General features: G+C 55.8%; 32 protein-coding genes (1 of these 32 cut by a window edge). 23 read left to right on the forward strand and 9 right to left on the reverse strand.

Going from position 1 to position 52,898, the window contains the following annotated elements; translation table 11 throughout:
* On the reverse strand, positions 1-452 hold the 5' end (the start) of the coding sequence (locus tag E0E37_RS06605; protein ID WP_130862218.1) for a HAMP domain-containing sensor histidine kinase. 691 nt of this gene lie to the left of the window's left edge; only the first 452 of its 1,143 coding nucleotides appear in the window; its start codon is at positions 450-452; its stop codon lies beyond the left edge, outside the window.
* 39 nt (positions 453-491) lie between these two features.
* Positions 492-1,166 (reverse strand): response regulator transcription factor, encoded by a 675-nt coding sequence (locus E0E37_RS06610; RefSeq protein WP_130862219.1) that lies wholly within the window; start codon positions 1,164-1,166, stop codon positions 492-494.
* A gap of 233 nt (positions 1,167-1,399) precedes the next feature.
* Here E0E37_RS06610 and E0E37_RS06615 point away from each other — a divergent pair, with 233 nt between their 5' ends.
* From E0E37_RS06615 to cysK, 13 genes are all read left to right on the forward strand, one after another.
* The gene (locus E0E37_RS06615) at positions 1,400-2,503 is read left to right on the forward strand and encodes an efflux RND transporter periplasmic adaptor subunit (protein ID WP_165445245.1); all 1,104 of its coding nucleotides are present in this window, start codon (positions 1,400-1,402) and stop codon (positions 2,501-2,503) included.
* Between the two features lies 1 nt (position 2,504).
* On the forward strand, positions 2,505-5,564 hold the full coding sequence (locus E0E37_RS06620) for an efflux RND transporter permease subunit (protein ID WP_130862223.1): 3,060 nt from the start codon (positions 2,505-2,507) through the stop codon (positions 5,562-5,564).
* Between the two features lie 286 nt (positions 5,565-5,850).
* The gene (locus tag E0E37_RS06625; RefSeq protein WP_246019650.1) at positions 5,851-8,361 is read left to right on the forward strand and encodes an ATP-dependent helicase; all 2,511 of its coding nucleotides are present in this window, start codon (positions 5,851-5,853) and stop codon (positions 8,359-8,361) included.
* Between the two features lie 34 nt (positions 8,362-8,395).
* Entirely contained in the window at positions 8,396-9,040 is a 645-nt protein-coding gene (locus tag E0E37_RS06630) for a GNAT family N-acetyltransferase (RefSeq protein ID WP_130862225.1), read from the forward strand.
* A gap of 33 nt (positions 9,041-9,073) precedes the next feature.
* Positions 9,074-11,083 (forward strand): NAD-dependent DNA ligase LigA, encoded by a 2,010-nt coding sequence (ligA, locus tag E0E37_RS06635; protein ID WP_130862227.1) that lies wholly within the window; start codon positions 9,074-9,076, stop codon positions 11,081-11,083.
* 79 nt (positions 11,084-11,162) lie between these two features.
* Positions 11,163-12,170, forward strand: coding sequence for an AIR synthase family protein (locus E0E37_RS06640; protein WP_246019651.1), 1,008 nt, complete (start codon positions 11,163-11,165; stop codon positions 12,168-12,170).
* 77 nt (positions 12,171-12,247) lie between these two features.
* The gene (locus tag E0E37_RS06645) at positions 12,248-12,889 is read left to right on the forward strand and encodes a putative ABC transporter permease (RefSeq protein ID WP_130862229.1); all 642 of its coding nucleotides are present in this window, start codon (positions 12,248-12,250) and stop codon (positions 12,887-12,889) included.
* Positions 12,890-13,181: 292 nt separating this feature from the next.
* Positions 13,182-13,451 carry a hypothetical protein gene (locus E0E37_RS06650; protein WP_130862231.1) on the forward strand — a complete coding sequence of 90 codons (270 nt, stop codon included), beginning with the start codon at positions 13,182-13,184 and terminating at the stop codon, positions 13,449-13,451.
* Positions 13,452-14,011: 560 nt separating this feature from the next.
* Positions 14,012-14,758, forward strand: a complete 747-nt coding sequence (locus E0E37_RS06655; protein ID WP_130862232.1) for an HD-GYP domain-containing protein — start codon at positions 14,012-14,014, stop codon at positions 14,756-14,758.
* A gap of 18 nt (positions 14,759-14,776) precedes the next feature.
* Positions 14,777-20,227, forward strand: coding sequence for a dockerin type I domain-containing protein (locus E0E37_RS06660; RefSeq protein WP_130862234.1), 5,451 nt, complete (start codon positions 14,777-14,779; stop codon positions 20,225-20,227).
* A 207-nt stretch (positions 20,228-20,434) separates the two neighbouring features.
* A complete protein-coding gene (locus E0E37_RS06665) occupies positions 20,435-24,391 on the forward strand; it encodes an S-layer homology domain-containing protein (RefSeq protein WP_130862236.1) in 3,957 nt (1,318 codons plus the stop codon).
* Positions 24,392-25,521: 1,130 nt separating this feature from the next.
* Positions 25,522-26,457 carry a GNAT family N-acetyltransferase gene (locus tag E0E37_RS19070; RefSeq protein ID WP_130862237.1) on the forward strand — a complete coding sequence of 312 codons (936 nt, stop codon included), beginning with the start codon at positions 25,522-25,524 and terminating at the stop codon, positions 26,455-26,457.
* Between the two features lie 198 nt (positions 26,458-26,655).
* The gene (gene cysK / locus E0E37_RS06675; RefSeq protein ID WP_130862239.1) at positions 26,656-27,585 is read left to right on the forward strand and encodes a cysteine synthase A; all 930 of its coding nucleotides are present in this window, start codon (positions 26,656-26,658) and stop codon (positions 27,583-27,585) included.
* 637 nt (positions 27,586-28,222) lie between these two features.
* On the opposite strand, the gene E0E37_RS06680 is transcribed toward cysK, so the two are convergent.
* From E0E37_RS06680 to E0E37_RS06700, 5 genes are all read right to left on the reverse strand, one after another.
* On the reverse strand, positions 28,223-28,480 hold the full coding sequence (locus tag E0E37_RS06680) for a hypothetical protein (protein ID WP_130862241.1): 258 nt from the start codon (positions 28,478-28,480) through the stop codon (positions 28,223-28,225).
* Positions 28,481-30,457: a GmrSD restriction endonuclease domain-containing protein gene (locus tag E0E37_RS06685; protein WP_165445246.1), complete on the reverse strand. Its 1,977-nt coding sequence runs from the start codon at positions 30,455-30,457 to the stop codon at positions 28,481-28,483.
* Between the two features lie 76 nt (positions 30,458-30,533).
* Positions 30,534-31,622 (reverse strand): 1-aminocyclopropane-1-carboxylate deaminase/D-cysteine desulfhydrase, encoded by a 1,089-nt coding sequence (locus E0E37_RS06690; RefSeq protein ID WP_130862244.1) that lies wholly within the window; start codon positions 31,620-31,622, stop codon positions 30,534-30,536.
* A gap of 370 nt (positions 31,623-31,992) precedes the next feature.
* Positions 31,993-33,915: a cache domain-containing sensor histidine kinase gene (locus tag E0E37_RS06695; RefSeq protein WP_130862245.1), complete on the reverse strand. Its 1,923-nt coding sequence runs from the start codon at positions 33,913-33,915 to the stop codon at positions 31,993-31,995.
* A complete protein-coding gene (locus tag E0E37_RS06700; RefSeq protein ID WP_130862246.1) occupies positions 33,912-34,670 on the reverse strand; it encodes a response regulator transcription factor in 759 nt (252 codons plus the stop codon). Before E0E37_RS06700 ends, E0E37_RS06695 begins: the two co-directional genes overlap by 4 nt.
* Positions 34,671-35,012: 342 nt before the next feature.
* Between E0E37_RS06700 and E0E37_RS06705 the strand changes: the two genes are divergently transcribed.
* From E0E37_RS06705 to E0E37_RS06735, 7 genes are all read left to right on the forward strand, one after another.
* Positions 35,013-36,041 (forward strand): sugar ABC transporter substrate-binding protein, encoded by a 1,029-nt coding sequence (locus tag E0E37_RS06705; protein ID WP_130862247.1) that lies wholly within the window; start codon positions 35,013-35,015, stop codon positions 36,039-36,041.
* Positions 36,042-36,112: 71 nt separating this feature from the next.
* Positions 36,113-37,606, forward strand: coding sequence for a sugar ABC transporter ATP-binding protein (locus E0E37_RS06710; protein WP_246019652.1), 1,494 nt, complete (start codon positions 36,113-36,115; stop codon positions 37,604-37,606).
* A gap of 6 nt (positions 37,607-37,612) precedes the next feature.
* Entirely contained in the window at positions 37,613-38,614 is a 1,002-nt protein-coding gene (locus E0E37_RS06715) for an ABC transporter permease (protein WP_246019653.1), read from the forward strand.
* Between the two features lie 154 nt (positions 38,615-38,768).
* A complete protein-coding gene (gene lsrF, locus E0E37_RS06720) occupies positions 38,769-39,659 on the forward strand; it encodes a 3-hydroxy-5-phosphonooxypentane-2,4-dione thiolase (RefSeq protein WP_130862248.1) in 891 nt (296 codons plus the stop codon).
* A gap of 42 nt (positions 39,660-39,701) precedes the next feature.
* Complete coding sequence (locus E0E37_RS06725; protein ID WP_130862249.1) at positions 39,702-40,490, forward strand: DeoR/GlpR family DNA-binding transcription regulator; 789 nt, start codon at positions 39,702-39,704, stop codon at positions 40,488-40,490.
* Positions 40,491-40,758: 268 nt separating this feature from the next.
* The gene (locus E0E37_RS06730; protein ID WP_130862250.1) at positions 40,759-42,261 is read left to right on the forward strand and encodes a xylulokinase; all 1,503 of its coding nucleotides are present in this window, start codon (positions 40,759-40,761) and stop codon (positions 42,259-42,261) included.
* A gap of 46 nt (positions 42,262-42,307) precedes the next feature.
* On the forward strand, positions 42,308-43,753 hold the full coding sequence (locus tag E0E37_RS06735) for an aspartate aminotransferase family protein (RefSeq protein ID WP_130862251.1): 1,446 nt from the start codon (positions 42,308-42,310) through the stop codon (positions 43,751-43,753).
* A gap of 129 nt (positions 43,754-43,882) precedes the next feature.
* Here E0E37_RS06735 and E0E37_RS06740 read toward each other — a convergent pair whose 3' ends face one another.
* Positions 43,883-44,512, reverse strand: a complete 630-nt coding sequence (locus E0E37_RS06740) for an ECF transporter S component (RefSeq protein ID WP_130862252.1) — start codon at positions 44,510-44,512, stop codon at positions 43,883-43,885.
* A gap of 339 nt (positions 44,513-44,851) precedes the next feature.
* Complete coding sequence (locus E0E37_RS06745; RefSeq protein ID WP_130862253.1) at positions 44,852-46,366, reverse strand: GntR family transcriptional regulator; 1,515 nt, start codon at positions 46,364-46,366, stop codon at positions 44,852-44,854.
* A gap of 293 nt (positions 46,367-46,659) precedes the next feature.
* On the opposite strand from E0E37_RS06745, the gene E0E37_RS06750 reads away from it, so the two are divergent.
* The 3 genes from E0E37_RS06750 (at position 46,660) to E0E37_RS06760 (ending at position 52,462) form a co-directional block, all read left to right on the forward strand.
* On the forward strand, positions 46,660-49,092 hold the full coding sequence (locus E0E37_RS06750) for a response regulator (RefSeq protein WP_130862254.1): 2,433 nt from the start codon (positions 46,660-46,662) through the stop codon (positions 49,090-49,092).
* A gap of 458 nt (positions 49,093-49,550) precedes the next feature.
* Positions 49,551-49,934: a BlaI/MecI/CopY family transcriptional regulator gene (locus tag E0E37_RS06755; protein ID WP_130862255.1), complete on the forward strand. Its 384-nt coding sequence runs from the start codon at positions 49,551-49,553 to the stop codon at positions 49,932-49,934.
* Entirely contained in the window at positions 49,928-52,462 is a 2,535-nt protein-coding gene (locus E0E37_RS06760; protein ID WP_130862256.1) for a M56 family metallopeptidase, read from the forward strand. Before E0E37_RS06755 ends, E0E37_RS06760 begins: the two co-directional genes overlap by 7 nt.
* Positions 52,463-52,898 lie beyond the last annotated feature (436 nt).

Here is a 52,898-nt window from a genome sequence, read left to right on the forward strand (position 1 = left end):
TGCAGCTCTTCGGCCATGGCATTGAAACTTCTGCAGAGCTCGTCCAGCTCTCCGCCGCTGTTTCGGACTTCCAGCCTGGTGCTGAAATTGCCGCCGGCTACCTCGCGCATGGCGTATATGACGCGGTGCAGGGGACGGAGGGGAAAGCGGCCGAAGAGCAGAGAGATGACGGTGCCCACCACGGTGCTGAGCACGGCGATCATGATGATGACGCCGGGAAAGGCCGGCGGAGCCGGCTGGCTGATGATCCCCAGGTGGAGCAGCGTGAGGACCGTAAGGCCCATGATAAACATGGTAGCGGATATGACGACGAATATGACCGCGGACAGCATGATCTGAAGGCTGACGCCCCCGGGCTTGCGCGGCATATCGTTGGATCTGAAACCGTGGGAGACCGGGGCGTCCGCGGGTTCGTTCACGTATTCCGCTTCCGCGTTTTTGTCTCTTTTCATCTTTGTTCTCCTTCTGATTCTGACTTGCTGCCCCTGGGTCTATGCTTTTCTGACTGCTTTATAGCCAAGTCCGCGCACGGTCACCAGTTCGAACTCGGGGCAGTCCTCAAAGCGCTTGCGGAGCCGGTTGATATGTACGTTGACGGTAGCGTCGCCGCTCTCTGAGTCCATTCCCCATATTTCATCCATGAGCTGAAGTCGGGTAAAGATCTTGTCCGGGTAAGAGAGAAGTTTGTAAAGAAGGTAGAATTCTTTCTGGGGGAGGGTCTGCTTTTCTTCGCCCCATGCCACTGTAAGGGAATCGTAGTACAGCGTCAGGCTGCCGATGCTGAGCTTATTTTCAGCCGCGATGTGGGACCGGCGCAGGAGCGCTTTGATGCGCAGCAGCATTTCTTCTTCATCTACGGGTTTTGTCATGTAGTCGTCCGTTCCCATGAGAAAACCGGTTTTCATATCCTGGGGCAGCTGCTTTGCCGTTACCATTAAGATCGGAATAAAATTATCGGCGCTCCGCAGTTCCTTCGTAAAGCTGTAGCCGTTCATCCGCGGCATCATCACATCCAGCACGATGAGGTCGATATGCTGATGGTCCAGCAGTTCCAGGGCCTCCATGCCGTCCGCGGCAGTGCTGACCTGATAGCCGTTTTGTTCGAGGACTGCCGCCATCAGGCGCCTCGTATTTTTGTCGTCTTCCACGACCATGATGCGTGACATGTGTTTTCCTCCTGTCCGGTCTGCCGGCAGTCTGTGAAACGGCCGCAGGGATCCGTTCCGTACCGCCTGTGTTTTTCTATTATTGTACCATAAAGATAAACGGAAGATAAACTGACGGAAAAAAAGTATGGCGCAGGCGTCCGGGTTTATTTTTAGTTTATCAACCTGCCGTAAACTGAATGAACTCAACGGAGGAAAGAAGAGGAAGAAACGAAAGGCAGGTATTGATCAGGATGGAAAAGAAGATAAAATCGGGGCTGAGATCAAAGAAGGCGAAGGCGGCGCTGGCGGCCGTCATATTGCTGGTGCTGATCGCAGCCATCGTTCCGAGGTTTTCAAGGGGAGCGGAAAAAACGCCGGAGCAGGGGAATACAGTGCCCGTGGTGGAGGTACAGACGCCGCAGAGCGGAGTGATCCGCAATTCTGACGAGCTGATCGGCACCGTCGAACCCAGAGAATCGGCTTATGTTTATCCTCAGATCAGCGGCGAGCTGCTGAGCGTGGAAGTCAGGGCTGGAGACTATGTGGACGCGGGGCAGGTGCTCTGCACCATCGAGAATAACAATCAGCACACGGCAAAATCCAGTGTGGATACTGCCAGAGTCAACCTGGAGGATGCAAAAAGCAATCTGGAACGGATTCAACTGCTCTATGAAAACGGCGGGGTGTCCCTTGAAAGTTATGAACAGGCTCAGTCTGGATATAAGTCGGCGCAGATCCAGTACGACTCCGCCGTGAGCACATACGGCGATCAGGTGGCTTACAGCCAGATCACGGCGCCTATCAGCGGAAGAGTGGAGAGTTTTGATGTAAAAGCCCACGATAATGTAAATGCGCAGACTCAGATCTGTGTCATCGCAGGCGGAGAAGAGAGGATCGTAAAATTTTCCGCCACGGAGACTGTGGCCGGCACCCTGTCCGCAGGGGATTATGTAAAGGTGGAGAAGAACGGCGCTGCTTACGATGCTGTGATCTCGGAGATCAGCACGATGGTAAATAATGAGACGGGACTTTTTGAGATCGAGGCAGATGTGATCAAGGGAACGGGGCTGGCCACCAACGCGTCTGTCAAGGTGACGCTGGTATCGGAGGAATCTTCCGGCGGTCTGATCATTCCCATTGAGGCGGTGTACTATGACGGCGGGAATGCTTACGTTTATACATATCGGGACGGTTTTGCCGAAAAGGTATTTGTGGAAACGGGACTGAACAGCGAGGACAGCGTGGAGATCACCTCTGGCCTGACCGCGTCTGATCAGGTGATCGTGACCTGGGCTTCATCGCTGCGGGACGGCGCCGCCGTAAAGATCGGGCAGAACGGAGGCGCGGAAGAATAAGATGGATTTTACGAGGACCATATTAAAACGCCCGGTGACCATTGCCATGGCGGTGCTCTGCCTGCTCTATTTTGGAATTTCTTCCGTCATGTCCATGAAGCAGGAACTGACGCCGGAGATGGAAATGCCCATGCTCATCGTGGCCACAGTGTACGCCGGAGCCGGTCCGGAAGACGTGACGGAGCTGGTCACAAAGCCCATCGAGGATTCCGCCGGAACGCTGACCGGCGTAAAATCGGTCACATCCACTTCAAGCGACGGCTCATCCGTGGTGCTGCTGCAATATGAGTACGGAACGGATACCGACAAGGCGTACGACGATCTGAAAAAGAAGATCGACACCCTGTCTGCGGCAGAGCTGCCCGATGACGCCGGCGATCCCATGATCATCGAGATGAATATGAACGATACGGCGGTGCTGCAGCTGGTAGCAGACAATAAGGCGGTGTCCAATCTCTACAACTATGTGGATGAAAACGTTACGTCAGAGCTGGAGAAGCTTTCTTCCGTGGCGGAGGTGAACGTCACGGGCGGTCAGAAAGAGTACATCAGCATCAGCCTTCAGCGGGAAAAACTGGAACAGTACGGGCTGGACATGAGCGCGGTGGCAAACGCCGTGGCCGCGGCCGACCTGTCCTATCCGGCGGGGACAGTGCGCGTGGGAGATCAGGATCTCTCCGTCACCACATCGTCTGAATACGGCACGGTAGAGAGTCTGAAGCGGATCCCCATCAGCGCGGGCGGCGGGAACGTCATATATCTGAAGGATGTGGCTTCCATCCAGACCGCCCGGAAAGACGCGGACAGTATTGCCCGCTACAATGGAGAAGATACGATCTCCATCTCTGTAAAAAAACAACAGGAGAGCACGGCGCAGGATTGCTCCGCCGATGTGAGGAAAGCCATCGGAAACCTGATGAAAGCCGACCCGGATCTGAATATCACTGTTGTCAGCGATACCAGTCAGGATATCTCTGATTCGCTGAAATCGGTGGCTGAGACCATGGTGCTGGCAGTGATCATATCCATGGTCGTCATTTTCCTGTTTTTCGGGGACTGGAAAGCGTCGCTTATCGTAGGCACATCCATTCCCATTTCGATCCTGACGGCTTTGATCCTGCTGAACTTCATGGGATTTTCCCTGAATATCATCACCATGGCGGCCATCGTCATGGGCGTGGGGATGATGGTCGACAATTCCATCGTGGTGCTGGAGAGCTGCTTCCGGGTCACCGATCTGGGAGAGCGGGACAGCATCGATTACGAGAAGGGGGCGCTGGATGGGACCGGCGCGGTGCGATCCTCGATCCTCGGCTCGACGCTGACTACTTGCGTGGTATTCCTGCCGCTGGCCTTCATCGCGGGAATGAGCGGGCAGATGTTCAAGCCTCTGGGCTATACGATCGTATTCTGTATGGCGGCCTCTCTGATTTCCGCTGTGACCATCGTACCGCTTTGCTACAAGCTGTACCGGCCGCTGGTAAATCTCAATGCCCCCATGTACCGGCCCGTGGAGCGGCTGCAGGAGGGTTACCGCAGGCTGATGCGGGTGCTGCTGCCGAAGAAAAAGACCGTCATAGGCGCTTCGGTGGCGCTGCTGATCTGCGCTTTAGCTCTGGCGACGCAGCTGGGCTTTGAACTGATCCCTTCCGACGATACGGGCACGGTCAATGTGACTGTAGATCTGAAACCGGGACTATCGGTGGAAAAAGCTGATCAGGTACTGGAACAAGTGGAAAAAATAATAGCCGGCGATCCGGATCTGGAAGACTATCTGGTCAGTTACGGAGGCAGCGGCCTGAGCCTGGGCAGCGGGAATTCGGCTTCCGTCACCGCGTATCTGAAAGACGACCGGAAACGTGATACGGAGGATGTGGCGGATGAGTGGGAACGGGAGCTTTCAGGACTCAGCAACTGCACCGTCACCGCGGAATCCGGATCTTCCATGAGCATGATGTCCGGCGGAAACGACTATGAACTGATCCTGCGGGGCACGCAGTACGACGATTTGAAAGAATGTTCCGATCAGATCGTGGAGGAACTTTATCAGCGCAGCGAATTGTCCAATGTCCACTCTTCGCTGGAAAACGCGGCGTCCGTCATCGATATCAAGGTGGACGCCGTGATGGCGGCGGCCGAGGGAATGTCCCCCGCGCAGGTTGGAAAAGCCGTCAGCCAGATGGTGGGCGGCACGGAAGCGATGACCATGGACGTGGACGGCGACGAGTTCAGCGTTATGGTGGAGTATCCGGAGGATGCCTATGATACGCTGGAGAAGATCCGATCCGCCACCCTGTCCACCGGCAGCGGAAGCAGAGCGGCACTGCGGGATATCGCGGACATCGTCTACAAGGACAGCCCGTCCTCCATCGCACGCACGGATAAAGAATATGAGGTGACGGTCACCGCGCAGTTCGCAGGCAAAGTGAAGGACGCCCGGCGGCTCAGCGCGGAGATCCAGAAAGAAACGGTAGAGCCGAGGCTCGCCAACGGGATCACCGTAGCCGCAAACTCCACAGACGAATCGATGAACGAAGAGTTTGCCAGCCTGTTTCAGGCCATCTTCACAGCGGTCTTCCTGCTTTTCGCCGTCATGGCGGCGCAGTTTGAATCGCCGCGCTTCTCCATCATGGTCATGACGACCATACCCTTCAGCCTGATCGGCGCTTTCGGACTGATGTTTCTGCTGGGGGTCACCGTCAGCATGACCTCCCTTCTGGGGTTCATGATGCTGATCGGAACAGTGGTAAATAACGGAATACTGTATATAGATACGGTAAATCAGATGCGCTGCACCATGGACCTGAACACTGCTCTGGTCGAGGCGGGCGCACTGAGACTGAGGCCCATTCTGATGACAACGCTCACTACAGTCATCTCCATGGTGCCCATGATGCTGTCCACCGACGGAAGCGCCAGCATGACCAGCGGCATCGCCGTGGTAAACGTGGGCGGTCTGATCGCCGGCACTGTACTGGCCCTGCTCATGCTGCCCGCGTACTACGCCGTAGTATGCAAAAAGGACAAGAAAAGAGATACGGCAGAGATCCTGCAGGAGTAAAATAAGATAATTACATTCAAATTCCTTTGATATGGGCGAGGGACGGACGGCTTTAGCCGGCTGTCCTTCGCCGTTTTTTTGGGGCCTGGAAACCGGCAGGCGTAAGGATGGGCACGCCAGCTTTTGTATGGCATTTTGCGGTCCGTTGTGATAAAATATATGGGCACGTCCCACAGGACCTGCCGGCCGCGGCGCGGCGCTGTCCGCAAGAGACAGCCCATCCATATTCGGCGAATGTGAAGGAACGCCGTGGCTGCATTTATAAAAGGAAGAGGAAACGACGAGCATGGATTATCTGGATAAATTGAATTCAAAACAGCGGGAGGCAGCGACGCACACAGAGGGCCCCCTTCTCATTCTTGCGGGAGCAGGCAGCGGGAAGACCAGCACGATGACCCACCGCATGGCTTATCTCATAAAGGAAAAAGGCGTTTATCCCAGCAATATCCTGGCCGTGACCTTTACGAATAAAGCGGCGAGGGAGATGCGGGAGCGGGTGGAATCCCTGATCGGCGCGGAGTCGTTCATGTGGATCCTGACCTTCCACTCCGCCTGTCTGCGGATCCTGCGGGCCAACGCGGAAAAGATCGGCTACGAAAAGGATTTCGTCGTCTACGATCCCACAGATCAGAAAGTGGTAGTGAAAAACAGCCTGAAGGAGCACCGGGTGGACGACAAGAAGTTTACGCCGGCCTATGTGCTGTCTGTGATCAGCGACTGCAAGGAAAAGAATCTGAGTCCCGAGGCATACCGCAGGGCCCATGGGGCCGATTTCAAGGCGGACGTCATTTATCCGGTCTATCAGCAGTACGAAGATACGCTGAAAAAGAACAACGCCATGGATTTTGACGATCTGATACTGAAGACCGTGCAGCTGTTTGAGCGGGATGAAGAAACGCTGCTGTATTATCAGAATAAATTCAGATACATAATGGTGGACGAATATCAGGATACTAACTACATGCAGTATCGTTTCGTAAAGCTGCTGGCGGAAGGCCACAACAATATCTGCGTGGTAGGGGACGACGATCAGTGCATCTACCAGTGGCGGGGCGCCGATATTAAAAATATCCTGGACTTCGAAAAGGATTTTCCAGGGACCAGAGTGATCAAGCTGGAACAGAATTATCGTTCCTGCGCAAATATTCTCAACGCGGCTCACTCGGTCATTTCGCAGAACGTGGACCGAAAAGATAAAAAACTCTGGACCGAACAGGGCGAAGGCGATAAGATCCGCTATTACCGGGCGGAGGACGACAAAGAGGAGGCGCGTTTCATCGCGGCGGAGATCGACCGTATGAAAAGCGGCAGCCGCATGTACTCGGACTTCGCGGTGCTCTACCGGACGAACACGCAGTCCCGGCGGTTTGAGGATGCGTTTGCAGCCTACGATATTCCCTATCGCGTGCTGGGCGGCTTCCGGTACTACGACCGCAAGGAAGTAAAGGACATGATGTGCTACATGCGCCTGGTGCTGAACCCTGCGGACGATCTGAGCCTTTCCCGGATCATCAACGAGCCCAAACGGGGGATCGGTGAAAAAACGCTGGATAAGCTGCGGGCGCTGGCCAACGTGCGTGGGGAGAGCCTGCTGGAGACGCTGGGCGACGATCAGGTAGCGGAGAGTCTGCCGGCAAAGGCGGTGGACAGCGTGAAAGAGATGGTGTCCGTCATCGCTTCATTCAGCGCGGAGCGGGATAATCTGAAAGTTTCGGATATCTACGACGGACTGCTGGTGCGCACCGGCTATCTGAAAAATCTGGAACTGCAGAATACCGTGGAGGCGGAGGGCAGAATTGAAAATCTGCTGGAATTCAAATCCGTTATCTACGATTCGGAACACGAAAATCCCAACATCACGCTCTCGGAGTTCATGGAAAAGATCGCTCTGATCGCCGAGGTGGACAATCACAACGCCGACGAGAACGCAGTGGTGCTCATGACGATGCACAGCGCCAAGGGACTGGAATTTCCCGTGGTCTTTATGCCCGGTATGGAAGATGGACTGTTCCCCAGCTGGCGTTCTTTTGAGAAGCCGGGTGGAGTGGAGGAAGAGCGGCGGCTGTGTTATGTGGGCATGACCCGGGCCAAGGAACGGCTGTATCTGACCAGCGCGGAATGCAGGACGCTCTACGGAAAGACGGACTACACGAAGGAGTCCATCTTTATGAGGGAGATCGATAAACAGTATCTGGAGGGCGACGCGGTCTACGAAAAACGCGGCGGCGCGTACGGACTCTACGACAGCGATGCGCCTTACGGCGGATCTGCCGCCGAATATTCCACTCCGCTGGCTTACGGTGGAGCGGCGGGCCGGCGGATCAAGCCGGGAGCCGGCGTGGGACCCTGGTCTTTTACACATCTTAATTACATAGATCGGGAGAGGGGCGTGGAGGGGAAGAGGGGAGATCTCGGTGGTCGCCGGGTCATTAAAAAAAAAAAAAAAACGGGAGCGATGCAGGGGCGAGAGCGTGGGCCTGCATGGGCAGACCGGCCCCCAGCGGGACGTCCGGCGGGCGGCTCGTCCGACAGGCCGTTTACAGGGCCTTCTGACAGACCGTCCGGCAGGCCGGCGGGAAGTATTTTCCGCCCCTTTGACCAGTTGGGGCAGGTAAAGGCCAATCCCGCAGCCAAAGGCGGTTCCGGGTCGGAGCTGGTAGCGGGAGATAAGGTGAGCCACAATAAATTCGGACCGGGGCTGGTGATCACAGTGGAGGGCAACACTGTCACTGTCGCTTTCGATTCTGCAGGGATCAAGAAGCTGGCGAAAGATATCGCGCCGCTGAAGAAATTGTAGTACGGACAGGAACAGACTGGAAAGGAAGAATGAAATGACGAGAGATACGTCTGCAAAAGCCGGACGCCCGCGTACATATATCATCAGAAAGGCGCAGGCTTCTGATATCGCGGCTGTTGAGCAGCTTTACAGCGATGTGCTGGAAGCGCAGGAGCGTGGGGTCAATTATACCAACTGGCAGCGGGGTCTCTATCCCACCCGGGCGGACGCGGAGCGCGCCCTGGGGGAGGGTACGCTCTACGTGGCTCAGGCGGCGGGACCGGAGACGGGGCTGGAGAGGGCGCCGGAGACGGGGCCGGATGCTGGTGAGACTGCCGGGTCAGAGGAGATCGCCGGTTTCATAGCCGGCGCAGCGATCCTGAATCACGACCAGCCCGCAGAGTACGGCGGACTGAAATGGAGCGTGGAAGCGGAAGGGAACGAAGTTCTGGTGATCCACACGCTCTGCATATCGCCCCATTTCCGAAACGCGGGACTGGGCCGCAAATTCGTGGAATTCGCGGAGGAACAGGCGAGATCTCTGGGCTGCCGCACGGTGCGCTTTGATACATATGAGGGAAATACGCCTGCCACGGCGCTTTACACGAAGCTGGGCTATACCATAGTGGGAACTGCGGAGTTTCATTTTCAGAAGCTCATATGGGAAACTCTGCGGTGCTTCGATAAAGTGATCCGATAGCGGTGCAGTCAGGGGACGGAGGAGAAGAGCAGCATGGGAAAAGGACAGACGGCAGGACCGCAGGAACGGATGGAGGAGCTTTACCGGCTCATCGATCATCATAACGACAGATACTATAATCAGGACGACCCGGAGATCAGCGACTACGAGTACGATCAGCTGTCGCTGGAGCTGCGCCGGCTGGAAGCGGAAAATCCGCAGCTGACCCGAAAGGACTCGCCGACTAAAAAGGTGGGCGGTACGGCGAAGCGCGAGTTGAAAAAGATGAAGCACGACGTGCCGGTGATCAGCCTGCAGGACGTGTTTTCCAAAGAAGAGGTCTACAGCTTTGTGGAACGCATGCAGGAAGAACTTGCGGATGTGGAATTCGTGGTGGAAAAAAAGATCGACGGGCTTTCCATCGTCCTGCGGTACTACGACGGCGAACTGAAAGAAGCGATCACGAGAGGAGACGGAGAGATCGGGGAGAGCGTATACGAGAATGCCCTTGAGATCAAGACCATACCCAGGACGATCCCGGAAAAGCTGCCGTACCTGGAAGTGCGGGGCGAGGTGTATATGTCCGCCGAGAGCTTTGAGCGCGCCAACGAAAAGCAGCTGGAGAAAGGCGGAAAGGTCTATCAGAACCGGAGAAACAGCGCGGCGGGAACTATGCGCCAGCTGGACAGTTCCATCGTGAGGGAACGGGACCTGGACATATTCGTGTTTAATCTGGAGATCGCCGAGGGCCGGGAGTTTTTTACCCACGCGGAAACGCTGCTGTGGATGGAAGAGCAGGGATTTGCGGTGAGCCCGGATTTCAGGACGGTAAAGACAGCGGACCAGGTCTGGGAAGCAGTGGAAGAGATCGGCCGGACAAGATGGGATATGTCCTACGGCCTTGACGGCGCAGTGGTGAAGGTAAACAGTCTGCGGCAGCGTCGGGAGTTGGGCATGACTTCAAAAGTGCCCCGGTGGGCCGTGGCGTTTAAATATCCCCCGGAACAGAAGGAAACTGTTCTGGAGGACATCATCGTACAGGTGGGGCGGACAGGGCGGATCACGCCGCTGGCGCTGCTGGCGCCGGTGCGGCTGGCGGAAACCACCGTCAGCAAAGCCACACTGCACAACCAGGATTATATCGACGAGAAGGATATCCGAATCGGCGACACGGTATTGGTGCAGAAGGCCGGGGATATTATTCCGGAGGTCCTCTCCGTCATCAAAGAAAAGCGGCCCGAGGGCACGGAGCCCTATCGTATGCCCGATACCTGTCCGGTGTGCGGCGCACCGGCGGAGCGGGAGCCCGACGGCGCCCATCTGCACTGTACGGGCAGTTCCTGCTATGCCAAGGACAGCCGGTCCATCGCTTACTTTGTGTCGAAAGACGCCATGAACATGGAAGGTTTCGGGACCAGCGCCGTGGAAGCCCTGATCAGCGAAGGTTATATCAGAGATGTGGCGGATATTTATAATCTGAAGGATCATCGGGAGAGACTGATCGAGGAGGGCATCATCGGCAGACAGAAGTCGGTGGATAATGTGCTGGCTGCCATCGAAGCTTCCAAGGAAAACGACATCGATCGGCTGATCACAGGTTTTGGCATTAAAAATGTAGGGAAACAGACAGCCAGAACGCTGGCGATGAATTTTCCCGACATGGACAGCATTATGAGCGCTCAGGCGGAACAGCTGGTGGAGCTGCCGGATTTCGGAGAGATCGTGGCAGAAGGTATCGTGGAGTTTTTCGCGGATCCCGGGAATCGACGGCTGGTGGAGCGGCTGCGGGACAGCGGCGTCAACATGAGATCCAAGTCTGAGGAGACGAAGAAAGATGACCGCTTTGCGGGAAAGACCTTCGTGCTCACAGGCACGCTGCCTTCCATGACGCGGGATGAAGCGGGTGCTGTCATTCAGTCTTACGGCGGAAAGGTGTCCGGGAGCGTATCGAAAAAGACAGCCTACGTGCTGGCGGGCGCGGAGGCGGGCAGTAAGCTGGCCAAAGCGGAAAGCCTGGGCGTGGCGGTCATCGATGAAGATACCTTTCTGGAAATGATAAAATAAGGGCGGGTACCGGCCGGAAGACCGGCAGCGTAAGCCCCGGCCAGAGGAAGCGTTTTAAGTATGAGATGGAGATGAGAAATTGAACACCGAATTGAAAGCGGGCAAGCTCGACACGGAGCTTTTGGAAAACATCGTATTTAAGCACATTCATCACAAACGTCCGGAGGTACTGGTGCGGCCCGGAGTGGGAGAGGACTGCGCGACTCTGGATTTTGGCCAGTATGAATGCGTCATGTCCACAGACCCCATCACGGCGGCGATCTCCGAGATCGGCCGCCTGGCCATACATATCACCTGCAATGATATTGCCTCCAACGGAGTGGAACCCCTGGGCATCATGCTGGCCGTCATGCTTCCTCTTGGAACCACTGCAGAGGAGATCGAGAGGATCATGATGCAGGCGGCGGAGGTATCGGAAAAGCTGGGTGTAGAGATCATCGGCGGCCACACAGAGATCACGCCTGCGGTAAACCGTCCGGTCATCGTGTCCACGGCGGTGGGCAGAACGCTGGCGGGAGGGTCCCAGCGCGCGCAGAATATGCGGCCGGGAGATCTGATCCTCATGACAAAGCAGACGGGTCTGGAGGGCGCGGGCATCATAGCAAGCGATTTTGAAGAAGAGCTTACCGGCGTTCTGACAGCGGAGGAGATACAGGAGGCCAAGGGCTATCTGAAGGAAGTCAGCGTGCTGAAGGAAGGCGTGGCCGCAGGCAAGGTCGGGACCGCCGGAATGCACGACATAACCGAAGGCGGCGTACTCGGCGCGGTCTGGGAGCTTTCGGAGATAGCCAACGCAGGGCTGCTCATCAATGAGGACAGCATTCCCGTAACGCCGGTGACGCGGAAACTCTGCGCCCATTTTGGCATTGATTGCCTGCGTCTGATCTCCAGCGGCAGCATGATGATCATCGCTCATCCTGAGAAAAAGGATGCGGTGATGGAAGCTGTGCGGGAGGCGGGCGTGCCGGTGGCCTGTATCGGTACGGTCACGGAGCCGGAGGCCGGCCGCTTCCTGGTGCGGGCCGACGGGACGAAGACGGTCATCGCTCCGCCGGAGAGCGATGAGCTTTACAAAGTAGTGAAATAACAGATCACCGGGAGTCGTGAGGCCCAGTTTGTGAGGCATCGCGGCTCCTGCTGCTTTTTTCGAGGAGATTTGCGCAGATGGATAAAAGAACAGGGGAAACAAACGAAAATAAACAGGAAGGCAGCGCCATGCCGGTTACGGACGACCCGGACAGGGATATCCGACGCGGAATTTTTCGCGGGCTGTGGGCGAAGGCGGAGCGATATTTTTTCTGCTTTGTGCTCTACTGCATATTGGGCTGGATCTATGAGGTGGTCCTGGGCCTGCTCTACGGCTGGGGATTTGAAAACCGCGGATTTCTCTTTGGCCCCTGGCTGCCGGTATACGGCGTGGGCGCGCTGCTGCTGGTCTTTCTGCTGGGTCCGGTGAAAGAAAAGAAACGGCGCCTCGCCGGACTGCCTGTGACGCCGCTGCTGGTGTTTCTTTTGACAGTGCTGATCACTACGATCCTGGAATACATAACCGGAGCGGCTCTCTGGGCGCTCTTTCAAAGGCGTTGGTGGGACTACAGCGGGGATTTCATGAATCTGAACGGCTTTATCTGTCCCAGAACCAGCATCCGCTTTGGTCTGGGAGGTCTCTTCTTTCTCTACGTGTGTCAGCCATGCTTTGAATGGTTCTGGGACAGGATCACAGAAAAGGCAGGACACGTGATCACCGGCGTTTTGGCAGCTCTCATTCTGCTGGATTTCGCGCACACGATGTACGCGATGATGTAGCCGTGTTCCGGCAACGAAAAAACGGGCCTCCCCCTGGCCGGCGCGCGACCGGCGGGGGATGGACCCGTTTTTCTGCCTACTCGACAAATAATATGTTTTATCTGGAGTAGCAGTTGCAGAAAATGATGACCAGCAGCAAGAAGAAGAACAGTAAGCTGGTATCGATACCTTCACCACGGAGGATTCCACATTCTGACATTTAAAATCACCTGCTTTTTTATAAATTTTTTTATGTTTCATCACAGGGAGGATTCCCTTGTGATTTATTACATGGTATTCGACCAACGGCAAAATGGTGACCACAGAAAAGAGAAAATATAAAGTTTCTTTTGATTACCCGGCAGCTGCCGGAGAACCAGGGCTTAGTCTCAGCGCCATGTACATTCTGAAAAATCATGCAAAACTGGAAAATAAGGTGATCGGCGTATCGGAGGAGATCGACCTGCTGATCGCCCGGCGCAAGCTGGACGCATGGGACATCGCCATGGACAAGCTGACGCCTGTCCAGCAAAAATACCTGAACAGCTGGAATCTGTATGGCCGGCTGAGCTGTGATCTGTAAAAACTGCAGCTGCCGTGGGAGCGTCCCACGGCAGTTTTGCGTTCTGATGCAGAATGGACAGCGCTTGAGCCTGCGTCCAGATCGGACATAGGCTTAAATAAAAGGATGGAAATGTAAAAAACCGTTCGTGAAATAAACTATTTCACGAACGGTTTTTTGGTTGTTTCCATTTCTAGTATAGACATTTTTCAACACTTTGTAAAGAACTATTTCCATGTATTCCCTAACAATTCTTTTTAATTCAGATATTTCCCACAATTTATTTGGTTGATTCTCTTTAAAATTTGGCACAATTTCATTTTTAGAAACGAATAAGCCGTCAAATAAGCCGTCAGACCGGAGGGCGGGCCAGACGCTGAAAGTGCTGTGATCCCAAGGGATCCAGAGAAAAATGCACAGGGGATTTCGTCGATGGTTTTCTCGTAATCGCCGTCAGAATAAGCCGTCAAAATAAAAGAAACGTTGAATTTTCAATGGTTCAGTGAACAAAATCGTGAAATAGTTTATTTCACGACTCTTTCTGTAAATTGGAAAAGCAAAAGAAATTCAGGTGCTGATTTATGGAACAAATCGTCCTGCGGATCGCGCGGTATGTCTGCACGGCACTGAGCGCAAAGGATCTGGACACCGGCCTGCACAGCTGGCGCGTGGCGGAAAGCGCCGCGATGCTTGCGCGTGCCATGGGAATGAGCCATACGGAAGCGAGACATTTGGAGATCGCCGCGCTGCTTCACGACGTGGGCAAGCTGGGCATTTCAAATGCGCTGCTGAAGAAAAGCGGCGCCCTGACGGAAGCGGAGTACGGGATCATGAAGAAGCATACGAGCATCGGCGCGGAGCTGGTGACAAACGTACTGCGGGACGACGGCCTGGGACGAACGGTGTTCCGGGGCGTGCTGTATCATCACGAGAGATATGACGGGATGGGCTACCCTCACGGTTTGAAGGGTAGTGAGATCCCGCTGGAAGCCCGGATCGTGGCAGTGGCGGACGCGGTGGACGCCATGGGCTGGGAGCGGGTCTATCATGGAAAAAGAACAGTGGACTTTGTCAAAGCAGAGCTCCGCCGGTGCGGAGGGATGCATTTCGATCCCGATATAGCGGCGCTGGCTATTCGGCTGCTGGACAACGGGAGAATAGACTGTCCAAAGGAGGGAGAAGGGAAAAACGCCGCAGAAATTCTATCCGTACACGGCCTGACGAATCGGCCAATACATACACCCGTCACCGCAGGTCATGCGGTTGGCGACGGAGGACTGCCGTCTGCGGCCAGGAGCCAACAGAGGACGGCGGATCCGGACAGATAAAAGACTGGGAGGTTGAACATGAAAACAAAACGGAAAGCGTTGGCGATCCTGCTGACACTGTGCATGGTCCTGACCATGCTGCCGGCCACTGCGCTGGCGTCGGCGGGGGAAGGTCTGCTCGGGGAAACGCTGCCGGAGCCGGCCGTATGTACGATGACGGCGGACTGCGGGGCCGCGGAGCACGACGAGGGCTGCCTGAGTCAGGCGGGACCGGAGGGCATCGCGCCGCTGGATGGCGCAGCAGCCACGCCTGAGGCGATCACAACGACGCCAGAAGCAGTCACAACGACGCCGGAAGCAGTCGAAACGACGCCGGAACACGTCACGGTCACACCGGAAGGAATGAACGTTCCTGAGAACGACATGATTGACGGGCAGACCGCCGAAACGCTGAACGCAGTGTCCGACCAGGTGAATGACTTTGTCACCTTTTACATCGACAAGGGGAACATCGTGCTGGGAGAAGGGACTGCCAGCGGATATGACATGGAAGGGAATCTGATTACCAGCGTCAGCGCCGTGGGATACCGGATCATGCAGAGCGCCGGTACGACGGCCGACCATACCATTACCGTAAACGACGGCCAACAGAATATTGTGTTAAAGGATGTCAATCTGGAATTTAACACCACAGCCACGGCGATCAACATTTCCTCCCTTCAGATCTTCGGGGGCGAGGCGACGGTGACGCTGGAAGGGCAAAATACGATGGTGAACAATACGGCGTATATGCCTGGAATTTTGGTGAAAGAAAACGCCAAGCTGATCATTACGGCGGCGGACACAGAACAGAGTCTGACGGCCAGAGGAAATGGAACCGAAGCCAGCGGAATCGGTACAATTCCCTATTATCCCGGCGTAACGAAAGAGTTTGGAATTCATGCAGGGACCATCGAGATTCAAAACGGCACGGTCACTGCATCCGGAAGCCGCCGCGGCGTGGGCATAGGCAGCGCATATGGCAGAGACGTGCAGGCGATCAAGATCAGCGGCGGCGTCGTCACCGCCCAGGGCGGCGAAAGAAATGCGCAATGGAACTCCGGAGTCGGGCTGGGAGCAGGACAGAACGCTATCGTCAGCGGCGGCATCGAGATCACCGGCGGAACGGTGTACGCCCGGGGCGGTTATTACGCCATCGGCACGTATGAGTGTACCCCGTCTACGAACGTCTTGATAGATGTGCCCATTACCATCGACGGCGGTTCCATCGAGCTGACCGGCGCCGTAGGCTCCGCCCAGGACTTGAAAAACAGCGGCGGCAGCGTCGTTTCCCGGACGCCGGTTCTGGTACAGTCTGAAGAAGGCAGTGCGCTGGCGAATACGGAAGTGACGCTGCACGACGTCACAAACAACAAGACCTGGACTGCCCGGACAGACGGGAACGGGTATCTGTATCCCTATCTTCCGGAGGGAGAGACGATCTTCACGCTCGACGGAAGCGAGGTAGAGACAGCGATCACCGGCGGCGTCTCCAATGCTATCGGAGCAATCTGTACCTGCCAACAGGGAGACAATATCTATCTGGACACAGAGAGTCCCATAACGGTGTACAAGAGTACGGAAGGTACAGACAGCGTCAGCGTTTCTCTGTCCGGCCGGATCGAACCGACAGCGGACTGCAAGCTGCAGATCCACAAAATCCGCTATGAAGCGTCGGTCAAGACTCAGGGAGCTCCCGCTCCGAAGATCGAAGGGTCGGTCCTTACGGTATATGAGTGGGAGCAGTCCTACGAGATCACGGTAAAAGTGATCAACGGGCAGAATGCCGAGTGCTATGTGGAGAAGACCATTGCGGTAGCGACCGACAAAGTGGCAGGATTATTTTCCATCGCGGACGGTTCGATCACCGCAAAGCTGACCACAGAGCCGGCGATCGAAGAGGGAGGAGAGCCGACCCGGAATATCACTTACAGCCAGGGGGATCGCAGCGTTACGATACCGGAGAGTGAGAGATTTGTCATTGAGGGTGCAAGCAGCGCCAACACCATCGTCATAGAGAGCGGAAATCCCAATATCGTGCTGGACCAGGTGGCCATCAGCAGCGGAAATTCGCCCTCTATATGGATCAAAAGCGGCTGTCCCGTACTCTGGCTGAAGGGAGAAAACAGCCTGAATTCCACTCGGAAGACCTACGCCACGCTGCAGGTGGATGGCGGCGCGGGCGTGATCATCGACAGCGAAAAGGACGAAGCGGGAATGATCAACGGAAAGATCCCCTCCACGGAGCCGGTAAGCGGAGAGGCGCACGCGCTTCCGCAGACAAAGTATGCGGGAAGCCTGACCGTGGACACGACGAGTATATTGGGTTCAGGAAATTATGCGCCTGGGATCGGATCCTGCAAGGGCCAGGTGAAAAGTCAGGGAATGCAGATCGAAATACGGGGGGGCAGCGTCACTGCTTACGCCAGTAATGGCACGTATGGAGAAATTGGAACGGCCATCGGTGTGGGCGGTGCGCCCACCACTTCCAATGCGACCTGCGCGGTGACCATCACAGGAGGCAACGTCTATACCGAGGCTAGATCCAAGGGATTCGGGATCGGCAGCCGCAATGTGACCATCGACCTGACGGGAGGAACGATCTATTCCGTAGTGACGGTGGGAAACACCGGCGTTGATCGGGCTGCGGCCATTGGAGGGACCAATAACGACATTACCATCGGAACCGTCGGCGATACGGAAAACAGCAGAGAACTGAACGTCGTAGGGATCGGGAAGCAGACAGCCAGCGGCATTGGCGGAGTCAATCCGAAGATCGCGATCCACTCCGGAAACGTCTACGCATATGGAGATGGGAATGGCGCGGCGATCGGAGGAAATTATGGCCAGCCTATCCGCGGCATAGAGATCACAGGCGGAGAGATCTGGACCAAGGGGGTTACCACTTCAATCGGAGTGAAGGGGACGTCAGGGGGACAGCCGACTACGGGAAAAGCACCCGTGGAGATCTCTGGCGGCAATGTCCACGCAGAGGGCTCTCTAGGATCAGATATCGTGGCCTCTTCGGCTGTGGTGACTGTGACGATCGGAAGCGGGGCGGCGCTGGACCTCACCGGCAGTGTAGGAGCGCCGCTGGTGAACAACAGCAGTGAGACGATCATCCAGGGAAATATATTGAACGATATCACAGTCAACGCCCCCACCCAGGTGACGGGCAGCTTGTCGGGATCCGTAACGGTCACATCCGGCGGAGCGCTTGACGTGGACGGAAGTATTAAGGAAGGAGAATCCAATCACGTAACGGTGGAAAGCGGCGGTTCTCTTTCCGTGAGCGGCTCCGTCCAGACAGATGTGACAAACACTGGGGAAACGAACATCGGCGGCAATGTGGACGGCAATGTAACCAGTGAGAGCGGCAGCACCGTCATCGGCGGCAATGTGACGGGAGATCTGAACGCCACCGGCGGAAATATTGCCGTGGGCGGCGACGTAGGAGGCAACAAGAATACAGAAGGGGCTGTGGAAGAATCAATCGCAGTAATTCGATTCGATGTGAACGACACGACCGGAACGGTCGCTGCCAGCGTCATCCGCAGAGCGGGAGATAATCGCCCCTTAGCTGAGGAAGAAATTCCGACACCGGAGAGGGAAAACTATCGCTTTGAAGGCTGGAACACCCGTATTGACGGCATGGGAACGCCGGTGACCGCGGGGATGGAGATCCGCGGCAACGTCACCGCCTACGCTCAGTGGGCCGTGATGGACGAATACAAACTGTCTGTGGCTCAGTCAAGGCTGACAGACGGGACCATTGTGATCGGCAATGGCGCGGACAAGACAGAAGCGGTCAGGGAGTATGCGAAGAGCCTGATGGGATCATCCATGTTTATAGCCGAGGGCGGCGACATCTCCGTAACGGAAGCAGAGGCGGGTGTGTACGCCGTAACGCTGACGCTGAACGGACAGAGCGTGGTCAAGAATTTGAATATAACGTTCACGGAGACAGAAAAGACCACGGAGCAGTTTCTCGTCGAGGCGCTGGAAGCGCTTGACTCCATCGCAGCGGAGATCACCGGCGCGTACAGCGACATGGAGTTGGATCTGATGACCAAAGCCGTGGACGAAGTTCTGAGAGGTACGGACTTTTATAAAATAACAGGAAGAACGATCGAGGTCGTCGGCGCAAGCGGCGCGTTCACCGTAACGCTGGGGCTGAAGGACCAGACCGGGACGAAAGAGATGCAGACCGTCATCACCCTGGCGACGCCTGAAACCGACGGGGAAAAGGCGGCCTACGCCATCAAAGGCGTGGTGGACATTAAACTTACCTTTGATAAAGGGACCTCCGACGCGGATGTGGTCGCAGCGGCGAAAGCAAGTCTGAAGAACATGGTCACACCTTATGAAGGCGCAGATACGGAGATCACCGTCGTCCTCCTCAGTGGAATAGACCGTTACAGAGTTACGGCCAGTGTAGGCGGCGAGACCGTGTCGAAGGTGGTGCTTGTGACTCCGGTATACGAGGGGTATGAACCCGGCGAGCCTCTGGAAGGCCGCATCACAGGTAATACGGATGTGGTACTGAGCAACGACACGGAAAGAAACGGGACCACTTTGACCGTTGAACTCACGGGAACGCCTGCGGGGACGGTATCCTACCAGTGGCAGAAGAGGAGCGAAAGCGGCTGGATCAATGTGAACGACGGCAGGAGCGGAACGCTGACGCTGTCCCTCCTGACCATGGCCGACGACGGCGCGCAGTATCAGTGCGTGGTGACCCACAAAGTGCCGGATACGCAGCCGGCTGTGGCGACCCTGACCGCGGCGGCGCTGACCGTGAAAAAAGGAGACTGGCCGGCACCGGATCTGACTGTCACCCGACCGGAAAATGAGAGCGGAACAGGTAGCATCGCGGGCCTGACCACAGAGATGGAGCTCAGGCAGGGCGAAGGAGAGCAGGCCGGCGATTGGACGATGGTAAGCGAGAGCCAGGCTGCAAATGGCATTACGGAGATTCCTTACGGAACCGTTTACCAGGCGCGCTACGCTGAGACAGATTATGTGAACGCCGGACCGGTGAAAACCATCCGGATGGCTGCGGGCGTTACGGTCAGCGGGCAGGTGAGCAGCAGCGGAGGAGAAAACGACCCCGTCATCGTGACGCTGAAACAGGAAGCTGCAGTGATTGCAAGCACGGCAGCCATCGAAGGCGCTTTTGGGTTTGAAGGCGTGGAATCGGGAAGCTATACCCTGGAAATCTCGAAAACGGGCCACGTTACGAAAGCCTTTGACCTTACGGTGACGGACGCGGAGATTTCAGATCTGGTATACGCCATCTATCTGATCGGCGACGTGAACGAGGATGGAAACGTGGATGGATCCGATATGCAGAGGCTGTACAGCCACGTGAATAAATCCAATCTGCTTTCCGAATTGGCGGCGGGAGATATCAACGAGGATGGAAGCGTGGACGGTTCCGATATGCAGAGACTCTACAGCCATCTCAATAAGAGCAATCCGCTTTTCTAGTCACATGACAATTTGAAACAGAGCGGTGACGATGCACAAGTATGCAGGCGGCGCCGCGGGGAAGAAGGCGCCGCCTGCACTGACAGCCCCTTCACGGGGATATTCAGGGAGGGGGGAGTTCTTTTACCGAAATAAGACGTTAAAGCTATGAATGCCAAAGAGTGATGCGGACGCAAGTCTTTGGCAGACAAATTAGGAGAACAGCATATGAAAAAATTATGTTCATGGATTTTGACATTTGCCATGCTGCTGTCACTTCTTGGCGTTCCGGTTTATGCCGATGAACCCCAGGTGATCCTGACGATCACGCCGGACGTGACAGAGGTAAAAGCAAATGTGGAGACGGAGATCACCTACACGGTGGCCGTAAAGATCGCAGACGAGTCGACCAAAGTAGCGATGGTACAATACTTTTTGGCCCCCCCTGCGGGAATGACCCTGGCGGAGGAATGGGATGCGAATCTGGAAGGATTCTCTTATTGCGAAGCGGATCTGAAATATGATAAAAAAACAAATCCAAACGGGATATTTGAGACGGTCTTCGAATATACCCCTGCTTCCAAATACTTTTTAGGAGTAGGAGGAACCGAGACACGAAACCTTCATTACGACGCAGAACTTTTCAAAATCAAGGCAAAGATCAACTCGGCTACGCCGGGATCGATCGTTTTAGGTGTTGACCCCAACGAGATCACTAAGTTTGGCGGTCACACCGGCAATGCGGACGATGTCTTTACTTATGCCGTTGAAACCACGCCGGTTATGATCTATTCCGAGATCGCCGGAGAGCAGGCGGTGAATATCACTGCGCCGGTAAAGGGAGCGGAGCCCCAGACTAGCGTCAGTGGATCGGGCTACGAGGGTACGATCTCCTGGAGCGGCAACCCTGCAAGCTTTGCGGGCGACACCGCCTATACCGCCAGCGTCACGCTGACTGCGGGGGATGGATACCGCTTTACCTCAGACGCCACAGTGACCGTGGAGGGCGCAGAGGCTGTGAAAGATATAAAGGTGGCGTCCAATGGCGCGTCGCTTTCCTTTACGGCGGCTTTTCCAAAGACGGCGGGCAAGGATCAGCCCACCTGTACAGCTCCCACAGGGCTGACGGCCACCTACGGCCAGACTCTGAGCGAGATCACCCTGACTAACCCCGCAGGGAACACCGATGGAACCTGGAGCTGGGCGGACGGCGCCCAGAACGTGGGCAACGTGGGAAGCAACACATTTAAGGCCACCTTTACGCCCACTGACGATGCAAATTATGCCACGGTTTCCAACATCGACGTGTCGGTTACAGTGAGCCCGAAGAATATCGGCAACGTGACCGTGGCTGCCATCTCCGATCAGGAGTACACGGGAAGCCAGCTGACCCCGGCCGTCACCGTCACCGGAGACGATGGGAAGCTGACTGCCAATGATTATACACTGGAGTACGGCACGAACATCAATAAGGGGACCGGAACCGTTACGGTCAAAGCCAAATCGGGTGGGAACTATACCTTTACCGACGTGACCGCCAACTTCAATATCGTGGGCAAGGCTACCACCATCTCCATCAGCGGCAGTCTGGATACCGCTTACGGCACGGCGATAGACACCCAGAAGGTCACGGTAACGAAGACCGAGGGCAGCACCGGAGCGGTGACCTACAAATACTACATTGACGAGGCCTGCACACAGGGCGAGACGGAAACGGCGCCCACTGACGCAGGAACCTATTGGATCAAGGCCTTCCTGGCGGCGGACGAGAACTTCGGCGCTTCCAGCAGCAACGGGCTGAAATTTACCATCAGCCAAAAGGACCTGACCGTCACGGCAAAGGCGAAGACCATCGCCTACGGCGACGCGCCGGCCAATGACGGCGTGGAGTACGAGGGCTTTGTCAACGGCGATAACGCAGGAAGTCTGAGCGGAACGCTGGATTATGACTATACCTACACCCAGTACGGGAATGTGGGAAGCTACGATATTACGCCCAAGGGCTTGACTTCAGATAACTACGCCATCAGCTTTAAGTCCGGCGCGCTGACCGTGGAGCAGAAGGAAGTGGGCCTGAGCTGGCAGAACCATACGGGACGGACCTTCGGCGACGGAAAGACCGTCGCGGCGGAAGCCACGGGGACCGTCAACAGCGACACGGTGAAGGTTACCGTGAGCGGAGGCGCCGAGACCGCCGTAGGAGGACCTTACACCGCGGAAGCAACGAGCCTGACCGGAGCCAAGGCGGCGAACTACAAGCTGCCCGCCACCGTTACCCAGACCTATTCCATTGACAAGGGAACCCATGCAGACGGCACGGCTTCTGTCGTAGTGAAATACAGCGATACGGCGGAACAGACCGTGGATCTGAGCAAATTCATCCCCGGGGACTGCGGCGAGATCAGCGAGATCGCCGTGGCGGAGACGACAGATGGAAGTAACATCATCGCCGCAAGCAGCGGAGACGCGGCGGCAAAGACCGCCAAATTCACACTGGAATCCGAGCTGGCGGCAGGCGGAGCCACCGCCACGCTGACAGCCACGGTAAAGACGGCGAACTATGACGACTTTACCGTCGTGATCACAGTGAATACTACAGACAAAGACATCCCCACCGTGACGGCGGAGGACATCACCGTGACGTACAGCGGAGAAGCGGTAAGCGACGCCCAGATCAAGGGTACGGCATCTGTGGATGGAAGCTGGAGCTTCAAGGAGGGTCAGTCCATGACCGCCGCAGCGGACAGCGGAGCGAAGACCGTTGTGTTTACGCCGGCGGACGACAGCGCATATGAAACCGTAGAGACGACCATCACAGTGACCATCAAGAAGGCTGTGCCCACGGGAAAGCCGGGCTACACGGCCATCAATGCTGCCGGAAAGACTCTGGCGGATGCGGCTCTGACCGTGGGGACCATCACGCCGTCGAACGGCGCTATCAGCTGGGATCTGGGCGCTGATCAGGCCGTAACTGCCAACACGGCTTACGGCTGGACCTACGTGCCGGCAGATGCAGCCAATTACGAGGATCTGAAGGGAACCATCACACCTTACGTCACCTCCAGCGGCAACGGCGGAAGCCATGGCGGCAGCGGCGGCGGAGGAGGCGGCGGCTCCACGACGACGGATACCAAGACGGATATCGAAAAAGACCTTTCCTCCAGCGGAACCGCCACCATCGGCAGTGCGGATCTGGCCAAGGCCAAATCGCTGAAGCTGGAAAACAAGGAGATCGCCATCCAGCTGGATCAGAGAGCCATTACGGCAGTGGGAACCACCTCCAGCCTGGAGATCAAGGCAGTGAAGGCAGGAGCCGACGCGGCCAAGGCGTTGAAAGAAGACAGCGCGGCGCTCATAGGCGGCCGTCCGGTCTTTGAGATCACGGCCAAATACGGCGGCAAGACAGTGACCGACTTCGGAAAGGGAACGATTCAGATCAGCATCGTCTACACGCCGGCAGAAGGAGAAAAGACCGCCGGACTGGGCCTGTACTATCTCAACGGCGAGAAGGCGGAGCGGGTCAGCGGTTCGTACTACGACGAGAAGACGAAAGCCGTCGTGGGAGAGACAGATCACCTGTCCCTGTACGCGGTAGGCTACGACGAGACCCAGGCCATGAACGTGTTCGCTGATGTGAAGGCGGACGACTGGTTCCGGACTGCAGTGTACGATCTGTACAACAAGAATATCCTGTCGGGCAAGACGAAGACCACCTTCGCGCCTCAGGACAACGTGACCAGAGCAGAGTTTGCCACCATCCTGGCCAAGGCGGCGGGAGCCGATCTGACGGGAGAGGCGAAGCAGGTCTTCGGCGACGTGGCGGCAGACGCCTGGTATGCGGGAGCCGCAGCCTGGGCCAATGAAGCGGGAGTGGCTTCGGGAACCGGAAACGGAAACTTCAGCCCGGAGGCCAATATCACGAGACAGGACATGGCGGTGATGCTGACGAAGTACATCAGCAGCGTGGCAAAGAAAGAACTCGAAGTGAAGAACGAAGCCGTGACCTTCACGGACAGCGCTTCCATCGCGGAATACGCGGAGGAAGCGGTGAAAACCATGCAGACCGGCGGAATCATCAGCGGAGTGAAGGCGGCGGACGGAAGCTACAGCTTCAAGCCGACGGCCAACGCCACGAGAGCGGAAGCGGCCTCCATGGTCAGCGGCCTGTTGAACGCGCTGCAGTAAGGAACCATTGCTTGCGTTTCCCATTGATATAGCTTTGTGCCCCAGTCCGCCGGAAAGCCGGCGGGCCGGGGCGCGAAGCACAAATTCCATAGTACATACGAAGTAGTGCATACCAAACAGAAGCGTATACGGCTGTCCACACCGGCCTATACATAAATCTGGTATGGCGCCCCACCGTCATACCGGGTGATCCCGGTGACCGCCGGGATCACCGTTTTTCCCGCGGCAGCCGCCGCGGGATTACTTCAGGCGGCCTCCGAGCTGGGGAAGGCTTGGAGGTCGTTTTAGAACGGGAACTTCCGTTCACAACGCTGCTTTTTCCATTGATATAGCTTTGCGCCAAGACCCGCCGGAAAGCCGGCGGGCAGGGTGCGAGGCAGTAACCCCAACAGTACAGGCCAGACAGAAGCGTATAGAGCTGTCCACATCAGCCTATACATAAATCGGTATGGCGACCTACACGTCATACCGTGGTATTCCCGGAAACCGCCGGAAATACCGCTTTTACCGCGGCGGTCGCCGCGGGATCACACTTCAGGCGGTCTCCGAGCCGGAAAAGGCTCGGGGCCGTTTTTTCGTTATCAGAGACAGGAATGGAAGATCAGGCATAAGTTAGTCAATATCCTCTTTATCGCTGTCGTCGCAACGATTGCAGACTGGCTCCGCCAGTATTTAAAACTCCCAAACGGAATTCCTCCCCATGACACCATCCAGCATGTTTTTTCCTGGCTGATCCCGAACGATTTCGTCATCCATTTCAACCTTATGTTTCCGATACAGAACATGAGCCTGAAATCATTTCGGCCCCATAGGGTCCGGCATCCTTTTTACCGTTCATTGACTTAGATGCGTTTGCAGCTGCCGGAGAAAGACAAATGCTTGAAGGAGAATTTTACACGTGATATAATAGCCGCAAAGCAGCGGCTGCATGGATTCTGCGGGCAGCGGGCGCATGGGCGCATCCTAACGCGATGGCCTGCGGCCAGTCTTGACAGAATGAGACATTAAAAACCAGTATATGATCAGCGTATCTGCAGTGGGAAGCGGCGGGATCAGGCCGGCCCGAGTGGTTTGAATAGTATGTTCGGGCTGGGGGGCGAAGCAGCCAGGAAAAAGACGAGGAGAATAATATGTCAGATAAACAGATGGAATGGGAAAGACGATTTCGAACGTCGCTCATCTCGGCGTCAAAGGGACAGGAAAAGAGATTGAATCACATGCTCGCGCCGCAGTTTATAGCGTGCAGCTATGAGGAACAGACCGTGACGATCGCGTTTACGGTATATGAATGGGAATGGAATCCGCGCAGCGAGCTCCATGGAGGGTCCATCGCAGCCATGTTCGATCTGTCGCTGGGAATCGCCGCCCGATGTACGTCGGGCGCGTTTCAGGTGGCGACTACAGATATGTCCATCAGTTATCTACGGCGGGTGGCCGGGGACGACACAGTGCTGATGACTATCAAGATCCAGAAAAACGGCAGACAGATGATGCGTTTTTCAGGCGAGGCGCGTTCGAAAAAAACAGGGAAGACTGTGGCCACGGTGCAGAGTTCCTATATGATACTGTCTCATCCGGATTCCGTGATGATCAGGCAGGCGGCGCCCTCGGACCTGGATCAGGCGTTTCAGGTAGAAAATCGATGTTTTCCGCCAGCGGAAGCCGCTTCGCGGGAAGCTTTCTCCAGCAGAATAAAGACCTTTGCGGAGAGCTTTTTCGTGGCGGAGCTGGACGGAAAGATCATCGGACTGGTCAACGGCTGCGTTACGGATCGCCCGCTGATCTGCGATGATCTTTTCGAGGGGGACGGCGGCCACGATCCTCAGGGTGAAAACCAGATGGTATTCGGCCTGGCGGTAGACCCGGATTTTCAGCGCCACGGTGTGGCAGAACGCCTGATGGATCATTTCATCGAAAAGGCCAGGGAGGCCGGCCGCAAGAGGATGGTCCTCACCTGCAAGGAGGAATTGATCTCTTATTATGAACGTTTTGGATACGTGAACCGGGGAGTGTCCGCTTCCGTTCACGGCGGGGCGCAGTGGTACGATATGGTAATGGAGCTGTAGCCGAAGGGCACAGCTTCCGCATCTGCGGAATATGATAAAAAGGCGGAACCGCTGTTTGCGTCTCGGAAACGCGGGAATCAATGATAGGTGTTTTGCCAGAGCAGCGCTTCAGAAACCACCGGAGGCCGATCTTCGGCATGGATGCCGCCGGAGTTTCGGGAGCGCTGATATATTTTTTCAGGAAGGATGATGAAAGCCATGATATACAATGATATTCTGGAGGCGATCGGACAGACGCCTCTGGTCAGGCTCAGCAAGACCGCGGATCCCGACAGTGCGGAGATCCTTGTAAAATACGAGGGACTGAACGTGGGCGGGTCCATCAAGACCCGGACGGCGTACAATATGATTCAGGGCGCGGAAAGAAAAGGACTGATCGGCCCGGATACCGTCATCGTGGAGCCGACAAGCGGAAACCAGGGGATCGGTCTGGCGCTGGTGGGGGCGGTGAGGGGATATACGGTGAAGATCGTCATGCCGGATTCCGTCAGCGCAGAGCGCCGAAAGCTGATCGAACAGTATGGCGCGGAGGTTATTCTTGTCCATGACGACGGAGATATCGGGAAATGTATCGACGACTGCTTGAAGACCGCGCTTAAGATGGCGGAAGAGGACCCACGGGTATTTATCCCTCAGCAGTTTACTAATCCCGACAATCCGGCGGTACATAAGACCTGCACGGGAGTGGAAATTCTTGAACAGGCGGGGCGACCCATCCACGGCTTCTGCTCGGGGGTGGGTACCGGCGGCACGATCTCCGGTATTGGAGAGGTGTTAAAAAAGGCTAATCCGGACATCGAGATCTGGGCCGTGGAGCCGGAGCACGCGGCGATCCTTTCAGGAGGCAGCATCGGGACGCATCTGCAGATGGGCATCGGCGACGGACTGATCCCGGAAAATCTCAACATGGAAATTTACAGCGACATCTGTGTGGTCACCGATGAGGAAGCGCTGGAGACGGCGAAGGAAATGGCGAGGAAAGAAGGCATTCTCTGTGGTATTTCCAGCGGCTCCAATCTTGCCGCCGCCAGAAAACTGGCTAAGAAGCTGGGAAAAGGAAAGACGGTAGTCACGGTGCTGCCGGACACGGGAGAGAGGTATTTCAGCACTCCGCTGTTTGAAAAATAGTACGGAAGAAAACGGAACAGCACAGGTATCTTTAGAATAAATCCATGGTCCTGCCACAGAATTTATAAAGTTCTGCGGCAGGATTTCTGCTTTTTGGTCATAACTTTTTTAGACTGTATCCTGATCGTGAGCTACAGCCCAAGCAGGACCGCGGGTTCTGATCACTTTACTGCACTTCCTGCGTCACGCTAGCCTTCCCTTCTTTTTGGACTGCTTGGCAGTCTGGGCGCTTGCTGCTTTGGGCCGCCTGCCGCTCTGGGACACTTTACAGTCTGGGCCGCCTGCTGTTCTGAGGCGCTTGCCGGTCTGGGGCGTTTGCTGCACTGGGCCGCCTGCTGCTCTGGAAGATTGGCAGTTTGGGCTGGACGCTTGACAGTTCGGGTCCCGGAATAGTCGGGCTTGGAATGGCTGGACTTGGGGATACCCGGTAAGTAAAGCCGTTGACCGTGGGATCATTGAGTTCTGAAGTAGGTGAAAAAAGCAAAAAAAAATGAATATCACCGAAAAACACGTGGAAAACAGCGATAATCTCTCAATATTTACTGTAAAATAGGTGAAATCTCAATAAAAAATAGATTTTCGCCTATTTGGAAGCTGTTTTTCTGCGAGATCCAGAAAAAAATCTACATTTCGCTCATTACCCGCAGGGCCTGCCGACTATATAGAACACGATCAGCCCGCCGGCCACAACCAGCCCGTCGGCCACAACCAGCCCGTCGGCCTGTCTCTTATACACATCGTCGGCCGCCGCCAGCCCGCCGGCCACAACCAGCCCGCCGGCCATGGCATCATCACAGGACCCACATGATGTAAATATCGCGCACACAGCCGTCTTGTTTCTTTTGTTCGCTGTCAGACAGACCCCCGCAGCGGGCATGAATAACAGGGGATCCATTCACCGGAATTTCCGGGAAACGGACACGATCTCTCTGGCGTTGCTCAGCCGGGTGGTCATACTGTGCTTGCGCAGGTAGACGTAATCTCCGTAATAGGATATTTCGTCCTGCGGCGGCACGATCAGACGGATCACGGTAAATCCCCGGTAATCCACCACGTCCATCTGGGACAACACGGATACGGCCAGGTGTCTGGACAGAGGGGAATGATCGATGAATTCTTCCACATTGCGGCAGTAATTTTCCACAGAGATGCCAAGCAGAGCCGCTTCGCGCTGAATTCCCACCACATAATGTTCCATATAGCAGATGGGTTCCACACTGTCCAGCCGGGCGATTTTATTCGCGTCGGACTTTTTGTCAGCGATGCCGATATACAGCGTGCCGTTTTTGGAAGCCCCGATATTCGCCATACCGCAGAGTGTCTGCAGAATACGAGTCTCCAGATCCCTGTCGTATTGCCTGTCAGGTGACAAGCGCAGAAATCCCTGTTTGAATTCGCAGAGAGAGGTCTCGATGAGGGAGCGGGAGAGAGAAGCCTCAAATTCGGCTTCCAGCTGTTTACTGTTTCGTATCGTGATTCCGCTGCCGGCGAAGCAGGGCTGGATCAGAAAAGAAGCGTAATCTTCCAATTCACGGCAGGCTTCATCTGATTCCGGGAGGGCCGACATGACCAGCCGCATTTTTCTCAGGCCGTCGGCAAAACAGGCGGAGCCGCCGCACCGCAGCCCCCGCTTTACTACAGAGTTAAAGACGGCGAGAAAGAGCAGATAAAACGCTTCAGACGCCAGATCAGGTGAGCCGGAAACCGGCTGTGAAAAGACGAGATTCGACGTTTCATTCTGATCCGGGCCGGCAGAAGTGGAAGGAGCAATAGAAGCGGTGAACAGGGAAAAAATGCTCAGAATATCACGCTGAAGCTTTTCCGGGCCATATCGGCGAAGGCTTTTTTCCGTGTCCCTGCGAAGAAGACTTCCTCCGTCATAGAGATTATCCAGCAGCTCCGTGCTGCGCGCTGCTGGCTTTTCCGCTAAAACGGAATAAAGGATTCGGGCCACCAGCTCCTGATCCGCGCCCCGCAGCATATCCTCTTCCCTAAAGATACCCAGATGCGTCCAAAGTGAACCTGTATCTGGGCGGCGGTCCGGCAGTCTTTCCGCTCCGACGGCAGCATCCGGCCAGAATGTGGCCTCCGGCCGGGCGACAGCATTCGGTTCGACGGCAGCATCGGCGCCAGCGGCAGCATGGGGCCAGGAGGGAGAAGCCGGCCTGCCGGGAGCATGGGACTCGGCGGCGTTAGCATCCGGCCCAGCGGCAGCATCCAGTCGGGCAGGGGAATCCGCGCGGCCTTTGGCCACGCGATCTGCCGGATCACTGAAGGCCGCGCGATCTGCAGGCATTCCCAAGGGCATGCGGCGGATCTCTGCGGAAACGTGTTCTACGATTCCGGAGAAGCTGCCGGCGTCCTTTTTCACGCGGGCTTTTGCCCGGCGCAGCTCCTGACTGCTCAGCGGGCTGGCTTTCATATTGATATTCTCGATGATCGATGCGATCTGATCCTGATCGTATTCACTGAGAAAGGTGATGGCAAGGGGGTACTCCAGAAAGCGGGCGCGATCCTCTAGGCTGAGGGAAGTTTCATTTTGTTTTTCCGAATCCAGTGAGTTCCCCTTCCTGCGCTTTTCGGTCAGGTCCGCGCCGTCGTCGGAAAATCGAAAACCGCCGTCGATAAATTGGAAGATCGTTCTCAGCCGCTGCTGGCCGTCTACGAGTTCCAGACTTTCCTCGCCTCCGGACGACTTTCTGGCCAGAAGGACTGCGCCGCAGGGCTGGCCCTCAAGAATACTCTCAATAAAGTTTCGCTGCTGCTTTTTTCCCCAGACAAAATCCCGCTGGTAGGAAGGAATGAAAAGTGTTCCGCAGCGGTATAGTTCGTAAGCCTCGCGTATGGGCACTGCCAGATGCTGATACTTCAAATGGGACACCTTCTTTCACCGCGCCCGCTTCCGCGTTCGGAAGGCCGCGCTGCCGCTTATAAGTGACGGGGTTGTGTTAAAGTACGGTGACGCCGCCTTCCAGCTCGCGTTCCATCTCCCTGCGGTGGAAGGGCGTATTGATGCCGGGGCTGCCGCCGGTGTGCAGGAATACGATGGTATCGCCGGACTGGATCTTTCCCTCAGAGATCATGGTGCGGATGGCGCAGAAGGTCTTTCCCGTATAGCAGGGATCGAGTATGATCGCCTCGCTTCCGGCCATATCGTACATAGCCTGACGCACCTCGGGGACCGGATTGTTGTAAGCGCCCCAGGTGTAATCCGTCTCGATATGGAAGTCGTTTTCCGTTACATTTGCCAGAGCTGGAGCGTTCAGACCGTGGGCGCCCGTACCATAGAAAGCCTTTACCCGGTCAAAGTAGCGCAGACACCGGGGACCGCCTTCCGCCGCGGAAGGCGAGATGGCCACGCCGGTGAGCTGCAACGGTGAACCTTCGTTTTTCAGGCCGCAGAACAGTCCCATGTAAGTGCCCAGACTGCCGGCGGTGGTGATAACGCGCACGTTTTCCGCTTTTCCGTCTCTGGCCCTCAGCGTACCGGCGGCTTCCAGGGCCCTGACCTGCTCCGTCAGTTCCATGGCGCATTCGTAATATCCCAGGATCCCCAGCTCGTTGGAGCCGCCGATGGGGATCTCATAGATTTTTTCTCCTTCGGCTTCATATTTTTGCCTGACCAGCGCCGAAAGGCGGCGGTACTGCTCGCTCTCGGAAGCGCTGCCGTCATCCTTTCTCAGAATGACGTCGGCGCCCATCATGCGGTCCAGCAGGATATTAGCCGAGACCTCGCCTGGATATTCGTCCACGCATATGATGGCGCAGCGGAGCCCGTATTTCGCTGCCACGGCCGCCGTCAGCCGGCCGTGATTTGTCTGAGCGCCGCCCATGGTAAGCAGCATAGTGCAGCCTTTCTGCTGCGCGTCATAAAGCAGATATTCCAGTTTGCGCAGTTTGTTTCCGCCCATACCGAGTCCGGTCAGATCATCGCGCTTTATGTAAAGGTTGATCCCCAGTTTTTCCGACATGGTCGGAAGGTACTCCAGCGGAGTGGGGAGATGGAGAAAAGGAACTTTTTCGTGTCCCAGGATCATGGCAAACCTCCTTGTGATTCACCGGCGTTTGTCTGCCGGTATGTTTTCGTCCGCACGGGCTGTATTCGCTGATCAAGCAGATGAGTGCGCGCGGCCGCGCGTTTTGTTTTCGGTACGGCCGCTGTCGGCGGCATGAGCCCTTTTCCTTCATCATATCACGTTTGAAGGTGTTTTTTAACCTTCTTTTTTCTTCAGGAGGCACGAGAAATACTGCAGGTCCTTGTGCTTCCGGTTGGACCTTGTGCTTCCGGCTGGACCGTGTGCTTCCGCGGGTCCTTGTGCTTCCGCGGGTCCTTGTGCCTCCGGCAGGATCGCCGATTCCCGGCGGAGCGCCGGAGAGCGGCATTTCTGAAAGGACAAGGCTCTTCTGCTATTCGTCATAAATAACCCGGTGATCTTTCGACTCCGTCCCGGAAGGATAAAGGGCGCGGGCAGCGTCCCAGGACAGCATGGGGACCGTCAGCATGACTTCGGTCCCATAGGGAGAACTGCGCAAGGTCACGCCGAATTTTTTCCCGTAGGCCAGCCGGATGCGGGCGTTCACATTTTGCAGACCGATGTGGCTGTCTCCGGTGTCCGCGCTGTCGCCGCCCTCAAAGAGTTCTATGAGACGCCGTTGAGATCCCTCGCTCATGCCGGGACCATTATCCGAAACAGAGAGCACGATCCGTCTTCCCTCGACGCTGACGCGGACCGTCACAGAGCCCCGGACCTCAGGCGTTATCCGTTTCGCGATCCCGTGTTTGATGGCATTTTCCACCACAGGCTGCAGGAGAAAGCGCAGGATCGGCCGGCCGGCCACAGCTTCATCCCTCTGGATCTTGAAGTCAAAGCCGGAGGAGAAACGCAGCTGCATCAGCGAGGCGTAAGCGCGGATGAACTCCAGTTCCTCGTCGATAGAGATGAAATCGCTTTTTACATCCATATTCCTGCGCAGGAGCAGGCCCAGATCCGCGATGGCCGAGGAGATCTCCTGCTGACCGCCGAGCACGGCCAGCATCTGGATATTTTGCAGCGTATTGTTGATAAAGTGAGGGTCGATCTGCGCCCGCAGTGCGTTGAAGGCCGCTTCTTTCTGCCTGATCTGGAGGACGTATACCTCCCGGATCAGGCTGTTTATTTTTTGCGTCATCTCGTTGAACCCGCGCACGAGACTGCTTATCTCATCGTTTTCTTTATCCGGCGCCACAATATCAAAGTGCCCCTCCTTAAACAGGCTGATATTTTCCGCCAGAGCGTGGATGCGGGCGGAAAGCCTGCGGGCGAACAGAACCATCACCGTGAGACATACGGCCAGCGCCGCGGAGGTGGCCAGCAGCATGTTGGAAGTCAGCTGCGACAGATTTTTCAGCAGTCTGGTCTGGGGCAGATAGTAGTAGATCTTCCAGCCCGTCCGGGCGATGGTCTGAGAGAGGACGATGTAGTGTTCTTTTTCAAAGGAGAACTCGCCTGTGTCCGCAGCCGCCGTCAGACCTCCGGTAAAGTCGCTGTGCATGCTGTCGGTCTGCAGCAGAATGTGTCCGGTCTCATCGGTCAGGAGAAAGGAGCCGTAAGCGTCCGTGTCGGGCCGGTCCACGTAGGGATTGTTCAGGGAAGAGCCGAAATATGGACTGAAGGGTCCCTGGATGTCCACATCCAAAAGCAGAACGCCCAAACTTTCACCATGATGGTCGTACAGCATGCGGCCTATGGTAGCGTAGCTGTTGCCGGAACTTTTGATGTTGCCGGAGGAGACGTTAACGATGCGGGGACTGCCGCTGGATCCGCCCAGAGCTTCGGCCCAGTAGGTATAACTGTTGGAATTGTCCCGGACGACGGTGTAGCGCCGGGTGGACTGATAGACGTAATAGGATTTTTCCGGCGTGCACAGCCGGATGGCGAAGATACAGTCGCTGACGCTGGAAATGCTGAGAAAATAGTTTTCCAGCGTGTTGACGCCGTTTTCATAGTCCCGGATCATGCCCTCCACATAGGGCGTGTTGTAATAGAGGACCGAGGTGAAGTTCAGGGCGTTGCTGAAATTGGCCTCCAGAGAAGCTGAGATCTGTTCCAGGACCCGCTGCTGATCTGCCCGTTCCTGGGCGACGATCGCATGGCGGAAGGGCAGATACATCACGGCTACGATGAGGATAAAAAACAGCAGAAAAATAAATGAATGAAAGAGTATCATTCTGACGGAGAGATTGTTCAGGCGGAGGGCGCGGGCCGTTGCTGCGGCAAAGCGCCGGATGCCGCGTTTCTTTATCTGCTGAGCTGTCTGCATTTGCGTCGTCGAATTCGCCGGTTTTTTCATTGGGATCCCTGATTTCTGTATTCGCTGGGCGTCATGCCTGTGTGCCGCTTGAAGATCTGGCTGAAATAACGCACGTCGTCATAGCCTGCCAGATCGGCCACCTCATAGGTTTTCAGCGTCACGTCGGAGAGCAGCAATTCCTTAGACTTTTCGATCCGAAACTCAGTGACCAGGTCTACGAAATTGATGGCAAGCTCTTTTTTAAACAGCTGTGAGATATACACGGGACTGAGTCTGAATTTTTCGCCCAGCTGTTCCAGCGAGATAGCGCCGCCAATGTTTTCGCTGATATAAGAAAGGATCTCGCGCATGACCTTTTTGCCGGTGCGGGACGCGTAGCGGTCCAACAGGCTTTCACAGGCGGATGGGTGGGGCAGTCTGGCGTCCAGACACGCCTTCGCGCTTTCCAGCGTAGCGGCCAGCTCAGTCACATTGACGGGTTTGAGCAGATACTTGTGGACTCCCAGATTCAGAGCCCGGCGGGCGTAATCAAATTCACTGTAGCCGGACAGCACCACAAAAAGCGCCTGTGGGTGCAGGGCGCGGATCTGGTCTATGGCCGAAAGCCCGTCCAACTGCGGCATTCGGATGTCGGTGAGCACCAGGTGCATTTCGGCCCTGCCGCACGCCGCAACGGCGTCCTGCCCGTTTTCAGCGGCTGCTGCGATCGTAAAGCCATACTCCTCCCAATTCAGAATATGCGGCATGCCCTGCCGGATCATGGGCTCATCGTCAACGATCAAGACATTATACATGATTTAAGTATAATCCACTCGATTTTTCAGTGCAAGATAATTTACCTAAATAATTATAATTTTCAGAGAACGTAAATAAATCGAAAATAGATACGGGAATCGAAATGGAAACGAAATATATTTTGAATGATAAATCGTCAAACAAAATATAAAGTCTTTCGTATATACAAGAAGCCAGGGATTTGATTTAATATTCTTAACGAACGTACCTTCCGTTGACAAGAGCACTCACGGTTTTCAGGGGTAAATTTTTCCCAGAACTTTGTTGTCTTCGAAGGTATCTTCCACTGAAATGGTGCGCCCGCTAAAGAGCAGGGCGCGCAGAGAGAAGGAGGTAAACGTATGAACAGGCGAATCAGGTCCGCAGCGGCAATGTTACTGACTCTTATTTTGGTATTGACGTCCGCCGGCTGTTCCGGACCCGCTCCCTCCGGTTCGGGGAACGGCGGTCAGGACGGCGAAAAACCTTACGCCGGAAAAACCATCGGCGTATCCCTGTGGGACATGCGGCAGCAGTATTTCATCTCCATGTATGAGGGAATGGAAGCGGCGGCCGCGGATTACGGCATCAAGCTCAATCTGCAGGATCAGGAAAACGACAGCGGCCGGCAGAACACGCAGCTGGAAAATTTCATGTCGATGGGCGTGGACGGCATGATCGTGTGCGCCATCGACGGCGAGGCTGCGGACACGCTGGTGAAACAGGCTGCGGATCAGGGAATACCCACCGTGGCAGAGGGCGTGGAGATCAAGAGCGCCGCGGTCTGGCAGAACTGGATCGAGTATGACTACGGCTACACAGTGGGTAAAATGGCGGCAGAATGGATCAACGAGACCTATCCGGATGAGGAAAAAGTTTACTGCGGCGTCATCGGCGAAAGCTATTCTCAGCAGCTGGTGGACCGCACAGAGGGGATCATCGACGGACTGACGGAGAACACGGACAAAGCTTCCATTCTGGACACCCAGAACTCCTACAGCATGGAGGAGGCCATCAAGATCACGGAGAATTGGATGCAGGAATATCCCCAGATGCGCGTGATCTGCGGTATCGACGACGATAACGGGGGACTGGGCGCCAACGAAGCGCTCAATGCGGTAGTGGCGGAGAAAAACCGCTGGCAGTACGGAGTATTCGGCGCGGACGGCGTGGCGGAAGCGCTGAAGCGGATCGCCGAGGGAGGCTGTTACAAGGGTACTGTGGATATCGACCCCTACGGACAGGGCTACAACTGCGTTGAGCTGATGATCAAGCTCTGGGAGGGTGAGAAGGTAGATCCTTTCATCCTGGTGGATTCCAGCAAGACGATCACCACGAAGAACATCGGAGATTATGTAGACGAGAGCGGAAACGTCATCAGCCGCCAGTAACGGGAAGCGATTCTTCTCATGCCGGGGAAAGGGACGGCGCCGCCGTCCGGCGCAGAACAGGAGGTGATCCTTTGGACAGCGCGAAGATGCTGGAGATGAAGGGTATCTGCAAATACTTTTCGGGTGTAAAAGCATTGAACAATGTGGACCTGACAGTGAGGAAAGGGGAAGTTCACGCGCTGCTGGGCGAAAACGGAGCGGGAAAATCCACTCTCATCAAGATACTGTCAGGCTCTCTGGAACGGGACGCGGGAGAGATCCGGTTCGACGGAATATCCCGCGGGAAATACAGTCCTCAGGCTGCTATCGCCATGGGGATCAGCGTCATCTATCAGGAACTGAATCTGATCCCGGAGATGACCGTGGAGGAAAACCTTTCGCTGGGAAAAGAATTGAACCGCGGCGTATTTCTGGACAGAGCCGCCATGAGCCGCAGGGCGGTGGAGATCATGAAAACCTTTGAGATCGACATCGATATCGGCGCGCAGGTGGGCAGGCTCAGCGTAGCTTATCAGCAGATGGTAGAAATTTTAAAAGCCATGCTGAACAACTCCCAGCTGGTGGTGATGGATGAACCGTCGGCCACGCTGACAAACAGCGAACTGAAGGTGCTTTTCAGGATCATAGGCGAGCTGAAGCAGCAGGGGAAATCTGTGATCTACATATCTCACCGCCTGGAAGAGATCGAGGAGATCGCAGATCGGGTGACGATCCTGCGGGACGGCGAATTCGTCACCACCCGGGATATGTGCGATGTGTCCATGAAGGAACTGATCCATTTTATGGTGGGTCACGAGGTTTCGGAGGAGTATCCCGCGCCCAGGGCGGCACAGAATGAGGTGGTGCTCTCCGTCTCCCATCTGCGCAACGGGCGGGTAAGGGATGTGAACTTTGAGCTTCACCGCGGCGAGATCCTGGGCATCGCCGGTCTGGTGGGCGCGGGCCGCACAGAGATCGCACGCAGCATCTTCGGAGCCGACCGTTACGAGGGAGAGATACGGGTGCACGGCGAACCGGTGAAAATGAGAACGCCGAAAGACGGGATCCGCCGGCGCATCGCGCTGATCCCGGAAGACAGAAAAACACAGGGGGCGCTGCTTGACATGACAGTGGCGGAAAACATGACCATATCATGCCTGGACAGTCTATCCAAAGGACCGTTTATACGCAAAAAGGCAGAAAGAGAACTGGTGGATCAGAATATCGGAAAGCTGCGGATACGGGTGTCGTCTCCAAGGCAGAAGATCAAAAATCTGTCGGGCGGAAATCAGCAGAAGGTGATCGTGACCAAGTGGTTCGCCACCAACAGCGACATTATGCTGTTTGACGAGCCGACGAGAGGAATCGACGTGGGAGCGAAGCACGAGATCTACGAGATCATGAGTTCTATCGTAAAGTCGGGTAAAAGCATCGTCATGATCTCATCAGAACTGCCCGAGCTCATCGGCATGAGCGACCGGATTCTGGTCATGTACGAGGGACAGCAGATGGGCATTTTAGACGAGGCGGAGGGTGAGATCACGCAGGAACTGATCATGACACTGGCGTCCGGGAAAAAGGAGTGAGGGCCAATGAAGAACAACGTGACATCAGAACGGACGATGGAATTTATCAAACAGAATGCCATTGTGCTGGTGCTGATCCTCGAATTCATCTTTTTCACGATCAATACAGACAATTTTTTGTCTGCAAGCAATTTATTTAATGTTTTGAGACAGGTTTCCACCACGGGCATTGTCTGTGTGGGCATGACATTCGTCATGATAACGGGCGGGATCGATCTTTCCGTCGGCGCGGAGGTGGGCCTTTCCGTAGTGGTCTGCGCCAGTCTCATGGTAAATGGCTGGGGGATTCTGCCCGCCTGTATCGCGGCCATACTTGCTGCCATGCTGGTGGGATTTATCAACGGCCTGCTGGTAGCCAACGTGGGGATCCCGTCGCTGATCGCCACACTGGGCACGCAGACCGCTGTGAGGGGAGCCGTCTACATCTGGACCAACTGCCTGCCCATCTTCGGATTCCCCGAAGAGTTCCGGGTGCTGGGACAGGGCTACATACTGGGCGTTATTCCCGTTCCTGTGGTCATTATGCTCTGCGTGCTGATCCTGGCCTGGGTGTACATCAATATGACCAAATACGGCAGATATACCTACGCCATCGGCGGGAATGAGGAAGTGACGCGGCTTTCCGGCATTAAGGTCAAAGTGATGAAAAACGCAACTTATGTCATCAGTGGATTCTGTGCGGGGCTGGCCGGCGTCATCCTGTTGTCGCGCCTGTTTTCGGGGCAGCCCCGGGCAGGAATCAACTATGAAATGGACGCGATCACCGCTGTGGTGCTGGGCGGCGTGTCAGTCACCGGCGGCGCAGGCCGGCTCTCCGGCGTGATCGTGGGATTTTTGATCATCGGCCTGCTCTCCAACGGCTTCACCATGATGGGCGTCAACGAATACTGGCAGACATTCCTGAAGGGGATCATCCTGCTCACAGCCGTGGGGCTGGACGTACGGTCGGTGAGCCGCAGGAAAAAGCAGGTGGTGATCGACGCGGACTCCGGCGGCAGCGCACAGTAGGAGGGAAAAGCGCCGTACGGTCTATCCGATGTCAGCCGCAGGAGAACAGCGGCAGAGCAGCAACGGAGCAGCCGCGGCGGAACGGCGGAAGAGCAACGGCAGAGAAAATAACGGCAGAATTGCAGAACAACAGCAGAAAGGGGAAGTGATTGATATGGCAGAAGCAGATGTAAAAGTGAGAGGCGAGATCGACCCGGAGAAGGATTTTCAGCTGAGCATACCGGCGGGGAGGACTAATTTTCACGTGAAGGGCATGGACAATGCCGATTGGGGAATGAAAGACAGGCTGTCCCGCATCTTCCAGCCCAAGAGCGGCCGCACTCTGATGCTTGCCTTTGACCACGGATATATTACGGGAGCGTCTACAGGGCTGGAACGGCTGGACATTCTGATCCCGTCACTGGCAGAGGACATCGACGTGTTTATGGCCACCCGGGGAGCGCTGAGGACCTGTGTGCCGCCGATGTTCAACAAAGCCGTCGCTCTGCGATGCACAGCCGGAAGCACCGTGCTGTCGGGAGATGTGACGGATGAGACCATCGGCGTGGACATTGAGGACGCCATCCGCATGAACGCTTCATGCATGGCGGTGCAGACCTTTATGGGCACTGCCGACGAAAAAACTTCTCTTACCAATCTGGTAAGGACTGTGGATGCGGGAAACCGGTATGGGATCCCCACGCTGGGAGTAGTGGCCGTGGGGAAGCAGATGGCCCGCAGTCCGCACTTTTTCTCCCTCACTACCCGCGTCATCGCGGAGTTGGGAGCGCAGATCGTGAAGTGCTACTACTGTGAAGACTTTGAAAAGGTAGCCGCAGGCTGTCCCGTGCCTATCGTGGTGGCCGGCGGCAAGAAACTGCCGGAAGATCAGGCTTTGACAATGGCCTACCGGGCGATCAGCGAAGGAGCCTGCGGCATGGATATGGGCCGCAACATCTTTCAGGCGCCGGACCCGAAAGCCATGGCCCGGGCGGTTGCAAAGATAGTACACGAGGAGTATACTGACAAAGAAGCGTACGAGTATTATCTGGACACGAAGAAGTAAGACCGGCGGCGGGATCGGACGCGCCGGCGGGGTGAGGCAAAGATGAAACAGACGGAGGAACGCAAGCAGGCGATCCTGCGGAAGCTGCGGGAGAAAAACAGGGTATACGTGACTGATCTGAGCGAGCAATTCGGCGTATCCGAAGTGACAATAAGGAAAAACCTGGTCGATCTTGAAAAACGGGGAGAACTGAAACGGACCTACGGGGGAGCGACGCTGGCGGAAAACGCAGCGATCGAACCGGTCATGTCGGTCCTGGAGCTGACGAATATCGAAGCGAAACGCGCCATTGCGGCGCGGGCATTCGAGGTGATCGAGGAGGGCGACGCCATTGCCCTGGACGCCTCGTCCACCCTGCGGGAGCTGGCGCGGATCATCCGCAGAAATCCGCGCAGTCTCACTGTCATCACCTCGTCGATCCTGCTGGCCCACGATCTGGCAGACTGCGCCCATGTGGACCTGATCATACTGGGAGGCCACGTTCGCAGCAGCATCGGTTCCGTCATGGGCCCCATGACCATGGACATGCTGAAGGGCATTCACGTGGATAAAGCTTTTATCGGTACCAACGGCATCGATCTGAAATTTGGCTTCAGCACGCCCAATCTGTTTGAATGCGAGCTGAAACGGACGATGATCGAATGCGCCACCCAGTCTTTTGTACTGGCGGATAAAAGCAAGATCAATCGTTCCTCACTGGGGCAGATCTGTCCCATTTCCCGGGTGGACTATCTGATAACCGATGAGGGATTTCCGGAGGAAATGGTGCGGGCCATCGAGGAACTGGGACCGCAGGTACTGGTGGCTGCACCAAATGCATCCGCTGAATGAACAGCCTGAGGGAGACACGGCGGTGCAGGCGGAGGCCAGACTGCCAGCTGTCAAACCGAAACAAAAACAGAAATTATTAAAAACGCAAACGAAATCTAAACATCCTCCAACTTGCCGCATCGAAACCTGAATGCTACCATTAAATCAGGATAGGCAGACCGGTCTTCCGGAAAACCGTTGTTTTCCGAAAGACCGGTTTTTTTTAACACAGGAATATCGTCTTCATCTGAGATGTTTTTAATGAAGGAGATGGCAGGGCGGGGTGAATATGCAAAAAAATAGGGACTATTTCATCACCTACGATTTTGGCACGGGCAGCGTGAAGGCCGCGCTGATCGACGAGTCTTTCAAGCTGGAGGACGTGTGCTGCGTTCCGTATTCCATCATTTCGGAACGGCCGGGCTGGGCGGTGCAGAGGGTGGAAGACTATTGGGACGGTTTTCGGAAGGCCACGGAAACGCTGCTGTCCCGATCTGGTGTGGACAGCCGTCGGGTGAAGGGCGTCGCTATGTCGCAGACCACGGCAGATGTGATCTTTGTGGACGCCAGAGGAGAACCTCTGGACGACTGCGTGATCTGGCTGGACGGAAGGGCGGAGAAACAGGCGGCGGAGATCAACGCCAGGGCCGGACGCAGCCTTTATCAGGGAAAGAATGTGCCGCCAAAGGTGGTCTGGTATCAGCAGAATCGGCCGGAGATCTACGGAAAAGCGAGATATCTTCTGGACGTATCGGCCTATCTTTATCGAAAGCTGACCGGCGAGTATGCCTACGATCTGTCGGGGGCCTTTGGCAGTCAGCTGCTGGACGAGGATACGCTGGAGTGGAGCGGAGAAAAGCTCCGTTTGTCGGGCATTCCGCCGTCCCTTCTGCCGGAGAGACTGGTGGGCTCCACAGAGATAGTAGGGCAGATCACGGCAGAGGCGGCTGCGGAGACCGGGCTGTTCGAGGGCACGCCTGTATTCGGAGGCTGTTCGGACAACGCCAACGGGCAGGTGGGGAGCGGCTGCATCCGTTCGGGGGACGTTCATCTTTATCTGGGCTCGTCGGCCTGGTTCGAGGTGACGACCACGGACACTGAGCCGGAGAGGGGGAATTACCCCTCGGCAGTTCCGGGCATGCGTTATCATTTTCGCTGCACGGACACAGCGGGAAGCGGCGTGGACGCCCTGCTGCGGATGCTGTATCCGCAGGAGTCGGCGAGAATGGGAGACCGCATTTACGAGCTTTTGGATGAGGAGCTGAAACGGGCCGGTGAGAAGACCTCGGACGTCTTGTTCCTGCCGTATCTGTTCGGGGAACAGGACCCGGTCGCGGACACGGAAGTTCGGGGAACGATCCTCAATGTGACTGACAGTACGAAACGCTGTCACGTGCTGCGGGCTTTTGTGGAGGGGATCGCCTTTAACCTCCTGTGGATGAAGGAACAGCAGATCCGGAGGACGGGCAGATGGACGGAGAAAAGTATTCGGGCTTTTGGCGGCGGTTCCCAGAGCCGTGGGATCATGCAGATCGCGGCGGATGTGATGGGAGACACTCTCGTCAGGCTGGAAAATCCCAGGACGGCGGGAAATATCGGGCTGGCAGTGTGCGCAGCCGTGGGGCTGGGCATGGCCAGAGACTTTTCTGTACTGGACGGGATCGTAAAGGAGGAGCGGAGCTTTGTGCCGGACGCGTCTGCACGGGAGGCGTATGACCGGAAGTATCAGATCTTTAAAACCGCTTACGGCGCCTTGAGGGAAACTTACGAAAGGCTGAACGGCGGGGGATAAACGAGTCGTCATCAATTATTTTCTGACTTAGTGTGAAGAGAGGAGTATGGCTATGAATCAATATCTGGACGGGTTCGATTACGCGGCGATCCATGCAAAGGCGAAAGAGGTGATCGATCACCCCAAAAGATTGAAGAAAAGCGCGGTGGATCAGTATTTGAATCATTTTGAGACAAAATGTGCCACATCGAAGGCGCGTCTGGCGGAGGCGAAAAAGGTGCTGCCCGGAGGGATCCAGCACAATCTGGCGAACAACTACCCTTTCGCCCTTGATGTGGCGAAGGCGGAAGGTCCCTATTTGTACGATGTGGACGGAAACCGCTATATCGATTTTCTCAACGCGGCGGGTGTCACGATCCTGGGAAATAATTATCCGCCTATCCGCAGCGCCGTCATGGAAACGCTGAACGAGACCGGATATTTGACCGGTCTGCTCCACGACAACGAGTGGAAGCTGGCGCAGCTGATCATGAAGTATTTTCCGTCTGTAGAGCGGTTTCGGATGATGGGAAGCGGGACAGAGGCCTGCATTGTGGCGATCCGGCTGGCCAGGGCTTACACGGGGAAGAAATACATTGTCAAGCTGAAGGGGTGCTATCACGGCTGGAGCGATCAGTTTGTATATGAGATCAACGCGGTAGGCACAAAGAACGCGCAGGCGGTGGGAATACCGGCTGGATGCCTGGAATACACCCAGGCGGTGATGGTGAATGAGATCGAGGAGCTGGAAAGACAGTTTATTGAGAATGAGAAAAATGGCGGGACGGCGGCGTTTATAATGGAAGCCTGCGGTCAGGACAGCGGCGCGCTGCCCACCACCAGGGAGTACCACCGGCAGGTGCGGCAGCTCTGCGACAAGTACGGCGTGCTTCTGATCTACGACGAAGTCGTGACGGCCTTTCGAATCGGCATGACCGGGGCGCAGGGATATTTCGGCACCCGGCCTGACCTGACCTGCTTTGGAAAGATCATCGCAGGCGGATTTCCCAGCGCCGGCGGCGTGGGAGGCAGAGCGGAGATCATGGATCTGCTGACAGCCGGTTTTTCTTACAAAAAGAACGTGAAGGTCCTGGTGGGGGGAACGCTGACGGCCAATCCGGTGAGCTGCATCGCCGGGATCACGGCAATTCAGGAACTGGAACGCACGGGCGCCCACGCAAAGCTGGATCGGGCGGCCACTGAATTTACCCACGCCCTTGTGGATCTTTCCAACAAGTACGATATTCCGGCCATTATTTACAATCAGCAGTCGATCCTGCATATCGACCTCTGCGGTCTGCAGCACATTACCACCTTCAGCGAGTATGATCCGGCGGTCACCACGGACATGCGGGCGGCGGCCAACGATCTGCTGCACGAATATGCCATGGCGCTGGCGGCGGAGGGTCTCATGGTAGCCGGGGCCTGCAAGACGTATATCAATCTGCAGACCGTGGACGTGTTGGACGACGCGCTGAAAATATATGAGAAGGTGTTCAGCCAGTATGAGTAAACGGTGATCCGGGGTCTGTCGGGCAGCATCGAAAAAAAGCATCTCAGAGAGCCGCTTGGCGTCGTCTGAGATGCTTTTTAAGTTTAGGATCTTCAGCGCAATGTCGGGTTTACGCAGCCGGTTTTCGTCCTACCGGCGTTTAAAGCCGATCAGCGCTTTGGAGACGGCGCTGCCGGCAAGAAAACATGCGGCGGCTTCCACCAGTCCGTTGATGCCCACGAAGAGGAGCACGAAGGTGAAGGGGTTGGCCGCGCCGAGAGTGTGCACAAATTCCTGAATATAATCCGTGTGGTAGAAGAAGATCACCAGGCTGCTCATGAAGAGCGCCGTATTTAGAAGCGGGCAGCACAGGTTCGCCGCCAGAATCGAGATATTCTTCAGACCGGGCCTGCCGGTTTTCTGCAGTCCGTCAAAGAGAAGCCCGGAAAGCCAGCCGGTCAAAAATCTGGGGACCACGCAGGTGATGAAGGCGCCCAGTGGATTGATGCCCAGAAGCACGGCGCCAAAAGGACTCAGGCCGAAGCACTGGATAAAGCTGGTGAGTCCGAAGGCTGTGCCCAGCACAGCGCCTCCCTTCGAACCGAGAATGACGGAACCCACCGCCACCGGGACAACGATCAGCGTGATCTCCAGGCCAAATGTCTTGATGTAACCGATCGGGGTAAAAGCCATAATCAGAATGATCGCGACTAAAAGCGTCAGCTGAACGAGGTATGTCGTGTTGGAACGACTGCTTACATACATGCTCTTTTCGTTCATAATGGTCTCTTCCTTTCTCATATTATGTAGTTGTTTTGAACGCCGCGGGTCAGGACGGGCCGCTGCTGCAATTGACTTAACCGGTCTTGGCGAAAGAAGTTCGTCCAAGCCGCCCGACATGCAGTCCCCGTGCTCCCCGTGGAGAAGCGGTTAATCCGCGCATGCGTCCGCTGCGCACAGAATCCGTATAATATCCGCTCTGCGGATATTATCCCTTGACTGGCCGCAGGCCATCATGGGATAATCCGCGCATGCGTCCGCTGCGCACAGAATCCATATAATATCCGCTCTGCGGATATTATACCAGCTACTCTCACCAATGCAAGATGCAAAAGGAAATTAAGAAAAACTTTCCCCTGTCCCGGACCCGTCAGGCGGCGGCCCCTCTTGCCCTGTTGTGAGCAGAAGACGGATGGAGGGATGTGTCCGCAGCTTCTCCGGCCGGATGCCGTGGCCTGCCAGAAATCGCTCCGCGGCGGGCAACAGTTTGGCGATCAGTTCTCTGACAGCTCCGGCGCACCCATGGGCGTCGTCGGCCTTCAGATACAGGATCATGTCCTGCGTAAACTGAAGAGTGATCATGTCAAGCTGGGGAGAACCCCCGGAGAATGCTTTTAAAGGGTAACCCCACAGGAAAAGGGCGTATATCTTCTTGTAGATCTCCCGAATAGCGGCCAATTTACTGTATTCGATAACGCTGTTCAGATAGTACCAGAAAGCCAGCTCGCTGCGGCCGGTGTTCAGGCAGGTTTCGTACTGAGAGATCAGATTGCCCCTGGCCTCCGCCGTCAGGCCGTCCATCAGAGAGAGGGTGACGCCCTGACAGGAATACAGCAGCAGCTCATAGGACTGCACAAAAAAGGACAGGTTCCGGCGGATCGCCGGGTTTTCAAAGTCGGGCCTGTCGCAAGGGACCCCGATCCCGAAGATCCGGGTGCCTTTCCCTTTTATGGACCGGGCGGCGCCGATCTGGCAGAGCATGTCGACGGTGCGGCGTATGGTGCTGAAGGACACGCCGTACTTCTCGGCCATTTTAGCGTATGACGGAAGATATGACGCGTCCCGGTATTCCCCCAGATAGATCTCATGGAGGATATGGGAAGCCAGGTTATAGCAGAGCTGCGGGCGCTCCCGGTAGATCCTCCACGTAAACGGGATCTGATCCTGCATGACCGATCGCTTGAAATGCGGCGCCAGGAATGCCGTGGCCGTTTTGATATCGCTTCGCTGGTATTCGATAAACGCAGCATGGGCTGAATCCCAGTCCTGAGCCTTTATATAAGAAACGAGAGTTTTCAGGCGCTTTCGGATCACATTTGCCGTAAACTGTCTGGAGCCTGGGCCATTTTTGGCGAAGGGAAATCCCTGAAAGATACAGACTTCCCAGAAGAGATTCAGCGCCAGGGGATTTTCCACTTTCTGCAGTGTAAAGCAGTAAAAATGGAAGAGGTCGTCGGCGCCGGCCCGTTCCGCCAGAGCGGAAATGGAGGCGATGTCATCCTCGTCCATGCGGCGCAGGCCCTCCACCAGCATCGGGACGAACATGATCTCTCCCGAGACGTAGAGATCTGAAAACGCATCCCGGCGTCGGGAGTAAAAACGGCAGATATGATCGGACAGTTCCTGTTTGGTCTGCTGGAAAAGGACTTTGGTGCACTGGCCGTTGCCCATGGAAAGATATCCTTCCGCCCGAAGACGCTGCAGGGCGGCGCGCACAGTCTGGGGAGAGACATTGAACTCTTTATACAGAATATCGATGGGGGGCAGCGTATCTCCGGATCTGTAGTACTGAAACTGAAATCGCAGGAGAAAGTATTCATAGATCAAATTGGAATACAGTGATTCATTCTGCACCGGCTCACCTCCCTAGTGACGATAAGTAAATTTGCATATTCATTTTAACATTTCAGGTACCAAAATTCCAGAAGCGCGTTGAGTTTTGCATTCATTTGCATTATAATCAAACATACAGATATGAACAATGTTGCGGGGCGCCGGGAAAGCGCCGTGATCCCTATCTGAAAATCCGGCCCCGGCCGATGCTTTCTCCGTGGAGCAGAACAGGCGGAGAGCCTGTCCCGCAGGTGCAGGGACAAACCGAATACGGACGCAGAGACGTATCGCTTCGAAATGATCAGGAGGAAAGAATGAACGAACTGGAAAAAGACACGGCGTCAGGTGAGTACCCGCAGTTTTCGCCGGCTGAATACGAGTATGTCACATTGATGCGGCTGCTGGGCGTGAGCGTGAGTAAGCACCTGCTGGATGAGCATTTTACGCTGATCTGGGCAAATGAGTTTTACTATGAGTTCACCGGTTGGAGCAAGGAAGAATACGAGGCCAACTTCCACAACCGTCCTGATCTGTATTACAAGAATGATCAGAAGGAATGGAAAGAACTGGCGGATACTGTGACGGAAGCTCTCGCCGGGGGGCGGAACGGGTATAAGCTGCTCTCCCGCTTCCGGAGAAAGGGAGGAGATTATGTCTGGGTGCAGATCTCCACGCAGTTCTCCGACGAGTACATCGGCGGCTGTCAGGTGGCCTACACGGTGATGACCAATGTGGACAGCGTTGTGCGGATGCAGAAGGAACAGTCTGTTACCTATGAGAGCTTGCCGGGTTTTGTGGCGAAATACCGGGTCGGCCAGGATCTTTCGCTGGATCTGCTGGAAGGCAACAGCCGTTTTATGCATTATTTTGGAGATGAAAGCGGCCGCGAAAGCCTCCTGCATCGAAAGAATATCGAAGACAATATGGCTTCGATATTGGAGAACCGCGATAAGTTGTTGGCAGGCGAACCTGTTCAATTTGTCATGAATGTAAAGAATCGGTACGGCAGCGCGCTGTGGCTGCAGGTCAACGCGACCTGTGTGGAATGGCAGTGCGGCTGCCCGGTCTATCTGGCTATCCTGATCGACATAACCGACGTGACTGAACTGAGAGAGATACAGAGGAGACTGACGGAGCAGGCCGGCGCGCTGAAAGATGCTCTGGCTGTGGCAGAGCAGGCCAACCGGGCCAAAACCGACTTCCTTTCCCGAATGTCCCACGAGATCCGCACGCCGATGAACGCCATCGTGGGCATGACGGCCATCGCCGCCGCGCACATTGAGGAACGGGACCGGGTGGCGGATTGTCTGGAAAAGATCGGCTACTCATCGAAGCATCTCATGACGCTGATCAACGATATTTTAGATATGTCCAAAATTGAAGAGGGAAAAATGAGTATCGCCCATGAGACGTTCAATCTGGAGACCGTGGCCGAATCCATCACGTCCATCATCTATCCCCAGGCTGCGGCCAAGGGCCTGACCTTCACGGTACCGCTGGTGGATCTCAGGGACACCGTGCTGATAGGGGACGAACTGCGGCTGAATCAGGTGCTGATCAACCTGCTGTCCAACGCTCTGAAATTTACACCGGAGGGAGGCGCCGTTCGCCTGGAGATCCGGCAGCTGCAGAGGAAAAAGGAACGGGCGCGGCTGCGTTTTACAGTCAGCGACACCGGGATCGGCATGAGCGAGGAATTTTTGAAACGGATTTTCGTGCCGTTTGAGCAGGAGAGCGTGGTGACTGGAAAAAAATTCGGCGGCACTGGTCTGGGGATGCCCATTACCAGAAACCTTGTCACACTCATGGGAGGAACGATCACTGTGAAGAGCGCGCCGGAACAGGGTTCTGAGTTTATGGTAGAGCTGGACTTTGATATACCGGAGGAGGAGGGAGAACTGCGGCCCCAGAGCCTGCCTGCGCTGGAGTCGCTGAAGGTGTTGGTCTCCGACGATGACAGGGACAGCTGCATCCACGCCTCTCTCCTGCTGAAGAATCTGGGGATACGGTCCGACTGGGTACTGACCGGAGCGGAGTGTCTGGAAAAGGTGAAGAGCGCCCACCGCATCGGGGAAGATTACGACGTCTGCTTCGTCGACTGGAAGATGCCTGATCTGGACGGCGTCCAGGTGACCCGGCAGATCCGGGAGGTAACGGGGCCGGGTACGACCATTATTATCATTACGGCCTATGACTGGACGCAGATCGAAAAAAGTGCCCGGGAGGCTGGCGCCGACGCCTTTCTGGCCAAGCCGATCTTCGCCTCGACGCTCTATAACACGCTGCTCTCCATGACCGGTATCGACAGAGCGAGTTTTTCCCCATGGCAGAACGCTTCGCTGGGACGGGGAGCTCTGGCAGGGCGCCGCGTCCTTCTGGCGGAAGACAATGAGCTTAATCGGGAGATCAGCGTGGAACTGCTGAAAATGACTGATATCGAAGTGGACTGCGCGGAGAACGGCCAGGAGGCTGTCGCCAAGTTCCTGGCAGATGGGGACGGATACGACCTGATCCTGATGGATGTTCAGATGCCGGTACTGGATGGCTATGGGGCGACGGAACAGATCCGGAAGTCCGGGCATCCGCGGGCGCAGTCCATCCCTATCATCGCCATGACTGCCGACGCATTTCACGAGGATGTGGTGCGGGCCGCCGAGGCAGGCATGAACGGACATATCGCAAAACCCATTGAGCCCGACCTGCTCTATCAGACGATCACGGACGCCATATCGGCTAACAGCAGGTAAATGCGGAGCTGACAGCGGTCCCGGGCAGTTTGCCCCCTTTTTATATGGCAGTTACAACAGGCGCGCCTTCTTATCCGGACAAGAGGGCGTCCTTATTTTTTTGGAACTAGGGGGTCCGATCAGGCGGACCGGAGCGTTTGCGGGATAGAAAATATTTTCCACTTGCATAGATGAAGAATTCCAGGAGTTCGTACAGACGATTGGAAACAGGCGTACGGATCTGTCTGCGGCGGTGGTTTTACATTCATTTATCCTGATCTGGAAAAAGAATTTTTAAAAAGGTTGACAAACGTCTACCTTTTTCGTAGAATAAGGTAGACAGAAGCCTACCTGGCAGGGGACCCGGTGAAGAGATTGCCGGAGAGTTTGGATCGCCGGAGGGGCCGAAGGAAGGAACTGGAGATGAGCTCCGCTGCGGCACAGGAGTTCAGATCACTGAATCAAAAGGGGGATATAATATGGAAAAGCTGCATTTATCAGATGGAGAATGGACGCTGATGGAGGTGCTCTGGAATGAAGCGCCGAAAACGATCACGCAGATGACGGCGGAATTGGCGGAGTCTACAGGCTGGTCGAAACATACGATCATCAGCATGCTGGGCCGTATGGAAAAGAAAGGGGCGGTCCGATACGCGGCCGGAGAACGGGCGAAATTGTACTATCCCGCAGTAGAGAGAGGACAGATCGCGGCGGAGAAGACAGAAAGCTTTCTGGATAAGATCTACTCGGGAAGTCTGGGGCTGCTGGTCAATACAATGGTACAGGAGAAGGCGCTTTCAAAAGAAGATATTGACGAGCTGTACGGGATCCTGAAAAAGGCGGAGGAGGAGATCAAATGCTGAACATGACGGTCACCACATCGGTTCTGATCCTGGCCGTGCTGTTCATGCGGAGACTGCTTGGCCGGCGGATCAGTCCGGAACTTCAATATGCGCTTTGGGGGATCCTGCCGCTTCGCATGGCGGTTTATCTTCTGGAAGCTCTGTTTTTCACACTGCCCCAAAGTCAGTTCAGCGCTGTTTATATGGCAGAGGGGATCGCGGAACGGACCGGAGTCATTCTGGGGACAGGAAGGGCTGCAGGACAGATGATGGGGGGCGGGCAGATCCCGGGCCCAGGAGCAGGTCCGGCAGCAGGTACCGCGTCCGGCGGTACGTGGGGAGCGTTGGTCTCTCTGGTCAGATCGCCGGACTGGCATATGATCCTGACGGTCTGCTGGATCGCCGGCGCCGCCGCTGTGCTTTTGTGGTTTGCGGCGGTGAATTATCGCTTTTATCGCAGGCTGCGGACAGGTCGCCGGGAGTTTTCGGAGTTTTCGGGGATCCCGGTCTATCAGTGTCAGGGACTGTCGTCGCCCTGTCTGACCGGACTGGTCAAACGTGCGATATACATACCTGCGGAAGTGGCGGAGGACGAGGATGTGCTTCGCTACGCGCTGATACATGAGGCCTGCCACGACCGGCACGGAGATCTGATATGGATGGCAGTGAGGATTTTAATGTTGACGGTCTTCTGGTTTAACCCGCTTATGTGGGCGGCGGCGGTGCTGTCGAAAAGGGACTGTGAACTGGCCTGCGATGCGGCGGTGATCCGACAGATCGGAAGCGGCGAGCGTCTTGCTTATGGAAAAGCTCTGGTGGACATGGTATGCAGTCGGGAGAAAAAACAGACAGGGACGGGGAGCGGCGGGAGCAGTCACATCATGTGCGCCGCCACTTCCATGTGGGACAGCGCAAAGAGCATCAGGGAAAGGGTGGCAGGGATCGTTTCAGTGAGAAGGACAGCGGCGCTTGGGGTGGCGGCGGTGGTACTTATCACTGCAGCGGCCGGAGCGTGTACATTCACCGACGCTGCTTCGCCGCTGCCCGGGGAAGCCCGGCAGAAGGAGCTTTTGGAGCTGGGGCGAAGCTGGGCGGAAGCCTACTGCGGAAGAGACGGCGAAGCGCTGTCGGCCCTCTGCGTGGATGAAAAAACATTTCACATGATAAGCGGCGTCAGCGGGGAAGAACCGGCGGCCGGAAACAGCGGTATGGATCCCGGAGAGGGAGACAGTCTGTTCGGCTTTTCCAGCCCCTGGCCCTGGTTCAGCGAGGACTGCAGCGTAGAGGTGATCGGACCGAAAGAGGTCAATGTTTATTTTGTGGTCAGAACGTCGGATCCCGCAGCCTGGATCGAGGTGATGACGCTTGAAGTACAACGCCGAAACGACGGCTGGAAAGTGGCCGGAGTAAAGGACAACGACTCCAGGGTGGATTCAAAAGCAGACTTTGATTTCGTATATAGACATGGATATGCCTGGCTGGAGGACGACGATTTTACAGAGGCGCTGCAGTACCAGGCGGATGTCGGCCAGAAAGCGGGAACGGACAGAAGCGAGCTGCTGGATCCGATAAAGGCCGTGCCGGCTGCGCTGAATCTGGTAAACGTTTCCGCGAAGCTTCACGAGGGAAGCAGCGTTCAGAGCGGTCAGGCGTATGTCGATCTTACCTGGGATGACGGTACTGCCACAGTGAGGGCTGTCCAGCCCCGGACATTGGGAGCGAAAGGAATCTGGATCCCGGTCTCTGAGACGTTTGTCGGCGCGGCGGAGAGGGAAGAGATCCTGAACTTCGGGAAAGAATGGGCCGGGGCTTTCTGCAGCAGGAACGGGCAGAAGCTCCTGGCGCTGTGCAAGGATGAGCAGGTTTACCGCAGTGCGGGCGGATATTTTCTGAACGATCCGGAGCCATTCAACGAAGGAGAGACGGGAAGCAAGATCACAGCAGCGAAGGGAGAGAGCGGTCCGGCGGAAGATGATCTGGGCGCTCCCGTGATCGGCATGTCCAGCCCCTGGCCCTGGTATGATCAGGAGTGCAGCTATGTTATCTCGAATGGAGAATTGTGGATCTATATGTGGTGGCACGCAGGGGAGGACGCGCAGGTAGGTATCCAGAAAATCCGCTTTGAAAAGACAGAGACAGGAACGTACCTGACTACGGCCTGTCACAGCCGATTCTTTGACGAGATCACATCAAAAGAGATATTCGATCAGGCATTTCGCTTTGGATACGATCTGTTTTCGGAATCAGAATATAGTGAGACATACCAATGGCTGGTGGATCAATACAGTGGGAACGACAACGGTACTGCCGGCGGCGGAGAGGGAGCGGAGTCGTATAAAGCCCGATATTGCGATCCCTTTGCGGCGGCCTGTACTATACTGCATATAGGAAAGGACACTGAGCATACCTTGAAGCCGGAGACAGGAGAGCTGTCAGGCGCGGCGGAGCTGACTCTGATCTGGAAGGACGGCAGCGTGACGATAAAGATGATACAGCCCGGCGTACAGGGAAAGGACGGGGTGTGGATCCCAGTTATGGAAGGAATATAGGTCATGGGCAAAAGCGTTGCTGCCGGGGCGTGTCTCCGTAGGGAATGACCGGCGGCGAATGCCGCTGAGAAAAAGGAAAAAATCTTAGAATAAAGTTTCAAAAACCCGTTGACATATGAATTTGAATTTGCTATTCTAATATAGCTGTCGCCGACAGGGGGCAGCGAGGTGTAAGCGGGGTTGAGCTGAAGAAAACTTTGAAAAAAGTTAAAAATCAGCTTGACAAAAGAAAATCCCGGTTATATAATAAAAAAGCTCTGTAAAACGGAGCGGCGAGCTTGAAGGGTTAAAAATCAGACAAGCAAGCACATGAACCTTGATAACTCCATAGTGTAGAAATTGAGTCAAAGAGAACATTAAGTTGTTCTCAACTGGAGAACCGGCTTCGGCCGGCAGACTTCAGGAAAGATTCAAGTACAAACAATCAACACCATGA

The organism is Bacilliculturomica massiliensis (assembly GCF_900605495.1).
GTDB lineage: Bacteria > Bacillota > Clostridia > Peptostreptococcales > Anaerovoracaceae > Bacilliculturomica > Bacilliculturomica massiliensis.

Coding starts and splice junctions, on each gene's coding strand:
- E0E37_RS06650 (WP_130862231.1), top strand. CDS start 13,182: ATGGTGACCACAGAAAAGAGAAAATATAAAGTTTCTTTTGATTACCCG.
- E0E37_RS06655 (WP_130862232.1), top strand. CDS start 14,012: ATGGAACAAATCGTCCTGCGGATCGCGCGGTATGTCTGCACGGCACTG.
- lsrF (WP_130862248.1), top strand. CDS start 38,769: ATGGCAGAAGCAGATGTAAAAGTGAGAGGCGAGATCGACCCGGAGAAG.
- E0E37_RS06755 (WP_130862255.1), top strand. CDS start 49,551: ATGGAAAAGCTGCATTTATCAGATGGAGAATGGACGCTGATGGAGGTG.
- E0E37_RS06620 (WP_130862223.1), top strand. CDS start 2,505: ATGGATTTTACGAGGACCATATTAAAACGCCCGGTGACCATTGCCATG.
- E0E37_RS06715 (WP_246019653.1), top strand. CDS start 37,613: ATGAAGAACAACGTGACATCAGAACGGACGATGGAATTTATCAAACAG.
- E0E37_RS19070 (WP_130862237.1), top strand. CDS start 25,522: ATGTCAGATAAACAGATGGAATGGGAAAGACGATTTCGAACGTCGCTC.
- E0E37_RS06700 (WP_130862246.1), bottom strand. CDS start 34,670: ATGTATAATGTCTTGATCGTTGACGATGAGCCCATGATCCGGCAGGGC.
- E0E37_RS06610 (WP_130862219.1), bottom strand. CDS start 1,166: ATGTCACGCATCATGGTCGTGGAAGACGACAAAAATACGAGGCGCCTG.
- E0E37_RS06615 (WP_165445245.1), top strand. CDS start 1,400: ATGGAAAAGAAGATAAAATCGGGGCTGAGATCAAAGAAGGCGAAGGCG.
- E0E37_RS06740 (WP_130862252.1), bottom strand. CDS start 44,512: ATGAACGAAAAGAGCATGTATGTAAGCAGTCGTTCCAACACGACATAC.
- E0E37_RS06680 (WP_130862241.1), bottom strand. CDS start 28,480: ATGGATCCCCTGTTATTCATGCCCGCTGCGGGGGTCTGTCTGACAGCG.
- E0E37_RS06625 (WP_246019650.1), top strand. CDS start 5,851: ATGGATTATCTGGATAAATTGAATTCAAAACAGCGGGAGGCAGCGACG.
- cysK (WP_130862239.1), top strand. CDS start 26,656: ATGATATACAATGATATTCTGGAGGCGATCGGACAGACGCCTCTGGTC.
- E0E37_RS06705 (WP_130862247.1), top strand. CDS start 35,013: ATGAACAGGCGAATCAGGTCCGCAGCGGCAATGTTACTGACTCTTATT.
- E0E37_RS06660 (WP_130862234.1), top strand. CDS start 14,777: ATGAAAACAAAACGGAAAGCGTTGGCGATCCTGCTGACACTGTGCATG.
- E0E37_RS06645 (WP_130862229.1), top strand. CDS start 12,248: ATGGATAAAAGAACAGGGGAAACAAACGAAAATAAACAGGAAGGCAGC.
- E0E37_RS06735 (WP_130862251.1), top strand. CDS start 42,308: ATGGCTATGAATCAATATCTGGACGGGTTCGATTACGCGGCGATCCAT.
- E0E37_RS06665 (WP_130862236.1), top strand. CDS start 20,435: ATGAAAAAATTATGTTCATGGATTTTGACATTTGCCATGCTGCTGTCA.
- E0E37_RS06760 (WP_130862256.1), top strand. CDS start 49,928: ATGCTGAACATGACGGTCACCACATCGGTTCTGATCCTGGCCGTGCTG.
- E0E37_RS06750 (WP_130862254.1), top strand. CDS start 46,660: ATGAACGAACTGGAAAAAGACACGGCGTCAGGTGAGTACCCGCAGTTT.
- ligA (WP_130862227.1), top strand. CDS start 9,074: ATGGGAAAAGGACAGACGGCAGGACCGCAGGAACGGATGGAGGAGCTT.
- E0E37_RS06695 (WP_130862245.1), bottom strand. CDS start 33,915: ATGAAAAAACCGGCGAATTCGACGACGCAAATGCAGACAGCTCAGCAG.
- E0E37_RS06630 (WP_130862225.1), top strand. CDS start 8,396: ATGACGAGAGATACGTCTGCAAAAGCCGGACGCCCGCGTACATATATC.
- E0E37_RS06730 (WP_130862250.1), top strand. CDS start 40,759: ATGCAAAAAAATAGGGACTATTTCATCACCTACGATTTTGGCACGGGC.
- E0E37_RS06690 (WP_130862244.1), bottom strand. CDS start 31,622: ATGATCCTGGGACACGAAAAAGTTCCTTTTCTCCATCTCCCCACTCCG.
- E0E37_RS06725 (WP_130862249.1), top strand. CDS start 39,702: ATGAAACAGACGGAGGAACGCAAGCAGGCGATCCTGCGGAAGCTGCGG.